The organism is Bacillus luti (assembly GCF_001884105.1).
GTDB classification, from domain to species: Bacteria; Bacillota; Bacilli; order Bacillales; family Bacillaceae_G; genus Bacillus_A; species Bacillus_A luti.
Window position 1 is genome coordinate 1 of record NZ_MACI01000022.1, and the last position, 57,671, is coordinate 57,671.

The 57,671-nt window shown below is 36.2% G+C and carries 57 protein-coding genes and 5 other annotated features (1 of these 62 running past the window's edge); of the genes, 46 read left to right on the forward strand and 11 right to left on the reverse strand.

Going from position 1 to position 57,671, the window contains the following annotated elements; genetic code table 11:
* From BAQ48_RS06025 to BAQ48_RS06115, 19 genes are all read left to right on the forward strand, one after another.
* Positions 1-229: hypothetical protein (locus BAQ48_RS06025; RefSeq protein WP_071710391.1), on the forward strand; the 229-nt coding region annotated here is incomplete at its 5' end.
* 162 nt (positions 230-391) lie between these two features.
* The gene (gene phoP / locus BAQ48_RS06030) at positions 392-1,111 is read left to right on the forward strand and encodes a two-component system response regulator PhoP (protein WP_071710392.1); all 720 of its coding nucleotides are present in this window, start codon (positions 392-394) and stop codon (positions 1,109-1,111) included.
* Positions 1,104-2,867: a sensory box histidine kinase PhoR gene (phoR, locus tag BAQ48_RS06035; RefSeq protein WP_071710393.1), complete on the forward strand. Its 1,764-nt coding sequence runs from the start codon at positions 1,104-1,106 to the stop codon at positions 2,865-2,867. The genes phoP and phoR overlap by 8 nt, the downstream gene beginning before the upstream one ends.
* A gap of 283 nt (positions 2,868-3,150) precedes the next feature.
* Positions 3,151-5,784, forward strand: coding sequence for a DNA polymerase I (polA, locus tag BAQ48_RS06040; RefSeq protein ID WP_071710394.1), 2,634 nt, complete (start codon positions 3,151-3,153; stop codon positions 5,782-5,784).
* A gap of 12 nt (positions 5,785-5,796) precedes the next feature.
* Positions 5,797-6,627 carry a DNA-formamidopyrimidine glycosylase gene (gene mutM / locus BAQ48_RS06045; protein ID WP_071710395.1) on the forward strand — a complete coding sequence of 277 codons (831 nt, stop codon included), beginning with the start codon at positions 5,797-5,799 and terminating at the stop codon, positions 6,625-6,627.
* A gap of 72 nt (positions 6,628-6,699) precedes the next feature.
* Positions 6,700-7,332, forward strand: a complete 633-nt coding sequence (ytaF, locus tag BAQ48_RS06050; RefSeq protein WP_071710396.1) for a sporulation membrane protein YtaF — start codon at positions 6,700-6,702, stop codon at positions 7,330-7,332.
* 51 nt (positions 7,333-7,383) lie between these two features.
* Positions 7,384-7,986, forward strand: coding sequence for a dephospho-CoA kinase (gene coaE / locus BAQ48_RS06055; RefSeq protein ID WP_071710397.1), 603 nt, complete (start codon positions 7,384-7,386; stop codon positions 7,984-7,986).
* 109 nt (positions 7,987-8,095) lie between these two features.
* Entirely contained in the window at positions 8,096-9,124 is a 1,029-nt protein-coding gene (locus BAQ48_RS06060) for a glyceraldehyde-3-phosphate dehydrogenase (RefSeq protein ID WP_000198976.1), read from the forward strand.
* Positions 9,125-9,511: 387 nt separating this feature from the next.
* Positions 9,512-9,895: an adenosylmethionine decarboxylase gene (gene speD / locus BAQ48_RS06065; RefSeq protein ID WP_002003660.1), complete on the forward strand. Its 384-nt coding sequence runs from the start codon at positions 9,512-9,514 to the stop codon at positions 9,893-9,895.
* 287 nt (positions 9,896-10,182) lie between these two features.
* On the forward strand, positions 10,183-10,644 hold the full coding sequence (gene nrdR, locus BAQ48_RS06070) for a transcriptional regulator NrdR (protein WP_001203687.1): 462 nt from the start codon (positions 10,183-10,185) through the stop codon (positions 10,642-10,644).
* 148 nt (positions 10,645-10,792) lie between these two features.
* Positions 10,793-12,199: a replication initiation and membrane attachment family protein gene (locus BAQ48_RS06075; RefSeq protein ID WP_071710398.1), complete on the forward strand. Its 1,407-nt coding sequence runs from the start codon at positions 10,793-10,795 to the stop codon at positions 12,197-12,199.
* A gap of 33 nt (positions 12,200-12,232) precedes the next feature.
* On the forward strand, positions 12,233-13,171 hold the full coding sequence (gene dnaI, locus BAQ48_RS06080; protein WP_000400113.1) for a primosomal protein DnaI: 939 nt from the start codon (positions 12,233-12,235) through the stop codon (positions 13,169-13,171).
* A gap of 277 nt (positions 13,172-13,448) precedes the next feature.
* Entirely contained in the window at positions 13,449-14,330 is an 882-nt protein-coding gene (gene ytxC, locus BAQ48_RS06085; RefSeq protein ID WP_071710399.1) for a putative sporulation protein YtxC, read from the forward strand.
* Between the two features lie 31 nt (positions 14,331-14,361).
* Positions 14,362-14,590, forward strand: a binding site (T-box leader).
* A gap of 47 nt (positions 14,591-14,637) precedes the next feature.
* A complete protein-coding gene (gene thrS, locus BAQ48_RS06090; protein WP_071710400.1) occupies positions 14,638-16,575 on the forward strand; it encodes a threonine--tRNA ligase in 1,938 nt (645 codons plus the stop codon).
* A gap of 210 nt (positions 16,576-16,785) precedes the next feature.
* Positions 16,786-16,906: a sequence feature (ribosomal protein L20 leader region), on the forward strand.
* A 62-nt stretch (positions 16,907-16,968) separates the two neighbouring features.
* Entirely contained in the window at positions 16,969-17,472 is a 504-nt protein-coding gene (gene infC, locus BAQ48_RS06095; protein WP_000973214.1) for a translation initiation factor IF-3, read from the forward strand.
* 21 nt (positions 17,473-17,493) lie between these two features.
* A complete protein-coding gene (gene rpmI / locus BAQ48_RS06100) occupies positions 17,494-17,694 on the forward strand; it encodes a 50S ribosomal protein L35 (protein ID WP_001125945.1) in 201 nt (66 codons plus the stop codon).
* A gap of 37 nt (positions 17,695-17,731) precedes the next feature.
* Positions 17,732-18,088, forward strand: coding sequence for a 50S ribosomal protein L20 (rplT, locus tag BAQ48_RS06105; RefSeq protein WP_001138362.1), 357 nt, complete (start codon positions 17,732-17,734; stop codon positions 18,086-18,088).
* Between the two features lie 469 nt (positions 18,089-18,557).
* Positions 18,558-19,049: a dUTP diphosphatase gene (locus BAQ48_RS06110; RefSeq protein ID WP_000365050.1), complete on the forward strand. Its 492-nt coding sequence runs from the start codon at positions 18,558-18,560 to the stop codon at positions 19,047-19,049.
* 70 nt (positions 19,050-19,119) lie between these two features.
* Positions 19,120-20,205, forward strand: a complete 1,086-nt coding sequence (locus tag BAQ48_RS06115; protein WP_000163584.1) for a M42 family metallopeptidase — start codon at positions 19,120-19,122, stop codon at positions 20,203-20,205.
* 42 nt (positions 20,206-20,247) lie between these two features.
* On the opposite strand, the gene BAQ48_RS06120 is transcribed toward BAQ48_RS06115, so the two are convergent.
* The gene (locus BAQ48_RS06120; protein ID WP_000023674.1) at positions 20,248-20,865 is read right to left on the reverse strand and encodes a TetR/AcrR family transcriptional regulator; all 618 of its coding nucleotides are present in this window, start codon (positions 20,863-20,865) and stop codon (positions 20,248-20,250) included.
* Between the two features lie 297 nt (positions 20,866-21,162).
* Here BAQ48_RS06120 and BAQ48_RS06125 point away from each other — a divergent pair, with 297 nt between their 5' ends.
* Together BAQ48_RS06125 and BAQ48_RS06130 are read left to right on the forward strand one after the other, a co-directional pair.
* Complete coding sequence (locus tag BAQ48_RS06125; RefSeq protein WP_071710402.1) at positions 21,163-21,816, forward strand: HlyD family secretion protein; 654 nt, start codon at positions 21,163-21,165, stop codon at positions 21,814-21,816.
* Between the two features lie 12 nt (positions 21,817-21,828).
* The gene (locus tag BAQ48_RS06130; RefSeq protein WP_071710403.1) at positions 21,829-23,628 is read left to right on the forward strand and encodes a DHA2 family efflux MFS transporter permease subunit; all 1,800 of its coding nucleotides are present in this window, start codon (positions 21,829-21,831) and stop codon (positions 23,626-23,628) included.
* 37 nt (positions 23,629-23,665) lie between these two features.
* On the opposite strand, the gene BAQ48_RS06135 is transcribed toward BAQ48_RS06130, so the two are convergent.
* The 4 genes from BAQ48_RS06135 to sspI form a co-directional block, all read right to left on the reverse strand.
* Positions 23,666-24,043: an ammonia permease gene (locus BAQ48_RS06135; protein ID WP_071710404.1), complete on the reverse strand. Its 378-nt coding sequence runs from the start codon at positions 24,041-24,043 to the stop codon at positions 23,666-23,668.
* A 184-nt stretch (positions 24,044-24,227) separates the two neighbouring features.
* Positions 24,228-24,941, reverse strand: a complete 714-nt coding sequence (locus BAQ48_RS06140) for a CPBP family intramembrane glutamic endopeptidase (RefSeq protein ID WP_071710405.1) — start codon at positions 24,939-24,941, stop codon at positions 24,228-24,230.
* A 161-nt stretch (positions 24,942-25,102) separates the two neighbouring features.
* The gene (locus BAQ48_RS06145; protein WP_071710406.1) at positions 25,103-25,660 is read right to left on the reverse strand and encodes an HD domain-containing protein; all 558 of its coding nucleotides are present in this window, start codon (positions 25,658-25,660) and stop codon (positions 25,103-25,105) included.
* A 329-nt stretch (positions 25,661-25,989) separates the two neighbouring features.
* The gene (gene sspI / locus BAQ48_RS06150) at positions 25,990-26,199 is read right to left on the reverse strand and encodes a small acid-soluble spore protein SspI (RefSeq protein ID WP_000009509.1); all 210 of its coding nucleotides are present in this window, start codon (positions 26,197-26,199) and stop codon (positions 25,990-25,992) included.
* An 82-nt stretch (positions 26,200-26,281) separates the two neighbouring features.
* Here sspI and BAQ48_RS06155 point away from each other — a divergent pair, with 82 nt between their 5' ends.
* The 6 genes from BAQ48_RS06155 to BAQ48_RS06180 all read left to right on the forward strand — a co-directional run bounded on the left by BAQ48_RS06155 (position 26,282) and on the right by BAQ48_RS06180 (position 34,007).
* Positions 26,282-27,079, forward strand: coding sequence for a TrmH family RNA methyltransferase (locus BAQ48_RS06155; RefSeq protein WP_071710407.1), 798 nt, complete (start codon positions 26,282-26,284; stop codon positions 27,077-27,079).
* A 48-nt stretch (positions 27,080-27,127) separates the two neighbouring features.
* Positions 27,128-27,356: a binding site (T-box leader), on the forward strand.
* A 43-nt stretch (positions 27,357-27,399) separates the two neighbouring features.
* Entirely contained in the window at positions 27,400-28,434 is a 1,035-nt protein-coding gene (gene pheS / locus BAQ48_RS06160; RefSeq protein ID WP_000388217.1) for a phenylalanine--tRNA ligase subunit alpha, read from the forward strand.
* Between the two features lie 18 nt (positions 28,435-28,452).
* Positions 28,453-30,873 carry a phenylalanine--tRNA ligase subunit beta gene (gene pheT / locus BAQ48_RS06165; protein ID WP_071710408.1) on the forward strand — a complete coding sequence of 807 codons (2,421 nt, stop codon included), beginning with the start codon at positions 28,453-28,455 and terminating at the stop codon, positions 30,871-30,873.
* Between the two features lie 143 nt (positions 30,874-31,016).
* Positions 31,017-31,268: a binding site (T-box leader), on the forward strand.
* A gap of 52 nt (positions 31,269-31,320) precedes the next feature.
* A complete protein-coding gene (gene asnS / locus BAQ48_RS06170) occupies positions 31,321-32,712 on the forward strand; it encodes an asparagine--tRNA ligase (RefSeq protein WP_071710409.1) in 1,392 nt (463 codons plus the stop codon).
* Positions 32,713-32,887: 175 nt separating this feature from the next.
* Positions 32,888-33,790, forward strand: coding sequence for an SDR family oxidoreductase (locus BAQ48_RS06175; RefSeq protein WP_071710410.1), 903 nt, complete (start codon positions 32,888-32,890; stop codon positions 33,788-33,790).
* 82 nt (positions 33,791-33,872) lie between these two features.
* Positions 33,873-34,007 (forward strand): YuzL family protein, encoded by a 135-nt coding sequence (locus BAQ48_RS06180; RefSeq protein WP_061677066.1) that lies wholly within the window; start codon positions 33,873-33,875, stop codon positions 34,005-34,007.
* Positions 34,008-34,048: 41 nt separating this feature from the next.
* On the opposite strand, the gene BAQ48_RS06185 is transcribed toward BAQ48_RS06180, so the two are convergent.
* From BAQ48_RS06185 to rnhC, 3 genes are all read right to left on the reverse strand, one after another.
* Positions 34,049-34,300: a hypothetical protein gene (locus BAQ48_RS06185; RefSeq protein WP_071710411.1), complete on the reverse strand. Its 252-nt coding sequence runs from the start codon at positions 34,298-34,300 to the stop codon at positions 34,049-34,051.
* A 13-nt stretch (positions 34,301-34,313) separates the two neighbouring features.
* On the reverse strand, positions 34,314-34,583 hold the full coding sequence (locus tag BAQ48_RS06190) for a hypothetical protein (protein WP_071710412.1): 270 nt from the start codon (positions 34,581-34,583) through the stop codon (positions 34,314-34,316).
* A 115-nt stretch (positions 34,584-34,698) separates the two neighbouring features.
* On the reverse strand, positions 34,699-35,634 hold the full coding sequence (gene rnhC / locus BAQ48_RS06195; RefSeq protein WP_071710413.1) for a ribonuclease HIII: 936 nt from the start codon (positions 35,632-35,634) through the stop codon (positions 34,699-34,701).
* Positions 35,635-35,758: 124 nt separating this feature from the next.
* On the opposite strand from rnhC, the gene zapA reads away from it, so the two are divergent.
* The 12 genes from zapA to srtB all read left to right on the forward strand — a co-directional run bounded on the left by zapA (position 35,759) and on the right by srtB (position 51,307).
* The gene (gene zapA, locus BAQ48_RS06200; RefSeq protein ID WP_000082703.1) at positions 35,759-36,028 is read left to right on the forward strand and encodes a cell division protein ZapA; all 270 of its coding nucleotides are present in this window, start codon (positions 35,759-35,761) and stop codon (positions 36,026-36,028) included.
* 1 nt (position 36,029) lies between these two features.
* Positions 36,030-36,569: a CvpA family protein gene (locus BAQ48_RS06205; protein WP_000565406.1), complete on the forward strand. Its 540-nt coding sequence runs from the start codon at positions 36,030-36,032 to the stop codon at positions 36,567-36,569.
* A gap of 55 nt (positions 36,570-36,624) precedes the next feature.
* Positions 36,625-38,343, forward strand: coding sequence for a DNA polymerase/3'-5' exonuclease PolX (polX, locus tag BAQ48_RS06210; RefSeq protein ID WP_071710414.1), 1,719 nt, complete (start codon positions 36,625-36,627; stop codon positions 38,341-38,343).
* Positions 38,344-38,362: 19 nt separating this feature from the next.
* A complete protein-coding gene (locus BAQ48_RS06215) occupies positions 38,363-40,723 on the forward strand; it encodes an endonuclease MutS2 (protein WP_000893727.1) in 2,361 nt (786 codons plus the stop codon).
* Between the two features lie 195 nt (positions 40,724-40,918).
* The gene (locus tag BAQ48_RS06220; RefSeq protein WP_071710415.1) at positions 40,919-41,608 is read left to right on the forward strand and encodes a 23S rRNA pseudouridine(2604) synthase RluF; all 690 of its coding nucleotides are present in this window, start codon (positions 40,919-40,921) and stop codon (positions 41,606-41,608) included.
* A 108-nt stretch (positions 41,609-41,716) separates the two neighbouring features.
* Positions 41,717-41,967, forward strand: a binding site (T-box leader).
* Between the two features lie 117 nt (positions 41,968-42,084).
* Entirely contained in the window at positions 42,085-43,410 is a 1,326-nt protein-coding gene (gene brnQ6 / locus BAQ48_RS06225) for a branched-chain amino acid transport system II carrier protein BrnQ6 (RefSeq protein WP_071710416.1), read from the forward strand.
* Between the two features lie 501 nt (positions 43,411-43,911).
* Positions 43,912-44,607, forward strand: a complete 696-nt coding sequence (gene isdC / locus BAQ48_RS06230; protein WP_071710417.1) for a heme uptake protein IsdC — start codon at positions 43,912-43,914, stop codon at positions 44,605-44,607.
* A 19-nt stretch (positions 44,608-44,626) separates the two neighbouring features.
* Positions 44,627-47,788 carry an NEAT domain-containing protein gene (locus tag BAQ48_RS06235; RefSeq protein ID WP_071710418.1) on the forward strand — a complete coding sequence of 1,054 codons (3,162 nt, stop codon included), beginning with the start codon at positions 44,627-44,629 and terminating at the stop codon, positions 47,786-47,788.
* A 69-nt stretch (positions 47,789-47,857) separates the two neighbouring features.
* A complete protein-coding gene (isdE, locus tag BAQ48_RS06240; RefSeq protein ID WP_071710419.1) occupies positions 47,858-48,739 on the forward strand; it encodes a heme ABC transporter substrate-binding protein IsdE in 882 nt (293 codons plus the stop codon).
* A 27-nt stretch (positions 48,740-48,766) separates the two neighbouring features.
* Entirely contained in the window at positions 48,767-49,750 is a 984-nt protein-coding gene (locus tag BAQ48_RS06245; protein ID WP_071710420.1) for a FecCD family ABC transporter permease, read from the forward strand.
* Complete coding sequence (locus BAQ48_RS06250) at positions 49,740-50,510, forward strand: ABC transporter ATP-binding protein (RefSeq protein ID WP_071710421.1); 771 nt, start codon at positions 49,740-49,742, stop codon at positions 50,508-50,510. The genes BAQ48_RS06245 and BAQ48_RS06250 overlap by 11 nt, the downstream gene beginning before the upstream one ends.
* A 32-nt stretch (positions 50,511-50,542) precedes the next feature.
* Positions 50,543-51,307 (forward strand): class B sortase, encoded by a 765-nt coding sequence (gene srtB, locus BAQ48_RS06255; RefSeq protein ID WP_071710422.1) that lies wholly within the window; start codon positions 50,543-50,545, stop codon positions 51,305-51,307.
* A 68-nt stretch (positions 51,308-51,375) separates the two neighbouring features.
* Here srtB and isdG read toward each other — a convergent pair whose 3' ends face one another.
* Positions 51,376-51,699 (reverse strand): heme oxygenase, encoded by a 324-nt coding sequence (gene isdG / locus BAQ48_RS06260; protein ID WP_071710423.1) that lies wholly within the window; start codon positions 51,697-51,699, stop codon positions 51,376-51,378.
* 299 nt (positions 51,700-51,998) lie between these two features.
* Here isdG and BAQ48_RS06265 point away from each other — a divergent pair, with 299 nt between their 5' ends.
* Complete coding sequence (locus BAQ48_RS06265) at positions 51,999-53,198, forward strand: class I SAM-dependent rRNA methyltransferase (RefSeq protein WP_071710424.1); 1,200 nt, start codon at positions 51,999-52,001, stop codon at positions 53,196-53,198.
* A gap of 39 nt (positions 53,199-53,237) precedes the next feature.
* On the opposite strand, the gene BAQ48_RS06270 is transcribed toward BAQ48_RS06265, so the two are convergent.
* Together BAQ48_RS06270 and BAQ48_RS27860 are read right to left on the reverse strand one after the other, a co-directional pair.
* A complete protein-coding gene (locus BAQ48_RS06270; RefSeq protein WP_001014310.1) occupies positions 53,238-53,432 on the reverse strand; it encodes a YwbE family protein in 195 nt (64 codons plus the stop codon).
* On the reverse strand, positions 53,433-53,606 hold the full coding sequence (locus BAQ48_RS27860; RefSeq protein WP_001293578.1) for a hypothetical protein: 174 nt from the start codon (positions 53,604-53,606) through the stop codon (positions 53,433-53,435). It lies immediately after the preceding gene.
* A gap of 169 nt (positions 53,607-53,775) precedes the next feature.
* Between BAQ48_RS27860 and BAQ48_RS06280 the strand changes: the two genes are divergently transcribed.
* From BAQ48_RS06280 to BAQ48_RS06300, 6 genes are all read left to right on the forward strand, one after another.
* Complete coding sequence (locus BAQ48_RS06280) at positions 53,776-54,468, forward strand: response regulator transcription factor (RefSeq protein ID WP_071710425.1); 693 nt, start codon at positions 53,776-53,778, stop codon at positions 54,466-54,468.
* Between the two features lies 1 nt (position 54,469).
* Positions 54,470-55,405 (forward strand): HAMP domain-containing histidine kinase, encoded by a 936-nt coding sequence (locus tag BAQ48_RS06285; RefSeq protein WP_071710426.1) that lies wholly within the window; start codon positions 54,470-54,472, stop codon positions 55,403-55,405.
* Positions 55,406-55,530: 125 nt separating this feature from the next.
* Positions 55,531-56,454 (forward strand): ABC transporter ATP-binding protein, encoded by a 924-nt coding sequence (locus tag BAQ48_RS06290; RefSeq protein WP_071710427.1) that lies wholly within the window; start codon positions 55,531-55,533, stop codon positions 56,452-56,454.
* On the forward strand, positions 56,447-56,608 hold the full coding sequence (locus BAQ48_RS27865; RefSeq protein WP_165613783.1) for a hypothetical protein: 162 nt from the start codon (positions 56,447-56,449) through the stop codon (positions 56,606-56,608). The genes BAQ48_RS06290 and BAQ48_RS27865 overlap by 8 nt, the downstream gene beginning before the upstream one ends.
* Positions 56,609-56,642: 34 nt before the next feature.
* Complete coding sequence (locus BAQ48_RS06295; protein WP_071710428.1) at positions 56,643-57,341, forward strand: ABC transporter permease; 699 nt, start codon at positions 56,643-56,645, stop codon at positions 57,339-57,341.
* Between the two features lie 34 nt (positions 57,342-57,375).
* Positions 57,376-57,671 carry the 5' end (the start) of a DUF4097 family beta strand repeat-containing protein gene (locus BAQ48_RS06300; protein ID WP_165613784.1) on the forward strand. The gene runs 574 nt beyond the window's last position, so the window shows 296 of its 870 coding nt (coding positions 1-296); its start codon is at positions 57,376-57,378; its stop codon lies beyond the right edge, outside the window.

A 57,671-nucleotide genomic window follows, 5' to 3' on the forward strand; every position in this document is an offset into this window, starting at 1 on the left:
GAAAAGGGAAGACAGAATCTTTGAAACGATAAGAGAAGCTGAAGTGTGGGCCGATTCGATCGCGAATGAAATGTATGGGAGAGTATTTGATGGATATGAAACATCAGATTATAAAATAGCGTATGCTCTTTCGTTTTTCCTAGCGCAAAATCAAGATTTTACAGTTCATACGGAAGTGAGCTTTAAAGAAGAGAGAGAAATCTATAAAGTTTGGCAAAATCTTGTGTAGTTGCAGGCGAGGTGTAATTACGTCTATTTTCTCAATTCTGCACAAACAAACTCCATGAATAGACAATTATATTGAGGGGGAACCTGTTTTCTAGTATGATGAGAATAACGGGGAAAATACTAGGATGAAGAAGGTTTCAAGTCTATAACTTGGAGGAAAAGAATGAACAATCGTATTTTAGTAGTTGATGATGAGGAGTTTATCTTAACTTTAATTGAATTTAATTTACAACAAGCTGGTTTTGAAGTTATAACAGCGATGGATGGAGAAATGGCGCTTCAAAAGGCGACAACAGAACGTCCGGATTTAATTATATTAGATTTAATGCTTCCGAAAATGGATGGTATGGAAGTTTGTAAAGAATTACGATTGCAGCGTATCATGACGCCGATTTTAATGTTAACAGCAAAAGATGATGAGTTTGATAAGGTGCTAGGTCTTGAACTTGGGGCAGATGATTATATGACGAAGCCATTTAGTCCGAGGGAAGTAGTTGCTCGTGTGAAGGCGATTTTGCGTCGTACGAAATTGCAACAAGAAGAACAAGTTGCAGAAGCGCCAGATGAAGATAGCATCATAATTGCAGAACTTAAAATTTTACCAGAGTTTTATGAGGCTTATTTCCAAGGAAGAAAGCTTGAATTAACACCAAAAGAATTTGAACTACTTGTTTATCTTGCGAAAAATAAGAGTCGCGTATTGACGCGTGATCAATTATTAAGTGCTGTATGGAATTATGATTTTGCTGGTGATACACGAATTGTTGACGTTCATATTAGTCATTTGCGCGATAAAATTGAACAAAATACGAAAAAACCGACGTACATTAAAACGATACGTGGTTTAGGATATAAATTAGAGGAGCCAAAAGGGGATGAATAAATTTCGTTCCAGGCTTCTTTTTACATTTGTTTCTCTCATTGTGTTTATTTTAGTTGGACTAGGTTTATTGCTAGAAACTGTTTTTGAAAACTACTATATAAATCATGCTAAAGAGAGAATGGTAAAAGAGACAGAGTATGTTGCCGTATTAGCAGAAGAACAAGGTTTCGATGATGTTTTAAAAAATCCGTATGTATTTGAAAAGTTGGAAGAGAAAATACCAGCTTCTATTCTATTTGTGGATGAAAAAAATAAAGTTCAATATAGCAAAGGGCAACAATCTACTTTTAGCCAAGAGATGGTCAAAGAACTTTCCTCTGAAACAGCGAAGCAAAAAAATAAAGTGATTACGAAAGAAACGGATCAAAAGAATGAGTTTTATCATGTTGTATTCGTTCAGGATGTAGAAGGAAAACAAGGATATATTTTGGTGAAAAGTACAATTGATACTTTGAGGGATGTTCACCAGAAAACGTGGGGATTATTAATCATTGGATTTGTCATCGCTTGTCTCGTAGTTGTATTCTTGGGTATGAAAATTACAGGGCAATATATTAGACCAATTGAATCCGTTACGAAAGTTGCAATTGAATTAGCGAAGGGGAATTATAAAGCGCGTGCATACGAAAGTCATTCGGATGAAACAGGAATGCTGAGTAAAGCAATTAATATTTTAGCGCGTAATTTACAAGAGATGACGCTTGAGCAAGAAATGCAACAAGACCGCCTGCATACATTAATTGAAAATATGGGAAGTGGAATGATTCTAATCGATAGCCGCGGTTATATAAACCTTGTAAACCGTTCGTATAAGGAGACTTTCCACGTAACAGACGAAGAATATTTAGATCGTTTATACTACGAGTCGTTTCATCATACAGAAATTATAGAGCTAGTGGAAGAAATCTTTATGACAGAAGTGAAAGTGCGTAAACAAATGTTGTTACCACTTGGAATTGAGCGAAAGCATTTTGAAGTATATGGAGCGCCAATTATTGGGACGAACCATGAATGGAAAGGAATTGTTCTCGTATTCCATGACATTACTGAGTTGAAGAAATTAGAACAAATGAGAAAAGACTTCTTAGCGAATGTTTCTCATGAACTAAAAACACCGATTACTTCTATTAAAGGTTTTTCAGAAACACTCTTGGACGGAGCGATGGATAATAAAAAGTTCTGCGAACATTTCTTGCATATTATTTTAAAAGAAAGTGAGCGTATGCAAGGTTTAATTGAAGATTTATTAGATTTGTCAAAAATCGAGCAACAAGGGTTTAAATTAAATATGGGAACCGTTGATATGAAGGGGCTTCTTGAAGATATTCATATGGTGCTTAATAATAAGGCGGGCGAAAAAGAAATCTCTTTACAAGTGGATGTATTAAAACGTGTTTCTGTCATTGGAGATCCGAGTCGATTGAAACAAATCTTTATTAATTTAATTAATAATGCAATCGTATATACACCTGCTGGAGGCGTTGTTTCTGTAGAGTTAGCAGAAGATAAATATAATGCTTACATAAAAGTATCGGATACTGGAATTGGTATTAGTAAAGATGAAATTCCGCGTATTTTTGAACGCTTTTACCGAGTGGATAAAGCGAGAAGTAGAAATACTGGTGGTACAGGCCTTGGATTATCGATTGTAAAACATTTAGTTGAGGCGCATCACGGTACAATTACAGTGGATAGCGAAGTTGGAGAAGGGACAACATTTACGGTTGTTTTACCAAAATCAGCAACTGATAAATAGGATGATGGATGTTTACAATATATTAACAATGGCTTAATTAAATATTAATAAAGCTCTGTTAATATAATAGATGAAAACCCCTTCATCCAAGGAGTAATTTTGGACGAGAGTAGTTGTGCTATTCTCGTCACTTCCCTTTATGCCAATATAAGCCGATTTTATATATAGGAAAATAACCGTTATTTTTCTTCTCTCTATTAGTCATGTTAATATAGAGAGAGGAAAGGAACGGTTTTTTTCTGTGAAAAAAATCATTTCAAATTTGTATGGGGAGGTTTCTGATTTGGAAAAAAAGGTCGTACTAGTAGATGGTAATAATATCGCGTATCGTGCTTTCTTTGCACTACCGCTTTTAAATAACGACAAAGGTATACATACGAACGCAATTTACGGTTTTACAATGATGTTAATGAGAATATTAGAGGAAGAAAAGCCGACGCATATGTTAGTAGCATTTGATGCAGGCAAAACAACGTTCCGTCATAAAACGTATAGTGAGTATAAGGGCGGACGTCAAAAGACTCCACCTGAGTTATCAGAGCAGTTCCCGTTTATTCGTGAAATGCTTGATGCGTTCAATGTGCCACGTTATGAGCTGGCAAATTATGAAGCAGATGACATTATGGGAACGTTAGCGAAAGAAGCGAGTGAGCAAGGGGCAAGTGTAAAAGTTATTTCAGGAGATAAAGATTTACTTCAACTTGTTTCTGATAACACGCTTGTATGTATTCCTAGAAAAGGGATTACAGAAGTAGATGAATATACGACAGAAGCTTTATTTGAGAAATACAGCTTATCACCAAAGCAAATTATCGATATGAAAGGTTTAATGGGAGACCAATCAGATAATATCCCGGGTGTACCAGGAGTTGGTGAAAAAACTGCGATTAAATTGTTAACACAGTTTGGAACGGTTGAAGAGGTGTATGAAAATATAGATCAAGTAAGCGGGAAGAAATTAAAAGAAAAGCTGGAAGCAAATAAAGACCAAGCTCTTATGAGTAAAGATCTTGCAACTATTATTACAGATGCACCGATTACTGTGCATGTGGATGATATGGAGTATAAAGGCTATGAAGCAAGTGATGTCATTCCAATGTTCGAGAGTTTAGGATTTACATCTCTTTTAAATAAGTTAGGTGTTACGCCGGAGGAAACAGCTCCAGCTGAATTAGATGATATTACATTTGATATCGTGGAAGAAGTTACACAAGAAATGCTTCAGCAAGATAGTGCGCTTATTGTTGAAGTGCAAGAAGATAATTATCATAAAGCAGATATTCAAGGTTTTGGTATTCAAAATGAAAATGGTTGCTACTTTATTCAGACAGACATTGCCCTTAAGTCAGATGCTTTTAAAGAGTGGCTTGCAAATGGAGAAATGAGAAAGCATACATTTGATGCGAAGCGTGCGATCGTTGCGCTTAAATGGAATGGGATAGATATTCAAGGGATTGACTTTGATTTATTAATCGCTGCGTATTTACTTGATCCAGCTGATACGGACAAAGATTTCCGTACTGTAGCGAAAATGAAAGAAACGCATGCTGTGAAATCCGATGAAGAAGTTTACGGAAAAGGCGCGAAGCGTGCTGTTCCAGAGCTAGAAGTAGTAGCGGAGCATGTCGCTCGTAAAGTGCATGTATTATATGATGTAAAGCAAACATTCATTGAAGAGTTAGAAAAAAATGAGCAATATGAACTATTTACAGAGTTAGAATTGCCACTTGCACGTGTATTAGCTGATATGGAAGTAAAAGGTGTAAAAGTTGATACGGATCGTCTTCGTAATATGGGAGAAGAGCTTGCAGGTAGATTAAAGGAAATGGAACAGGAAATTTATAAGCTTGCGGGAACAGAATTTAATATTAATTCACCGAAGCAGCTTGGTGTTATTCTGTTTGAAAACTTAAACTTACCAGTTATTAAAAAGACGAAAACAGGCTATTCTACATCAGCTGATGTACTAGACAAGCTTATGGATCACCATGAAATCATTCCAAATATTTTACATTATCGTCAATTAGGAAAACTAAACTCAACTTATATTGAAGGTTTATTGAAAGTTGTACATGAAGATTCATGTAAAATCCATACTCGTTTCAATCAAGTATTAACGCAAACAGGCCGATTAAGCTCAACGGATCCGAACTTGCAAAATATCCCGATTCGATTAGAAGAAGGAAGAAAGATTCGTCAGGCATTCGTTCCATCAGAAGAAGGATGGATTATGTACGCAGCAGATTATTCGCAAATTGAACTTCGTGTATTAGCTCATATTGCAAATGATAAAGGGCTAGTTGAAGCGTTCCAACATGACATGGATATTCATACGAAAACAGCTATGGATGTATTTGGCGTTGAAAAAGATGAAGTAACTTCAAATATGAGACGACAAGCGAAAGCTGTTAACTTCGGAATTGTATATGGTATTAGTGATTATGGTCTTTCGCAAAACTTAGGAATTACAAGAAAAGCAGCAGCAGAATTTATTGAAAAGTATTTAGAAAGTTTCCCTGGTGTACAAGAATACATGGAGGACATCGTAAAAGATGCGAAACAAAAAGGATATGTGGCTACATTATTAAATCGTCGCCGTTACATTCCAGAAATTACGAGTCGTAATTTCAATCTACGTAGCTTTGCTGAACGTACAGCTATGAATACACCAATTCAAGGTACTGCAGCAGATATTATTAAAAAAGCGATGATTATTATGGCGGATCGTTTAGAAGAAGAAGGATTACAAGCGCGTCTTCTTCTGCAAGTACACGATGAATTAATATTTGAAGCACCAAAAGAAGAAATTGAAAAATTAGAGAAGCTTGTACCAGAAGTAATGGAACATGCAATTGAACTGGCAGTTCCGCTGAAAGTTGATTATTCTTACGGTCCAACTTGGTACGACGCAAAATAAGGAAGTGATGAAATGCCTGAATTACCAGAGGTTGAAAACGTCAGACGGACACTTGAAAATCTTGTAACAGGAAAAACAATTGCAGATGTCATTGTTACTTATCCCAAAATAGTAAAACGTCCGGATGATGCAGAAATCTTTAAAGAAATGCTAAAAGGCGAGACGATTGAAAATGTAAAGCGAAGAGGAAAGTTTTTGCTTTTATATGTAACGAATTATGTCATTGTTTCCCATTTGCGTATGGAAGGTAAGTTTTTACTACATCAAGAGGATGAGCCGATTGATAAACATACGCATGTCCGTTTCTTATTTACAGATGGAACTGAATTGCATTATAAAGATGTGAGAAAGTTTGGTACGATGCATCTCTTTAAGAAAGGTGAAGAATTGAATCAAATGCCTCTTGCTGATTTAGGACCAGAGCCATTTGATGCTGAATTGACACCGAAGTATTTACAAGAGAGATTGCAAAAGACAAATCGCAAAATAAAAGTCGTATTATTAGACCAACGCCTTTTAGTAGGGCTTGGAAATATATATGTAGATGAAGTTTTATTCCGTTCTCAAATTCATCCAGAACGAGAAGCGTCGTCTTTAACAGAAGAAGAAATCGAGAGAGTGTACGAAGCAATTGTTACAACGCTAGGCGAAGCAGTGAAGCGAGGCGGAAGTACAATTAGAACGTATATCAATTCGCAAGGACAAATTGGTTCATTCCAAGAACTTCTAAATGTATATGGGAAAAAGGGAGAACCATGTGTGACTTGCGGTACGATTTTAGAAAAAACAGTTGTTGGCGGGAGAGGAACGCATTACTGCCCAATTTGTCAGCCTAGAATATAGAAAAGAGATAACATCGGATAGGCATTTGTCATATACATACAGCAGAGCTATGTATAAGGGAGGAGCTTACCGATGTACCTTTATTTATCTCTTATTTTATTAGCTTTTACATTAAGCTTAGATAGCTGTAGTGTAGGGCTAACATATGGTTTAAGAAGCGTAAGAATTCCACTAAGATCAATTATAATTATCGGAATTTGTTCAGCGGCTGTTATGCTTGTTTCAATGGGAATTGGACATATGATCGCGAAAGTTTTTTCACCTGTTATCGCAACGCGTATCGGTGGGCTTGTTCTTATTGGAATAGGGATTTGGGTATTATACCAATTTTTTCGGAGTGATAAAAAAGAAGAACCGAAGCAAGAGGAGAAGGTCTGGAAATTAGAGATTGCTTCACTAGGACTAGTGATTCAAATTTTACGGAAACCGACTGTTGCAGATTTTGATAAATCGGGTACTATTTCTGCAGGAGAAGCATTACTTCTCGGTATAGCTCTTTCTGTAGATTCGTTTGGTGCTGGAATTGGTGCATCTTTATTAGGTTATGCACCTGCTATGATGGCGATATTAGTCGCAGTAATGAGTTCTTTATTTTTATTTATTGGAATGAAGCTTGGTACGGTTTTATCGAATATGAAATGGTTGCAAAAATTTACATTCCTGCCTGGGGTATTACTCATCATTATTGGAATTTGGAAAATGTAAGTATGGGCGTGGAACATTAGTTTCGCGCCTTTTATTATGAGGAGGATTATTATGACAGTAGTAATTGGATTAACGGGAGGCATTGCAAGCGGAAAAAGTACGGTATCAGAAATGTTTCGTGAGCTAAGTATACCAGTTATTGATGCAGATGTTATTGCAAGAGAAGTTGTAGAACAAGGAAAACCAGCATATAACAAAATTGTAGAGGCATTTGGAACGGAAGTGTTACAACAAGATGGGGAACTGGATCGTCCAAAATTGGGAAGCATCGTTTTCTATAATGAAGAAAAACGATTGCAGTTAAATAAAATTGTGCATCCTGCAGTACGTGAAGAAATGAATACACAAAAAGAAATGTACATAAAAAAAGGTGTGCAAGCGGTTGTGTTAGATATCCCGCTATTGTTTGAAAGTAAATTAACAAGTCTTGTGGATCGTGTTTTAGTTGTAGCAGTTACGCCGAATACACAATTAAATCGCTTAATGAAACGAAATAACTTTTCAGAGAAAGAAGCAACGGCTCGTATTCGATCTCAGATGCCATTAGAAGAAAAAGTGAAAAATGCAGATGAAGTGATAAATAATGATGGCACAATTATGGGAACGAAAACACAATTACAGGTAATTTTAAAGAAATGGAACATTATTGACTAAAAAATTGTGAAATTAGTGAAAATGCTTAGTGACATATCTCCTTTTTGTGTTATACTATTATTGGGATTGGAGATAAATAGTATAACGCATTCAAGGGGGATAACATATTATGACTCGTGTGGCAATTAATGGATTTGGACGTATTGGGAGAATGGTATTTCGTCAGGCAATAAAAGAAAGCGCATTCGAAATTGTAGCAATCAATGCAAGCTATCCATCTGAAACGTTAGCACATTTAATTAAATATGATACAGTTCACGGCAAGTTTGACGGAACAGTAGAAGCATTTGAAGATCACTTATTAGTTGATGGGAAAATGATTCGCCTTTTAAACAACCGCGATCCAAAGGAATTGCCTTGGACAGATCTAGGTGTTGAAGTCGTAATTGAAGCAACTGGTAAATTTAATTCAAAAGAAAAAGCAATTCTTCACGTTGAAGCTGGAGCGAAAAAAGTTATTTTAACAGCGCCTGGTAAAAATGAAGATGTAACAATTGTAGTTGGTGTGAACGAAGACCAATTAGATATTACAAAACATACTGTTATTTCAAATGCATCTTGTACAACAAACTGTTTAGCACCTGTTGTGAAGGTGTTAGATGAGCAGTTCGGAATTGAAAACGGTTTAATGACAACTGTTCACGCTTATACAAATGACCAAAAAAATATTGATAACCCACATAAAGATTTAAGAAGAGCACGTGCTTGCGGACAATCAATTATTCCGACAACTACAGGTGCTGCGAAAGCGCTAGCAAAAGTTCTTCCGCATTTAAACGGAAAACTTCACGGTATGGCACTTCGTGTACCGACGCCAAACGTGTCTCTTGTTGACTTAGTAGTAGATGTAAAACGTGATGTGACAGTTGAAGCTATTAATGATGCATTCAAAACTGTTGCCAACGGTGCGTTAAAAGGCATCGTAGAGTTCAGTGAAGAGCCATTAGTATCTATCGACTTTAATACAAATACACACTCAGCTATTATCGATGGTTTATCTACAATGGTAATGGGTGAGCGTAAAGTGAAAGTACTTGCTTGGTATGATAACGAGTGGGGCTACTCTCGTCGTGTTGTAGACCTTGTAACGTTAGTTGTTGACGAATTAGCGAAACAAAAAAACGTGCAACATATTTAAGTGAATAAGGGAGAGGGCAGGTGAATATTTGCCCTCTTTTTTTAATTTTTTCTGAAAAGGAAAAAAATTATACGAGTATATTTTAAAAAGTGGACATACCACAAAGCGTTGGGATTACTGCATTCGTGAATCATTTCTTTTTTTTAGGGAAAAGTAAAGAGGAAAATATGACAGAAAATCGAAAAAACTGTTGTTGCAAAATGAAAATAAACAAAGTATACTAACACTCGTAAACTTAAGAGCTGAGGTACGTAGTCACTACTTAAAGGGTTAGGACCTCTCTGGACTAACTTTCCCCCGTGGTAGTGGAGCAAGCCAAATTGCAAATTAGTTTTCAATTCGAACAGTTAGAATAAATTTACAAGGGGGAACTGTAGAATGGATACTATGGATACGATGGGTCGTCACGTGATCGCTGAACTTTGGGATTGCGATTTCGACAAGCTTAATGACATGCCGTATATTGAACAATTATTTGTGGATGCAGCACTAAGAGCTGGTGCTGAAGTACGTGAGGTTGCTTTTCATAAATTTGCACCACAAGGTGTAAGTGGAGTAGTAATTATCTCGGAATCACATTTAACAATTCATAGCTTTCCGGAGCACGGTTACGCAAGTATTGATGTTTATACTTGTGGGGATCGTATTGATCCAAATGTTGCTGCAGAATATATTGCAGAAGGTTTAAACGCGAAAACGCGTGAGAGCATCGAGCTTCCTCGAGGCACTGGTAGCTTCGAAATTAAGCAGAGAGAAACAAAAGCTCTTTAAAAAAGAACATAATTGATTTAAAATGTAAAGAGGTGTATAATGCACCTCTTTTTTAGTTTATAAAAAAGGAAAACATAACGTACTTGTTAGTTGGATAAATTGAACTTTTACAAATAAGTTAGTGTCGCATCTACCATCTCATTTTGTTGAAAAACTTGATGATGAAATAATGCGTTGAAACTTAAAGTGGTAAGAGCGTTAGAATGAGTTATATAATATTGTATATATATTTTTAGGTGAAGTGAGTAGAGAGAAAATAAAGATTATAGTGTAAAGGAGTGAATATATTGCGTTGTCCATCCTGTTCTCATAATGGCACAAGAGTGTTAGATTCGCGTCCGGTAGACGAGGGGCGCTCTATTCGAAGAAGGAGAGAGTGTGAAAGTTGTTTAAGTCGCTTTACGACATTTGAAAGAGTAGAAGAGTCGCCTCTTATCGTTGTTAAAAAAGAAGGTACACGGGAAGAATTTAATAAAGAAAAGATTTTACGTGGTTTAATTAAAGCGTGTGAAAAAAGACCGGTATCTTTAAGACAATTAGAGGAAGTAACACAAAGTGTGGAGCGTGAACTTCGTAATTTAGGTATTTCAGAAGTGAAAAGTGATATGATTGGTGAAATAGTTATGGAAGAGCTTCGTGATATCGATGATGTTGCTTACGTGCGTTTTGCTTCTGTATATCGTCAATTTAAAGATTTAAATGTATTTATTGAAGAATTAAAAGATATACTGCAAAAAGAAAGAGAATAGAAGCCCAATTCCGTTCTCTTTACATACTGTAAGTAATGAGATAAGAGAGCTAGAAGCGTAAGCTAATAGCTCTTTTTCGCTAATAAAATATATAATGAAGATAGAATGAATTTAAGGATAGATTGAATGAGAGAAAGGAAAAGCAAGAATGGAAAAACAGTCATGGATGGAGCTATTGCCGATTGATCGTTACAAAGTAAGTGCGAAAGGGCTACTACATAATTACGACCGAAAAGTGTTAACAATGTTGTATCAGCCGTTAATAGGTAGTAGAGCTTTTAGTTTATACATGACGCTATGGGGAGAGTTAGAGCAGGATCGTGTATTTGGAAAAGAGAATACACATCATTCCCTTATGGTGACTATGCAAATGCAACTTCCTGAAATATATGAGGAGCGAGTGAAGTTAGAGGCGATTGGGCTTTTAAAGGTATATATTAAGAAAGAAAAAGATATTCGAATGTTTATATACGAGTTGCAACCGCCTTTATCTCCGAAGCAGTTTTTTGATGATATTGTTTTAAGTATCTTTTTATACAATCGATTGAGTCGGACAAAATATAATCAAGTAAAGCAATATTTCTTAGAAGAAGAATTTGATTTTGCTTCTTATGAAAATGTTACGCGCTCTTTCAATGATGTGTTTGGATCGTTTAATCCAGGGCAGCTTGAGCATGCGCAAGAAGACCTTCGTATTCCAAAAACGACAACTATGCCAAGTAATGAGAAGGGAGACGCTCCAGAAGTTTGGAATGATTTCTTTGATTTCTCCTTATTTGTAGACGGCTTGTCTGCTCTTGTTCCTAAAAAGGCGATTACAGATCAAGTGCGAGAATGTGTCATTACACTTGCTTACGTGTATGGTGTAGATGTGTTATCGATGCAAAATATCGTTCTTGGTGCGGTGACAGAGATGCAGACCATTGATATTGAAAGGCTTAGAAAAGGAGCGCGTGATTGGTATCAGTTCGAAAACGGTCAAGCGTTACCTGTATTAAGTGAAAGAGTACAGCCTCACGCTGCACGTATGATGAAAGAGAAAGAGCCTTCTACACAAGAAGAGATGTTAATCAAACAGTTAGAGGAAATCTCACCAAAACAACTATTGAAAGAAATCTCTGGTGGTGCAGAGGCCACGAAGGCTGACTTGCAAATCGTTGAAGATGTAATGATGAACCAAAAGTTAACGCCAGGTGTTGTGAATGTACTTATTTATTACGTTATGCTACGCTCAGATATGAAGCTTGCGAAAACGTATGTGGAGAAGATTGCTGGTCATTGGGCGCGTAAAAAGGTTGGCACAGTAGCTGAAGCGATGGCACTGGCGAAAGAGGAAAACCGTCAATATCAAGAGTGGGCTGAGACGAAGAAAAAAGGCCGTACGTCGAAGAAAACGGTACGAAAAGAAATGGTACCAGATTGGCTGAAAGAAGAGCCGAAAGAACAAGAGAAAGAAACTGTGAAAAAAGATGTAAGTGTTGAAAAAGGTGCAAGTACGTTAGAAGATGAACGAAAACGACTAGAAGAAGTGTTGAAAAAATATAAGCGTGATTAATAGAAGAGAATGAACGCTCTTTGAGGTGAGAAAATGGAGCATATTCAAAATTCATTTGCAAAGTTAATGGAAAATAAAAATTTTAAAAATAGATATGAAGTATTAAAGGCGGAAGTAATGGCACATCCGCGTGTGAAAGCATTTATAGATGAACATCAAGGTGAAGTAACAACTTCTATGATTGAGCGTAGTCTTGTGAAATTATACGAATATATTGGACAAAGTGTAGGTTGCGCGGATTGTCCGGATTTAGGTTCGTGTAAAAACATGCTGCAAGGATATGAGCCAAAGCTTGTTATTCAAGGTAAGATGATTGATATTCAATATGATCGCTGCATTAGAAAAGTAGCGTATGACGAGAGGAAAAAATACGAAAAACTCGTTCAAAGTGTATATATGCCAAATGATATTTTACAGGCAACGATGGAGAATTTAGATCCTTCTGATTTAGATGCACGTATCCATGCAATCGGAGCGGCGAATGAATTTTTAAGTACATATGAACCAGGTAAAAAAGTACAAGGTTTATATTTGTACGGTAAATTTGGTGTAGGAAAAACGTATTTATTAGGAGCAATCGCGAATGAACTTGCTCGAAAGAAAATAAGCTCGATGCTTGTATACTTCCCAGAATTTTTACGTGAAATTAAAAGTTCGATTCAAGATAATTCGATTGGGGAAAAAATTGATGCCGTTAAACGTGTACAAGTGCTAATGTTAGATGATATTGGAGCGGAAGCGATGTCAAGCTTTGTACGTGACGACGTGCTCGGCGCAATCTTACAATTCCGTATGCTAGAAAACTTGCCAACGTTCTTTACGTCTAACTTTGATTTCAAGGAGCTGGAACATCATTTAACGTATACACAACGTGGTGAAGCGGAAGAAATGAAAGCAGCTCGTATTATGGAACGGATTAAATATTTAGCGAAACCAATTTCAATTGGCGGGAAAAACCGTCGTCATAAGTAAAGAGTAAGCTGAAAAGCTTGCTCTTTTTTCGTTTTGAACGCGTTTTACACTAGCTGAATTGTAAAATGAAAAGTTCTTATAGAAAATTCATTGTAGCTTGTATCATTTTTTTCTCCCTCCCTTAATATATATAAAATTAGCAGGCCATATCGAGTGGATCTTCTAACGATAGGAAATGAAATTCTACTAAGAGTGAACTTCACGCGGAACGGACTCTTATAGGATTTGTAACGTATAGATACAATCCTTTAGAGCGGGGATAAAAGGGGGGACAAAAGTGATTGAAATTTGCTTCGAAGAAAAAAATGATGCTATGCACGTATATAAACAACTACTGAAAAGAGCGGAAATGTTATATAAGGAAACGAGTGTGTACTTGCAGGAACAGAAAGTTGTGATTCACATACCAGTGCGTGAATCGAATTATATTGAAAAGATTTTATTACCAGTAATGGTGTATTTCATTGTGAATGTGAAACAAAATGAGTGGATAGATACAATCTTAAAAGAAAAGTTTTTTTATGAAGAACAAGAAGAGTGTCATCAAATATTGCATATGGCACAGGAGATTTTAAAGGGAAGAAGAAAAGGTGTAGCGCAGGATTTAACACGCAATGCATTTGAATCATACATTAAGTCTTCTTTAAATAATTGGATTTGTGATCCGCTCTCATTCTCGTTTACATCATATGTTCGTTTTCGTCTTCGTACATATAGGGAAATGGTAGCTAAGCTTGCGGAAGTGGCGATTGATGAGTATAAGATGGAACAAGAGTATCAAATGTTCATTGAGACGCTTCGGCAACAAGTGAGTAGTCGGAAATCACGTTTGTCCTGTGTGCACCTTATTTTTGATGAAAGCTTTATTTTTTATGATGATAAAGGTAGACGTTTAAAACAGGAGAGATTGGTCCAATATATAGATGAAGAATTATTAAAGCAAAAGGATGTATATATTGATACGAAAATAATTGCACCACTTCTTTCTATTTCGCCGAAAAAAATTTATTTATATACGAAAGAACAAGATCACAATATGATTATTACGTTGCGAAACGTATTTCAAGAACGAGTACAATTACATGGATTACATGAGTTTGAGCGCAATGTGAAAAATTTAAAAAATAAAGGTAACGCCCTTGATTTTCTAAGTTTTTGAGCATATAATTACCTACATAAATGAAATATATCGAAATGTCATGATGAGGACATGAGTAGTTTTCTACGATTTTCAGAGAGGGAAGCCTTAGGGTGTGAGCTTCCTAGTACGGGATTATTACTTACCACCTCTAAACTTTAGCAGTGAACGATTTTTCTAGTAATTGCTAACGGACAACACCGTTATGTTGAACTTGAGCAATTAACAATTATGTTAATTGGAACAAGGGTGGAACCACGAATTCAACACTCGTCCCTTTTTACGGGATGAGTGTTTTTTATTTTGAAAAAAAGAGGAGTGACCAGTGATGGCAGATGTAGTTAAAATTACTTTCCCTGATGGAGCTGTGAAGGAGTTTCCTAAAGGCGTAACAACTGAAGAAATCGCAGCTTCTATTAGCCCAGGCTTAAAGAAAAAAGCTGTGGCTGGAAAATTAAATGATGAGATGATCGATCTTGTTACACCAATCGAAGAAGATGGTGCAGTTTCTATCATTACATTAGATTCTGAAGATGGCTTATATATTTTACGCCACTCAACAGCTCACCTTTTAGCACAAGCGTTAAAACGTTTATATAAAGATGTTAAGGTTGAGCTTGGTATTGGTCCAGTAATTGAAAATGGCTTCTACTACGATATTGATATGGAAGAAGCAATTACAGTTGAAGACTTCAAGAAAATCGAAAAAGAAATGCAAAAAATCGTGAACGAGAACTTAGAAATCGTTCGTCATGAAGTACCACGTGCAGAAGCAATTCGTCGTTTTGAAGAAATCGGCGATGAGTTAAAATTAGATTTAATTAACGATCTTCCAGAAGATGCAGTTATTTCAATCTATGAGCAAGGCGAATTCTTCGACCTTTGTCGTGGTGTTCACCTTCCATCTACAGGGAAAATTAAAGTGTTTAAATTATTAAGCGTAGCGGGTGCTTACTGGCGCGGCGATAGCAATAATAAAATGTTACAACGTATTTACGGTACTGCATTCGTTAAGAAAGCAGAATTAGATGAGCACTTACGTATGCTTGAAGAAGCAAAAGAGCGCGACCATCGTAAATTAGGTAAAGAACTAAAATTGTTTACTAATAGCCAAAAAGTAGGACAAGGTTTACCACTTTGGTTACCAAAAGGTGCAACAATCCGCCGTATTATCGAGCGTTACATCGTTGATAAAGAAGCGAGCTTAGGCTATGATCACGTATACACTCCAGTACTAGGAAGCAGAGAGCTTTATGAAACTTCTGGTCACTGGAACCACTACCGTGATGGTATGTTCCCATCAATGGAAATGGATAATGAAGAGTTAGTTCTTCGTCCAATGAACTGCCCTCACCACATGATGGTTTATAAAAACGATATTCACAGTTACCGTGAACTACCAATCCGTATTGCGGAACTTGGAACAATGCACCGTTATGAAATGTCAGGTGCGTTATCTGGATTACAACGTGTACGCGGGATGACTTTAAACGACGCGCACATTTTCGTTCGTCCAGATCAAATTAAAGAAGAATTGAAACGCGTTGTAAACTTAACTCTAGAAGTGTACAAAGATTTCGGTTTAGAGAACTATTCATTCCGTCTATCTTATCGCGACCCAGCAGATACTAAAAAGTACTATGCTGATGATGAGATGTGGGAAAAAGCACAAGGTATGTTAAAAGAAGCTATGGATGAAATGGGTCTTGATTACTACGAAGCAGAAGGTGAAGCTGCATTCTACGGTCCAAAACTTGACGTTCAAGTTCGTACTGCTCTTGGAAAAGACGAAACACTTTCAACTGTACAATTAGACTTCTTACTTCCAGAACGCTTTGAATTAGCTTACGTTGGTGAAGACGGTAAACAACATCGTCCAGTTGTAATTCACCGCGGTGTTGTATCAACTATGGAACGCTTCGTAGCCTTCTTAATTGAAGAATACAAAGGTGCATTCCCAACTTGGTTAGCTCCAGTTCAAGCACAAGTAATTCCAGTTTCTCCGCAAGTACATTTAGACTATGCGAAGAAAGTACAAGACGAATTACGCCGTGCTGGTATCCGTGTTGAATTAGATACTCGTGAAGAGAAAATTGGTTACAAAATCCGTGAAGCACAAATGCAAAAAATTCCGTACATGCTTGTAGTAGGTGACAATGAAGTAACTGAAAATGGCGTAAACGTACGTAAATATGGTGAACAAAAATCAGAAACAATCGCATTAGAGGCTTTTGTTGACATGATTAAAGTAGAAGGCAAACGATAAGAAAGAGCCGCGGTATACCGCGGCTTTTCTATGTAATATAAGTGAGAGAAATTAGAAAAAATAACCATATGATACTTATCATAAAAAAGTATTGCAAGTATGGTAGTTGTTTGTTACAATATTTCTTGTTGTTAGTAAAACACATCGCGTCTTCTTGACAGACGTCATGTCCTATGATAAACTCATCAAGGATAATAGAATATTGTTTTGTGGAACAAGTAGAAGCACCCGCTTCTCACCTGATGGACGCATTAGCAGTTTACAGGTAAATGTATTTCTTACTTAAGATTTTACAAGTGTGGGTGTCGTATGCCCGCACTTTTTTTGTCGGGTTCTATGACTACAAAATATGTTCTGAGAAAACCTTGGAGGTGGCTTACTATTAGCAAGGATATGATGATTAACGAGCAAATTCGTGCACGTGAAGTACGTTTAGTTGGCGCAAATGGCGATCAACTTGGAATCAAGTCTCGTAATGACGCTTTAGACTTAGCTGCAAATCTTAATCTTGATTTAGTATTAGTTGCTCCAAATGCGAAACCGCCAGTATGCCGCATTATGGACTACGGTAAATTCCGCTTTGAGCAACAGAAGAAAGAAAAAGAACAGCGCAAAAATCAAAAAGTAATTAGCATGAAAGAAGTTCGTTTAAGTCCAACAATTGATGAACATGACTTTAACACAAAACTTCGTAATGCTATCAAGTTTTTAGAGAAAGGCGACAAGGTTAAAGCGTCAATTCGCTTTAAAGGACGTGCCATTACTCATAAAGAAATCGGTCAACGTGTTTTAGATCGCTTCTCAGAAGCTTGTGCTGAAGTTAGTACAATCGAATCTAAGCCTAAAATGGAAGGACGCAGTATGTTCTTAGTTTTAGCACCGAAAAACGATAAGTAATAGATAGAGGAGGAAATACCTATGCCTAAACAAAAAACTCATCGCGGCGCTGCAAAGCGTTTCAAAAAGACTGGATCAGGTAAACTGAAACGTTCTCACGCTTACACAAGCCATTTATTCGCTAACAAATCTACAAAAGCTAAACGTAAACTACGTAAAGCTGGTGTAGTAAGCGCTGGTGACTTCAAACGCATTCGTCAAATGCTTGACAACTTAAAATAAGTTCGGCTGATATATAGAACAATTAGGAGGTAATATTATGCCAAGAGTAAAAGGTGGTACAGTTACTCGTCAACGTCGTAAAAAAGTAATTAAATTAGCAAAAGGTTACTACGGTTCAAAAAATACATTATTCAAGGTTGCTAACCAACAGGTTATGAAATCTCTAATGTATGCATTCCGTGACCGCCGTCAAAAGAAACGTGACTTCCGTAAATTATGGATTACACGTATCAACGCAGCAGCTCGTATGAATGGTCTTTCTTACAGCCGCTTAATGCACGGTCTTAAAAATGCTGGCATCGAAGTTAACCGTAAGATGCTTGCTGACTTAGCTGTTCATGACGAAAAAGCTTTCGCTGAATTAGCAACAGTTGCAAAAAACAACATTAACTAATTAATTAGTTGAAACCTTAGAAGATTTTTCTTCTAAGGTTTTTTGTTTGTATTCAAAGTGAAGTATGTCGTTATCGATATGACAAAATCAATATAAAAGCTATAGCAATATAGAAGAATATACATATAAAGCCAGGAGAATCCTCCTGGCTTTTTTCAATTATACTCCTTTGGAAAGAAGAGTATCTTTCCTACCTGAAACGACACTGCTATAATGGAAAGATGATATGGAACTTTCATCAGATAAAATAATATTTTTATTAGTGGGCAATCCCTGGATAAGTATTAACTATCACCAATCGGAGTGAATAATCTAATAGTGATGATTGAAACGTATTTGTAAATTAAGGACAAGCTATTTTGTAAAGAGATAAATGGCTGACTTATTAATAAAAAATGAAAAATAATAATGAACTTTGAGATGAAACAACATTGTTGCGTAAAATGCGATGTTGGAGGAGGACAATAGAATGGACTTACTACAACTATTTAAATTACAAAAAGAACTAGATGACCGTATTGCGAAAGAACATGACTTACAACCGAAAAAGTTGTTAAAAGAAAAAATGTTAGCTCTTCTTGTAGAAATTGGAGAACTTGCAAATGAAACACGTTGTTTTAAATATTGGAGCAATAAACCGGCTTCAGAACGTGAAGTAATATTAGAAGAGTACGTAGATGGTTTGCATTTTATTTTATCAATCGGAATTGATTTAGGTATTGATAAAAACTTCCTATTCTATAAGTGTGCACAAACGAATAAAACACAAGTAGAAATTTTCTTAGACACATATGCGAAAGTGATTCGTTTTACAGATCAACCATCTATTACGAACTATATTGAATTATTTACAAGCTATCTTCGACTTGGACAAGCGCTTGAGTTCGAACAAGAAGAGATTGAAAAAGCGTATTTAGACAAAAATGAAGTAAATCATCAGCGTCAAACACAAGGATACTAATTTAATTTTTGAATATTTCAATTTAATTATTGTATAATGAAGTGACTGAAGAAAAAGGAGGGTGTTGGCAATGACAAAATTAGACTCGACATTGACAATGCTAAAAGAATTAACAGATGCACGTGGTATTGCGGGTAACGAGCGTGAACCACGTGAAGTAATGAAGAAATATATCGAGCCGTTTGCGGACGAACTTTCTACTGATAATTTAGGAAGTTTAGTTGCGAAAAAAGTAGGGGAAGAAAACGGCCCGAAAATTATGGTTGCAGGTCATTTAGATGAAGTTGGCTTTATGATTACGCAAATTGATGACAAAGGTTTCCTTCGTTTTCAAACGGTTGGTGGCTGGTGGTCACAAGTTATGCTTGCACAGCGCGTAACAATTGTAACGCGTAAAGGAGACGTAACAGGTGTAATTGGTTCAAAACCACCGCACATTTTACCTCCAGAAGCACGTAAAAAGCCAGTTGACATTAAAGACATGTTCATCGATATTGGTGCTTCTAGCCAAGAAGAAGCGATGGAGTGGGGCGTACGACCTGGAGATCAAGTTGTACCTTACTTTGAATTCCAAGTGATGAAGAATGAAAAAATGTTGCTTGCAAAAGCATGGGATAACCGAATTGGTTGTGCAATTGCAATTGACGTATTAAAGCAATTAAAAGATGAAAAGCATCCGAACGTTGTATATGGCGTAGGGACTGTACAAGAAGAAGTCGGTCTTCGTGGTGCGAAAACATCTGCAAACTATATTAAACCAGATATCGCATTCGCAGTAGATGTTGGTATCGCTGGGGATACACCTGGTGTAACGGCAAAAGAAGCGCAAAGTAAAATGGGCGATGGACCACAGATTATTTTATATGACGCTTCTGTTATTGGACATACAGGTTTACGTGACTTTGTAGTGGATGTTGCTGATGAATTACAAATTCCGTACCAATATGATTCAGTAGCGGGCGGGGGAACAGATGCTGGTGCAATTCATATTGCTGTAAATGGTATTCCTTCTATGGCAATTACGATTGCAACGCGATACATTCATTCTCATGCGGCAATGTTACACCGTGATGACTATGAAAATGCAGTGAAGTTAATTGTGGAAGTTATTAAACGTCTTGATAAAGAGGCTGTACATAACATTACATTTAATTAATAGAAAAAAGCGAAGGAACCTCTCCTTCGCTTTTTTATGTTTTTAAAAAGGTCTTTCTAATCCAGCTGCAGTATGAGCTCCTAAAATGATTAAACGAGTTAATTGCATGGCCATGAAATGCGGAGTATATATCATGCCCCTTTTTAACCAAGACATAATCATTCCAATATGAGCACCTGTCACATAGCTAATAAGAATGTCACGGGGAACCATAAGTTCTGTATCATTCGGCTGTGAAATAGACAAGCTCAATGTTAAATGTGTTTGGATTGTTTTCATCATTTTATAAGAGAAGTTTCCAGCTGCCTTATCACCAAGCATAACGTTATAGAAGTTCACATTTTCTGCAATATGTTCGAATAAAGCTAAAAAGGTTGGATTTGGTGAATCAAATGTAAGTTGAAATTCTTCTTTATTTTTATTTTTCGGTTTAATTACTTCCGTTAATTTCTCTAACATTTCTTCAATACTTTTTTCTAATAGGTCATATTTATCGTGGTAATGGCTATAAAACGTGGCGCGATTTACAGGAGCACGTTCTGCAATATGTTGGACCGTTACATTTTCAAATCCTTTTTCGCCTACTAAAGCGACAAAAGCATCCTGTATGAGTTGTCTCGTCCGCTTTACACGTGGATCATTTGTATTTTTAATAGACATTGTTACTTCTCCTCGTTTATTTTTTTACACTTAAACAACATAATGGTATTATATTGTTGTTTAAGCGACATTTCATACTGAAATTGTCGGTTGTAGATTCAAAATAATTATTTATAATTATAAACGATAGTCCTTCAGAAATCAGCACCGCTCACAGGTAGACATATTTTAGTTTACGCTGTAAATGGTGTGATTTTTTTGTTTAAAAGTTAATATAATTAACAATTAAACAGTCTAAACAATAAGGACGTAAATAGTTTAGAAAAAAATTATATGCGATATAAGGAGAGGAATGCAATGAATCAGTTTCGAAGAATGGTGATTATCAACATTATCACATTAATTGTACTAGTTGGCGGCGGCATTGGCGGTTATTACTATTACAATCAAGCGGAAAATTACTTGAAAACAGAAAATGCAAAAATTGATGGAAAGGTAATTCCGATTGCATCACCAGTAGCAGGTAAACTAACTGACTGGAAAGCTGAAGTAGGAAAGAACTACAATGAGAATGATAAATTAGGTGCTGTCACTGTAGCAGCGGCTAATGGAGAACAAACAGTAGATGTAACAATTCCGCAAAATGCAACAGTTGTACAATCAAACGCGACGACAAATGCTTTCGTTGGAGCGGGTAGCCCAATTGCTTATGCATTTGATATGAATAACCTATGGGTAACAGCAAACATTGAAGAAACAGATGTTGACGATGTACAAAAAGGGCAAGATGTAGATGTGTATGTAGATGCATATCCAGATACAACATTATCAGGAAAAGTAGAGCAAGTTGGATTAACAACAGCGAATACATTCTCTATGCTACCATCAAGCAACGCAACAGCGAACTATACGAAAGTAACACAAGTAGTACCAGTTAAAATTTCTTTAGATCATAGCAAATCAGTAAATATTGTTCCTGGCATGAATGTGACAGTTCGTATTCATAAGTAAGGGGGAGATGAGATGTCCTCAATCGTAATTGCAGGATATGCACTATTTTGTATAATCGTCTTCTTCCTTGTAAATCGTCTTTTACGAAAGAAAAAAACGAACGCGGGAGAAGAACAAGTCCCAGCCGTAAGTAAAATAGAAGTAAGTAAGGTAGAAACAGAAGAGAAAGAATTTGAAAACAAGCAAGAACCGGAAATTTCTAATGTAGTTGAGTTAGAAACAGGAAAGCAAGAAGAAGTGCAGCAAGAAAAAGAAGTGCCGAAAAAACAAATGTCTATGCCTGTGGAAAATGTAAATGTAAAAGCAGTTGTAGCTGTATTAATTCTCGGTATGTTCGTTTCCATTTTAAACCAAACAATCATTAACGTTGCATTGCCTCCGTTAATGAATGAATTTAACGTATCAACTTCAACAGCACAATGGTTAATTACAGGCTTTATGCTTGTAAACGGAATTTTAGTGCCGATTAGCGCCTTTTTAGTTTCACGATTTACGTATCGTAAATTATTCGTAGCGGCAATGTTATTCTTCACGGTAGGATCTATCATTTGTGCTATATCAGGTAACTTTACAATGATGATGACGGGCCGCGTTATTCAAGCGGTTGGTGCAGGTATTTTAATGCCAGTTGGTATGAATATCTTCATGACATTATTCCCTCCTCATAAGCGCGGAGCAGCTATGGGATTACTAGGGGTAGCAATGATTTTAGCGCCAGCTATCGGACCAACTGTAACAGGTTGGGTGATTGAAAACTATAGCTGGAACTTGATGTTCTACGGGATGTTTGTAATTGGTTTAATTATTACGTTTCTAGCTTTAAAATTCTTTACACTAGCTCAGCCAGTATCTAAAACGAAATTAGATGTATTTGGTGTTGTTAGTTCAAGTATTGGACTAGGAAGCTTATTGTACGGATTTAGTGAAGCAGGAAATAATAGTTGGACTAGTGCAGAAGTCATTATTTCACTTGTTATTGGGGTAATTGGTTTAGCGTTATTTATTTGGAGAGAGCTAACAACGGACAATAAAATGCTTGATTTACAAGTGTTTAAATATCCAGTATTTACGTTTACTTTAGTAATTAATGCAATTGTAACGATGGCATTATTCGGGGGTATGTTATTGCTTCCGGTATATCTGCAAAACATTCGCGGTTTCACACCGATAGAATCAGGTTTATTATTACTTCCAGGATCATTAATTATGGGGATCATGGGGCCTATTGCAGGTAAACTATTTGATAAGTATGGTATTCGTCCGTTAGCAATTGTCGGATTAGCCATTACGACGTTTGCGACATATGAATTTACAACGTTATCGATGGATACACCGTATAGCGTTATTATGACGGATTATATTATACGCTCAATTGGTATGTCATTCATTATGATGCCAATTATGACAGCTGGTATGAACGCATTGCCGATGAAATTAATTTCTCACGGTACAGCAACGCAAAATACGTCAAGACAAGTAGCTGGTTCAATTGGAACAGCGATATTAATCACGCTTATGACGCAACAAACGACTGCTCACGTAGCAGATTACGGCAATATGTTAACAACGTCCAACCCAATATTAGTTGATAAAGTACACGGTATGGGCCAAAGTTTAGCGGCCTTAGCTGGATCAGCTCAAGCAGGAGATGCGATGAGCACGCAACTATTATATGGACAAATTTCAAAGCTATCTGCAATTAACGGTATTAACGATGCCTTCTTAATTGCAACGATACTCGCAGGTATTGCTTGGGTGTTATCGTTCTTCTTACCATCAGGCAATAAACCAAATAGAAAAGCAGGGAATTAATTCCCTGCTTTTTTGTCTTTTTATAAAAGGAATTCAACTAAATATAGAATGAATCTCCTGCAGACATGAGTCCCCAAAAAATAACCCCTAATATTCCTGCAATAAAAATAATGAATCCCATATTACGTATACTTTTAATTTTTGCTTTTAACCCAATGAATCCCGCTAATAATCCAGTCAAAGAAAATAGGATCCAGTATAGAGAAGTTGGAATAGGAAGGATTGTATCACCATTAATCCCCATGCCCCAAAAAACATAAGGTAGCACGACGAAGGATAGACTGAGTAACCCCATTAAACTAACAAGTAATTTGCGATGTTTAATTCCTGCAATAATTAAAAAAATCCCGCCAAAAAGTCCACATAAAGTAAGGAGTGGTACATAGAAAATCCAAAGTAAGCTCAAAACGTGCATATATAATCTCCCTCTAGTTAATGAGTTATATTTTACTACGAGAGGATTATTTTGGATATCATTAATAAATATATATAATTTGATAAAAATGAGTAGTGACGATACGAACTATCGAAAAGTGTTAACAGAAGAATTTGAAGTTGTTATAAAAGAGTGAAAGAGGTATCGTGATGATACCTCTTTTTTACGTTGAAAAGGCGATTATATTAGTCAAAATATGTAATAGTATAGCTGGAATAATAGATTTAGTTTGTTTGTACAATAAACAAGCAAATATTCCCGTCATAAATGCGCTAACCATAATTCCCACAGAATACGTATGAGCAATACCGAAAATTAAACTTGAGAGAATTACAGCTGACCAAAAGGTAAACTTCTCTTCGAAAAAACGAAGAAGAATACCTCTGCATACAAGCTCTTCAAAAATAGGTGCAAAAATCCCACCAGCTAGAAGTAAGAGAAGTGGATAGTGCTCTAGTGTTGAAAGTTGCAATGCATCAGATTGTTCTTGTACGGATGAAGGAAATAATTTATCTAATACAAACATATCTACAAACAGGGTGAGTACATAATAAATGAGAACATAGATGTACATTTGAAAAGATTTTAAAACTCGAAAATCAAATATGGGTAATACTAGTTCTTTCAGTGGTTTATATTTCATTATAAATACGATTAGTAAAAGTAGGGCAACTAATTCATAACTTACATTTTCTATAGATTCAAGTAAAGGTTTATTTGTATCTGGGTTAATGTATCCATATAACTCAATAGGTAAAAATGTAAAGAGTATATTTATTAATGAGAGACATGGAAAGATAATGAATAAAACTCCAAGAAATTGTAACCATGACATAGAGTTTTTCTGTTCGTGTGGAATTGGTGCAGCGGGTTGCATATGTTCAAATCACCTCTTTATATTTATATATAAAATTATAGTTGATTTGAATTTGGAATGTTACGTTTAAATATTACATACAAGATTCGAATTTGAAATATTCCGTGTCTTTTTAGGGGAAAATAATAAAAGAGGTATCACCCTATAGTGATGCCTCTTTCTCATTGATAACTATGTTCTGCCTTGTTATTCGATTTCGATTGCTCTATTTGTAATTCACGCTCTACTAATCGATCTAACTGTTGGATTGCCTTTAGCGCTTTTTCATAAGAAATCGTTCGGTAATGGTGCGCTCCGCCTGGTTCTTCATCTGCTTCATCCGCCCATTTAATAATGTTTTGAAGAGATGTTCTTTCAATTTCTTGTTCTACTAAGAAAGAATCTGTATGAAGGAGAATTGCGATAGAAATTTCTTTTGCTAGTTTCGGATGTTCTCCTAATCTAATAAGCAATTTATGAGCTCTTTCTGCGCCTTTAATTGCGTGTATATCATTCTTTTTGTATAAGTCATAGTCCCATTCGCCGCCTGTGTACCATGTATGGTGTCCGATATCATGAAGGAAACCGGCTTTTGTCGCAGCATCGACTGAGGCGTGATGCTTTTTAGCTAAGTGAAACGCATGGTAAGCGACAGCAATCGCGTGGACCATTCCAGAACGATTTACATATTTTTGTGTAATGTGGTGTTTAAAAACTTGTTCAAGCGTAATACGGTGCATAAAACATTCACTCCTTTTATCCCGCTTTAACGGGCAGTAAGATTCCTACTTCAAAATTCGGCGAATACGAGGAAGTTAGGTGGGGAATCAACTGCCCGTAAAAGCCCGATTGGTTCAACTAATAATTAGTGGAGATGAACACCCCTCCCCACTAATTAAAGTTTCACTTTATCTAATGGTGTATATGAAGAAAAACGATCGGTTTAAATGTATTTTGAACATTGTACTCCATCAATCGGCGTTAGTAAAGTAGAAATGTTTAGGAAAAGAAAAATTTTATAGGCATAAAAAAATCACCTTAGCTTATGCAAAGGTGATTTTCAAATTGCTTATTTTTTTAATCCTTGCTCTAGTGTTTCTAACATTTCATGCTTTTCATTTTCATCAGCATTTTTCCAAATGACTTCGAATAAAACACCAAGACCTGGAAGCATTTTTTCTTCACCGCTTTGAATTGCATCGACAATTGTTTCTTGTAATTGGTCTTGTGAATTTCCAGATACATTCGCTAATACAGCGCCGCGTAAATTAAAACTCATTATTTTCACCTCTTCTTCAGAATTGAAACTGACGTTAGTTTTTGTTCTTTTTTATGTAAATATGTATGAAAAATAGGCTATAATGATAAGACAAGAAGAGAGGGAAATACATATTATGAAAAACATTGATTCAGTACAAAATCCGCGTGTGAAGCAGTGGAAAAAGCTGCAAACGAAAAAGGAACGCGATAAAAAAGGTTTATTTTTTGTAGAAGGATTCCATTTAGTAGAGGAAGCTTTAAAGGCAGGCGTTGTAACAGAACTTATCGTTTCAGATCAAACAGACCTTCCGAAAGATTGGACAGTTAATGATGTGGAAATGTATATCGTGCCGGAAGCAATTGTAAAAGTACTTCGTGAAACAGAAACGACGCAAGGTGTATTTGCTGTTTGTGAAAAGCATGAGAAAGAAGTAGCTCTTACTGACGGGAAATTCCTTTTATTAGATGGCCTTCAAGACCCAGGTAATTTAGGAACGATTATTCGTACAGCTGATGCAGCTGGTATTCATGCCGTTGTGCTTGGAGAAGGTTGTGTTGATGTTTACAATAGTAAAGTACTCCGCTCTACACAAGGTTCTATTTTCCACTTACCCATTGTAAAAGGAAACTTAGAAGAATGGGTAGACAAGTTAAAGGAAAATAATGTTCCTGTATATGGAACAGCTCTTGAAAATGGCGTTCCTTACGGCGAGGTAACACCAGCCGGAAGTTTTGCATTAATTGTAGGGAATGAAGGAAACGGCGTACGCCAAGAAATTCTTGCAAAAACGGATCAAAACTTGTATATTCCGATTTACGGCGGGGCAGAATCATTAAATGTTGCAGTTGCAGCAGGGATTTTAACGTATTATTTACAAAGCCCAGTTGCGAACAAATAAAAAACTTCTTATAATAAGTTGAAGTACATTATATTAAAAGTTAAATAACGAAAAACGTTGATAGAGAAGAGTAGCTTACAAAATCGCCATATAGGGAGAGAATGCCATAGACTGAAAGCATTCTTATGGTAGACGGAAGTGAATTCACCTCTGGAGTTGACGCCAGGACCATATATATGTAAAGGCGTTCCGGTCAGAATTGATCGTTATAACTAATGAGTGGGCAGACTTGTTCTGTCAATTTAGGGTGGTACCGCGAATTTACCTCGTCCCTTTTTGGGAGCGAGGTTTTTTTATTTTTAAAATTAGGAGGGTTCCAAATGGAAGCACGTTTAAAAGAGCTAAAGCAAAAAGCGTTAGAGCTTATTGAAGAAGCGAAAGAGCTAAAAGGCTTAAACGATGTACGCGTAGCGTATTTAGGTAAAAAAGGTCCGATTACAGAAGTATTACGCGGCATGGGAAAATTATCAGCAGAAGAGCGTCCACGTATGGGAGCATTAGTAAATGAAGTACGTGAAGCGATTCAAACGCGTCTAGACGACAAAATTGGTAACTTAGAAAAAGCAGTAATTGAAGCGAAGTTAGCAACTGAAACAATTGATGTTACACTGCCGGGTCGTCCTGTTGAAACAGGTTGTCACCATCCGTTAACAGCTGTTGTGGAACAAATTGAAGATGTATTCATCGGTATGGGTTATGAAGTAGCTGAAGGAACAGAAGTAGAAAAAGACTACTACAACTTCGAAGCATTAAACTTACCGAAAGATCACCCAGCGCGTGATATGCAAGATACATTCTACATTACAGAAGAAACGTTACTACGTACACATACATCTTCTGTACAAGCGCGTACGATGGAAAATAATAAAGAAAAAGGCCCAATTAAAATTATTTGTCCTGGTAAAGTGTATCGCCGTGATGACGATGATGCGACGCATTCACACCAATTCATGCAAATTGAAGGTCTTGTAATTGACAAAAACATTCGCATGAGTGATTTAAAAGGTACACTGCAAGTATTCGTGAAAAAGATGTTCGGTGAAGATCGTGAAATCCGTCTTCGTCCAAGTTTCTTCCCATTCACAGAGCCATCTGTAGAGATGGATATTTCTTGTATGATGTGTCATGGCAAAGGTTGCGGCACTTGTAAAGGAACTGGCTGGATTGAAATTTTAGGCGCAGGTATGGTTCACCCGAACGTACTTGAAATGGCTGGTTATGATTCAAAAGAATATCAAGGTTTCGCATTCGGTATGGGCGCAGAGCGTATCGCAATGTTGAAATACGGCGTAGATGACATTCGTCATTTCTATACAAATGATGTACGTTTCTTACAACAATTCAAACGAGCGTAAGGGAAGGAGAGGATAAGTATGTTCGTATCATATCGTTGGTTACAAGAGTATGTAGATATTAAAGATGTAACAGCACAAGAACTAGCAGACAAAATCACGAAAAGTGGTATTGAAGTAGAAGGTGTTGAAGTATTAAATAAAGGTGTAAAAGGTGTTGTAGTTGGTCACGTATTAGAATGTGAAAAACACCCAGAAGCTGACAAATTAAGCAAATGCTTAATCGATATCGGTGAAGAAGAACCAGTTCAAATTATTTGTGGAGCTGCTAATATTGCAAAAGGTTTAAAAGTACCAGTTGCAAAAGTTGGCGCTGTACTTCCTGGTAACTTCAAAATTAAAAAAGCAAAACTACGTGGTGAAGCATCTCACGGTATGGTTTGTGCTCTTCAAGAGCTTGGTATTGATGGGAAATTAGTTTCGAAAGACTACGCAGATGGTATCTTCATCTTCCCAAGTGACGCTGAAGTTGGTGCAGATGCACTTGAAATTTTAAACTTACATGATGAGGTACTTGAGCTTGGTTTAACACCAAACCGTGCAGATTGTTTAAACATGTTAGGTGTTGCGTATGAAGTAGCTGCTATTTACGGCCGCGAAGTAAAACTTCCAGCTATCGACTTACAAGAAACAGCAGAAAAAACTTCTGATTACATTTCTATAAGTGTAGAAGCGAAAGAAGAAAATCCATTATATATTGCAAAAATGGTTAAAAACGTAAAAATTGGTCCATCACCAATGTGGATGCAAACGCGCCTTATGGCAGCTGGCATTCGTCCAATTAGCAATGTAGTTGATATTACAAACTACATTTTAATGGAATACGGTCAACCGTTACACGCATTCGATTACGATAAATTAGGTTCAAAAGAAATCGTTGTTCGTCTTGCAAAAGAAGGCGAAAAAATTGAAACGTTAGATGATCAAGAGCGTACGTTACAAGATCACCATCTTGTAATTACAAACGGAACAAAAGCTTTAGCTGTTGCTGGTGTAATGGGCGGAGCGGATTCTGAAGTTACAAATGAGACAGTAAATGTTTTAATTGAGTCTGCATACTTTGCAGGTCAAACAGTGCGTCGTACATCAAAAGACTTAGGTCTTCGTAGTGAATCAAGCGCACGCTTCGAAAAAGGAATCGACCCAACACGTACATTTGAAGCAATTCAACACGCAGCTGCTTTAATGGCGAAATACGCTGGTGGTGAAGCACTTGAAGGTGTAGTAGAAGCTGACAACTTACAAGTACAAGAGCGTACAGTATCTGTTACTGCTGAAAAAGTAAACCGTGTATTAGGTACAACTATTTCTGCAAGTGAGATGGGTACAATGTTCACAAACTTAAAATTCCCATTCACAGAAGTAGAAGGAACATTCCACGTGAATGTACCAGCACGTCGTCCTGATATTACAATTTCAGAAGACTTAGTAGAAGAAGTGGGCCGTCTATACGGTTATGACCACATTCCAGTTACATTACCTTCTGGAACGATGACTCGTGGTAAATTAACATCAGCACAAACGAAACGTCGTAAAGTACGTCGCTTCCTAGAAGGTGCTGGTTTATATGAAGCAATCACGTATTCATTAACAAGCGCTGACAAAGCGAAACAATATATGGTTGAGCCGAACGAAAAGGCGCCTGTAAACCTTGCACTTCCAATGAGTGAAGAGCGCAGCCAACTTCGTTTAAGCTTAGTGCCACAATTGCTAGAAGCAGTTTCATACAACGTTGCACGTAAAAACGACAGCGTTGCTTTATACGAAGTAGGTTCTATCTTCTTACCAACAGAAGCAGGAGAACTTCCGAAAGAAGAACAACATCTTGCAGGTGTTATGACAGGTCTTGCTCTTCACCATGCATGGCAAGGTGAGAAGAAAGTAGTAGACTTCTTCGTTGTGAAAGGTGTACTAGAAGGACTATTCGACGTACTTGGCGTTTCAAACCAAATCACATATGTACCAGCAAAACGTGAAGGTATGCACCCAGGTCGTACAGCTGACATCGTATTAGATGGTGACGTAATTGGTTTCATCGGTCAATTGCACCCAGAAGCAGAAAAACAATTAGATGTGAAAAATACATTCGTATTCGAACTATCTCTTGTAAAAGTATTCGGTGCAGACGCAGAAGAAACTTACTACTCAGCGATTCCACGTTTCCCATCTATGACACGTGATATGGCTGTTGTTGTAACGAAAGAAATAAAAGCTGGCGAAATGAAGCAAGTCATTGCTGAAGCTGGCGGAGAACTTCTGAAAGACGTAACACTATTCGACTTATACGAAGGCGAAAAAATGGAGGAAGGCAAGAAATCACTTGCATTCTCTATGACTTACTTCGATGCAGAACGTACGTTAACAGACGAAGAAGTAACAGAAGCACATAACCGTGTATTAACAACGGTAGAAGAGAAATTTGGTGCGGAGTTACGTAAATAATAAAAAATTGCCGGATTCATTCCGGCAATTTTTTTTATGGAACGATTGTCGAACCGCCGATATATTGTAAAAATCGCCGATATATTTTCTGGCGTCTTGCATCTTTCTCTCGAATGTAGTACATTAATTTTAGTTTAACAAAATGAAAGACGATGATAAGGAAAAGTAGTATATACTATAATCCAAAGCGAGTCAGGGACGGTGAGAGCCTGATGAGGCGGTATATGTGAAGAACACCTTGGAGTTGCTAACCGAAATTGAATCTTGTATTCAAGAGTAGACTTAGACGGGAATCCGGCCTGTTACAAACCGGGAAGTATGTATTACATACGAGTTAAAGTTGGTCTTTATGACAAATTGGGTGGTACCGCGAAGTTTAACCTTTCGTCCCTTTATGGATGAAAGGTTTTTTTGTATTTAAATATATCAGCAAAGGAGAATTTCACTATGGAAAACACATTAGTAAAAAGTCTGTATAGAGATACAGATAAATACGCAGGTCAAACAGTACAAGTATCAGGGTGGATTCGTAACTTACGTGATTCAAAAGCATTTGGTTTCATCGAATTAAACGACGGTAGCTTCTTCAAAAGCGTTCAAATCGTTTTCGATACAGAGTTAGAAAACTTCAAAGAAATTGCAAAACTTCCACTTAGCTCTTCAGTTAAAGTAGAAGGTAAAGTAATTGCAACGCCTGGAGCGAAGCAACCATTTGAAATTAAAGCAGAAAAAATTGATATCGAGGGATTATCAGATTCTGATTACCCACTTCAAAAGAAACGTCACACGTTTGAATACTTACGTACAATCGCTCACTTACGTCCAAGAACAAATGCATTCTCTGCAACGTTCCGTGTACGTTCTGTCGCAGCATTTGCGATTCACCAGTTCTTCCAAGAGCGTGGATTCGTACATGTTCACACACCAATCATCACTGGTAGTGATACAGAAGGTGCAGGCGAAATGTTCCGCGTAACAACGCAAGATTTAAACAACGTATCAAAAGGCGAAGACGGACAAGTTGATGAATCAAAAGACTTCTTCGGCAAAGAAACAAACTTAACAGTAAGTGGACAGCTGAACGCTGAAGCTTATGCATTAGCATTCCGTGACGTATACACATTCGGACCTACATTCCGTGCGGAAAACTCAAACACAACTCGCCACGCTGCTGAGTTCTGGATGGTTGAGCCTGAGATTGCATTCGCTGAATTAGGTGACGTAATGAACCTTACAGAAGATATGCTGAAATATGCAATGAAATACGTACTAGAGCATGCACCAGAAGAAATGGAATTCTTCAACAGCTTCGTTGATAAAACAGTTCTAGAGCGCATGAACAACGTAATCAACTCTGACTTCGGTCGTATCACATATACAGAAGCAATTAAAGTACTTCAAGAGTCAGGTGCTGACTTCAAATACCCAGTAGAATGGGGTATTGACTTACAAACAGAGCACGAAAGATACTTATCAGAAGAAATCTTCAAACGCCCTGTATTCGTAACTGACTATCCAAAAGACATTAAAGCGTTCTACATGCGTATGAATGAAGATGGAAAAACAGTAGCTGCTACTGACCTTCTAGTTCCTGGTATCGGCGAATTAATCGGCGGAAGTCAACGTGAAGAAAGAATGGACGTTTTAGTAGACAGAATTAAAGAATTAGGTATGAACGAAGAGGACTACTGGTGGTACTTAGAACTTAGAAAATACGGCGGTACAAAACACGCTGGATTCGGTCTAGGTTTCGAGCGCTTCCTAATGTACATCACTGGTATGGCTAACATCCGTGACGTAATTCCATTCCCAAGAACTCCAGGTTCTTCTGAGTTTTAAGATATGAAAAAAGCGAGAGCAACTGCTCTCGCTTTTTTTATTGGGAAAGGGTGTAACTACAACCCAAATTTTATTAAGTATTTCACAATTGGAAAAGATGTTGTTCATAGTTTTCTTCCCACTTCATATATAAGTAAAGCGAATGCGACATTTATAGGGAAGGGGTTTTGATGCAATGGGAGAAATTTTAAATCATACAAAGTGGTCATTGCGTGACAAGTATATAGTAATCACTGGTGCAACAAGTGGTATTGGATTAGCGGCAGCTAAGGTATTTGCAGAACGCGGTGCTAAGCTAGGAATCATTGCACGCAATGAAGCAAAAGCGAATGATGTTATGACTCAACTTGAACATCTAACGAATGGGAATACAGTGGTAGATATATTTTTCGCTGATATGGCTTCCCAACAATCTATACGCCGGGTAGCCACTGACATTTTAGAAAGGTGTCCGAGAATTGATATATTAGTGAATAATGCTGGAGCTTTATTTCAAACAAGGCAAATTACGGAGGACGGTTTGGAGATGACCTGGGCGGTAAACCATTTAGGCCCATTTTTGCTCACAGATTTGTTGTTGGAGCGTTTAAAAGAAAGTGCTCCTGCTCGTGTCATTACCACTGCATCTCACGGTCACAAAATGGCTAAAAAGGGAATTGATTTCGGTGACCTAGATGCAGAACAACTGTATCGCGGTGTTAAGAAGTTCATGGGCGGTCCTACAATGCGTTATGCGCAGACAAAACTAGCTAACATTTTATTCACCTCTGAATTGGCACAGCGATTGGAGGGAACGGGTGTTAGTGCTTATAGCTTTGATCCGGGGCTAGTGAATACGAATTTTAACCAGGACAATGGTCTGGTTGCTCGTTTAACTATGGCGGCAATGAAACCTTTCTCTCGTACGCCCGAGGAAGGTGCTGAAACTTTGATATGGCTAGCAGAATCAAATGGAATTATTGACCATAGTGGCTGTTACTATGCTGATAAGCAAATAGGAAAAACGTCTGAAGCCGCCTTGGATAAGGGTGTTGCAAAACGTCTATGGGACATTAGTGAAAAACAGACACGAGAGTAACAGAGTAGTGAGCGTCTGTTCAGACTAATATGTTGAATAGTTTTTTACCCTTAAGTAAAAAGTAATCTTGGGGGTGAGTGCAATGAGTAAAAAAGTGAAAACAGACCATTCTAGATCAAGCCTTGGTTCTCCAGAAGTAGAAGGACAAGGAACGACGGCACATGAAACAGGTTCTCATAAAGTATCTTCATCAAATAAGAAGCAGAAACGAAGCTAACATAAAAAAGGAGAGTCTTGGCGACTCTCCTTTTTTATGTACTACATCTTCTTATCGTTAATTTCTTTCGTAATTTTATCTACATCTTTGTCTAATCGATCTAAATAGAAAAACCACAGTAAACTCATGAACACGTAATAGATGGCCATAACGCCAAGATTATCAGATATATTTTCGAATGTGGATTTAGTAGTGAAAAAAGCTCCCCAAATGGTAGAAATAGTGAGGTAAGAAAGTGGACCTACGAGATGTACGAAAGCATATAATACCTTTTTAATTTTTACAGCGCTCATATGAATTCCCTCCTTATGCAAACACTCCCTTTCTTCTGATCATAAATTCAAGTTCCTCGCAGAAGTGTCGTAGTTTTGCTGGATTGTGTATTAACAAACGAGCATCGTGTTTCCCGATAAATCTTCGGATCCGAAAGTTTAATAGGAATGATCTACCATATTTTTCGATCAAATTTTGGAACTCCTTTTGCTCACTTAATAATTGAATATTTTCCCTAATTTCGAATTGTCTTTCATGTGGATCACCTAGTAAAATATTTAGAATCATTTGTAGAAGTAGCAATGGGAATCCCCTCCTTTGTTAGAATAATCTGTATATTGTGATTGTAACAAAATTACAAGGACAATAGTAGGGGGAAACAAAAACAGGAGTTTGTAGGCTCCTGTTTTTGTCGATACTATTTTAATAAGCGAAACGCTTTCTCTGTATTAGCAAAATGCAGTTTCACAAACTCAGGTAATCTTTCTTTACCAAGCCTTTGGATTAATTTAGCGGCTGCAATATCAACTTGTTTACCAGCACCTTTTGGAAGCGGCATACCAGCTTTTTTACTGAGTTCGTCAAATTGTTTTACAAATGAGTAACGAGCTAAAATGGAAGCGGCGGCGACTGCTAAATGGACGCTTTCGCCTTTCGTCGCGAAGTAAACATTTTCACGCTGTACTTCTTTTTGTTTTGCTAAATATTTGTAGTATGTATCAGGTTGCGTGAATTGATCGATTAAGACGCCTTCAGGTTTTGTAGGTGCCATTTTTGCTAATAAATTTGTAATAGCTTTATTGTGTAGTAAAGCTTTTAGCTTACCTTGGTTGTTCCCTTTATCAAATAGCTCGTTATATTTTTCATTATGAAGGACAAGAGAGCTGTAAGGAACAACGTGTAGAAGTTGTTTCGCAATGGCAGAAATTTGATCGTCATTTAAGTTTTTAGAGTCTTTTACACCAAGTTCTTTTAACAGTGGAATTTGCTTAGCGTCCACATATACAGCAACTACTGTCATCGGTCCGAAGAAATCACCAGTACCAACTTCATCTGACCCTACGATAGACATTGTACCGATGGAAGCAGGCGGTGCATAACGGTGTGAATCGACAGATTTTTTTACAGCTGTTTTTGGTGTTTGAGAGACACTTTGCCAACGAGAAGCTTCTGCTTCAGCACGGCCTCCTTGGAACATTACTTTTCCAGATTTATACGCTGTAATTGTGCAAGATGGCACCTTTGCCATAAAGATACCGCCTTGCGGAATTTTCGGGCTTAGCGCTTGTTTATATTGTTTTTTCATGTCTTCAATTACTGTAGAACTTGTTTGTATTACGATAGAATTTGACAATATGGTCGCTCCTTTTTTTATATTGTTATTTTTATCATATCGGATTGTTCTTTCTGTTTCCATATTATGATGGTTCATGGTATTATAAACTTTAGGATTCTGTACGTGATTGGAGGCCGGTGAGTTGTCACAACAAAAGGGAAATAAAAGTCGAATTAATGTAGAAATATATGGCCAACAGTATTCAGTTGTTGGCGATGAAAGTACAAGTCATATCCGCATGGTAGCAGCGATTGTGGATGATAAAATGCGCGAACTCAATGCCAAGAATCCTTCGCTTGATACGAGTAGACTAGCGGTATTGACGGCGGTAAACGTCATACACGATTACATAAAATTAAAAGAAGAACATGAAAAATTGAAAGAAAGTATGACAAAAAAAGGAATGGAATAACATGATTGATATTATTATCATTTTACTGCTTGTTATGGGATTTTTCCTTGGCTTACGCAGAGGGTTTATTCTGCAGCTTGTAAAGTTAACAAGCTTTATTATCGCATACCTTGTTGCATACTGGTACTGTAAAGATTTAGCGCCAGCACTTGCGAAATTTATTCCGTATCCATTTGATAAAAATGTATCTGTTCCAGAATGGATTGATGCAAATAATATTGAAACTGTATTTTACCAAGCGATTGCGTTTATCGTATTATTTATTATTACAAAAATCGCACTTTCATTGCTCGGTAATTTGTTAAATATGTTTGCAGAAATACCGGTTTTAAAGCAAGTAAATGCGTTTGCGGGGGCGATCCTCGGATTTTTAGAAGTATACATTATTTTGTTTGTATTAATTATCGTTGGAAATATTCTTCCGATTGAACAAGTACAAACACCATTACAAAAATCATCAATTAGCAACATAATTGTAGACGATACACCGATTCTTTCTGAAAAGGTGAAGGAGCTATGGCAGACAGGTAGCAAAGTATAACTTCTCTTTTTTCGGAAAGGGAAGTTTTTTTCTATGAAAGAAAGGCGGGGCAATGATGAAAGTAAATAAAAAACAAGTTATCAAATTACTAGAAACAATTGGTCTTTTTATGGAATTGAAGGGTGCGAATCCATTTAAAATATCTGCATTTCGTAAAGCAGCAGCAGCGTTAGAAAGTGATGATCGTAGTCTTTCTGAAATTGAAGATTTTACAAAGATTCCAGGCATCGGAAAAGGAACGGCAGCAGTTATTCAAGAATATATAGAATCGGGAACATCTGAAGTATTACAAGAGCTTGAAACAGAAGTACCGAGTAGTTTATTACCGCTATTAAAACTACCAGGCCTTGGTGGTAAAAAGGTAGCAAAGTTATATAAAGAACTTGGTGTTGTTGATATGGAATCGCTAAAAGCTGTTTGTGAGGAAAATAAAGTACAGGCTTTAGCAGGTTTCGGTAAGAAGACAGAGGAGAAAATATTAGAAGCAATCGATCAAGTAGGGTCTCGTCCAGAGCGTTTACCAATCGCGATGGTATTGCCTATTGCCGGGGAAATAGAGGAGAAATTGTCGAATATTGCTGAAGTAATTCGTTTCTCTCGCGCTGGTAGCTTGCGCCGAGTTCGTGAGACAGTGAAGGATTTAGACTTCATTATTGCAACGACAGAGCCAGCAGCGGTACGTGAGCATTTATTACAGTTCGATAATATGATTGAAGTAATCGCGAGCGGTGATACGAAAGTTTCTGTTCGTCTTCAATATGAATATGATATTTCAATTGATTTCCGCTTAGTAAAACCAGAAGAGTTTATTACAACTCTTCACCATTTCACAGGATCAAAAGACCATAACGTAAAAATGCGTCAAATCGCAAAAGATAAAGGCGAGAAAATTAGTGAGTACGGTGTAGAGAACTTGGAAACAGGTGAAGTGAAGACATTTGCAACAGAAGAGGAGTTCTTTGCTCATTTCGGTCTTCCATTTATCCCGCCAGAAGTGCGTGAAGATGGAAAGGAAATTGAATTAATTAAAGAGTATCCAAACTTAATTCAGTTCTCTGATATACAAGGTGATTTACATATGCATACAACATGGAGTGACGGTGCCTTTTCCATTGAAGAAATGGTACAAGCATGTCGTGCTCGTGGGTATAAGTTTATGGCGATTACGGACCATTCACAATACTTAAAAGTAGCGAACGGTTTAACGAAAGAGCGTCTTCGTGAACAAGCAAAAGAAATTGAACGTATGAATGAGAAGTACCCAGACATTACAATTTTACGCGGAATTGAAATGGACATTTTACCGGATGCCTCGCTTGATTTTGATGACGAAGTATTGGCAGAACTAGATTATGTCATTGGAGCGATTCACTCTAGCTTCTCACAAGACCGTGAAACGATTATGAAACGTCTTCGCGCTGCGCTAGAGAATAAACATGTCACAATGATTGCCCATCCGACAGGACGTCTTCTTGGACGCCGTGAGGGCTATGATGTAGATACAGATTTATTAATTGAGCTCGCAAAAGAAACAAATACAGTTTTAGAATTAAATGCGAATCCGAACCGTCTAGATTTAAGCGCGAAATTATTAAAACAAGCACAAGATGCCGGTGTAAAAGTAGCGATTAATACGGATGCTCATACGCTTGAAATGTTAGAAGATATGGAAACAGGTGTAGCGGCAGCACGTAAAGGTTGGATTCAAAAAGATAACGTGATTAACACATGGGATATTGAACGTTTATTAGACTATATTAAACGTAATAAGTAACACAAGGGGGACCTGCAACATGTTAGAAAGAACGTTGCGTGTATTAGAATACAATAAAGTAAAAGAACAATTACTTGAACATACAGCCTCTTCACTTGGTCGTGATAAAGTGAAGCATTTAGTGCCGAGCACTGATTTTGAAGAAATTGTAGAGATGCAAGATACAACGGATGAAGCAGCGAAAGTCATTCGTTTAAAAGGTAGTGCACCATTAGGTGGTATTACGGATATTCGCTCAAATGTGAAGCGTGCAAAGATCGGAAGTATGTTAAGCCCAAATGAGCTACTGGATATTGCGAATACGATGTACGGTAGTCGTAATATGAAACGTTTCATTGAAGATATGGTTGATAATGGTGTCGAGCTTCCAATTTTAGAAACTCATGTCGCTCAAATTGTATCTTTATATGACTTAGAAAAGAAAATTACAAATTGTATCGGTGATGGCGGTGAAGTAGTCGATAGCGCAAGTGATAAACTGCGTGGTATTCGTACTCAAATTCGTACTGCGGAAAGCCGTATTCGTGAAAAGTTAGAAAACATGACGCGTTCTTCAAACGCGCAAAAGATGCTGTCTGACTCGATTGTAACGATTCGTAACGAACGCTACGTAATCCCGGTAAAACAAGAATACCGCGGTGTATATGGCGGTATTGTTCACGATCAATCGGCTTCTGGACAAACGTTATTTATTGAACCACAAGTCATTGTCGAATTAAATAACGCGCTTCAAGAAGCACGTGTGAAAGAAAAACAAGAAATTGAACGCATCTTATTGATGTTAACAGAAGAAGTGGCAGTAGAAGCCGATATCGTTTTATCAAACGTAGAAGTAGTTGCAAATCTTGATTTCATCTTTGCGAAAGCTTTTTATGCGAAACGAATTAAAGCAACGAAACCAATCGTAAATAACGAGCGCTATATGGATTTAAGACAAGCACGTCATCCGCTTATTGATCCAGAAATTATTGTGCCAAATAACATTATGTTAGGTAAAGATTTCACGACAATTGTTATTACAGGACCGAATACAGGTGGTAAAACAGTTACGCTGAAAACAGTTGGTATTTGTGTATTAATGGCGCAATCCGGTCTTCACATTCCAGTAATGGATGAGTCAGAGATTTGTGTATTCAAAAATATCTTTGCTGATATCGGTGATGAGCAATCGATTGAACAAAGTTTAAGTACGTTCTCCTCACATATGGTGAACATTGTTGATATTTTAGAAAAAGCTGATTTTGAAAGCTTAGTTTTATTCGATGAATTAGGTGCTGGAACAGACCCGCAAGAAGGGGCTGCACTTGCAATTTCAATTTTAGATGAAGTATGTAATCGTGGTGCTCGCGTTGTTGCAACGACGCATTATCCAGAATTAAAAGCATACGGATATAACCGTGAGCAAGTTATTAATGCGAGCGTTGAGTTCGACGTGAACACATTAAGTCCAACGTATAAATTATTAATCGGCGTACCAGGGCGCAGTAACGCCTTTGAAATTTCGAAGCGTCTTGGATTATCTGATCGCGTGATTGATCAAGCACGTAACCATATTAGTACAGATACAAATAAAATTGAAAATATGATTGCGAAGTTAGAAGAAAGTCAAAAGAACGCAGAGCGTGACTGGAACGAAGCAGAAGCACTTCGCAAGCAATCTGAAAAACTTCATCGTGAATTACAACGTCAAATTGTTGAATTTAACGAAGATCGCGATGAACGATTACTAAAAGTGCAAAAAGAAGGCGAAGAAAAGGTCGAAGCTGCGAAGAAAGAAGCAGAAGGTATTATTCAAGAACTTCGTCAATTGCGTAAAGCACAGCTTGCAAACGTGAAAGATCACGAACTTATTGAAGCGAAGAGCCGTCTAGAAGGCGCAGCACCAGAGCTCGTGAAGAAACAAAAAGTAAACGTGAAAAACACTGCGCCGAAACAACAATTACGCGCAGGTGATGAAGTAAAAGTATTAACGTTCGGTCAAAAAGGTCAATTACTTGAAAAAGTAAGCGATACAGAGTGGAGCGTACAAATCGGTATTCTGAAGATGAAAGTGAAAGAATCCAATATGGAATACATTAATACACCGAAGCAAACTGAGAAAAAAGCAGTCGCAAGTGTGAAGGGGAGAGATTATCACGTTTCATTAGAACTTGACCTTCGTGGTGAACGATTTGAAAATGCAATGGTGCGCGTTGAGAAATATTTAGACGATGCACAGCTTGCAAGCTATCCTCGCGTATCAATTATTCACGGTAAAGGAACAGGAGCGCTTCGCCAAGGTGTACAAGATTACTTGAAGAAGCACCGCGGTGTGAAAACATTCCGTTACGGTGACATGGGCGAGGGAGGCCTAGGTGTAACAGTTGTCGAATTAAAATAGAAAACAACGAAACAAAGGGGAAACCATTATATGTTTATGGACAAACTTGCAAAAGTATTGTTAGCTTGTTGTGGAATATTTTTGGTGATTGGGGTTATTTATTTAGTTGTTTTTGCGAAGTAAACGAGCGTCAATCGTGGCAGAATGATATTGCCATAGATTGACGCTTTTAATCTATATGAAAAGGAATAAGAGATGAAAATCAACCAATACATAAGCGAAGCAAAATCCTGCTCCAGACGTGAAACAGACCGCCTTATTAAAGCTGGACGCGTGGCTATTAACGGCGAAATATGTACGCACGGTGCACTCGTGAGCAATGGTGATGTTGTAACGATTGATGGACAGATTATTGCAAAAGAAGAGAGAGAAAAGGTGTATATCGCCTTTCATAAACCAGTCGGAATTACTTGTACAGCAGCCGAGCATATTGAAGATAACATTATTGAGTATATTAATTATCCAGAGCGTATCTTTCCTGTTGGACGATTAGATAAAGCGTCGGAAGGACTTATTTTATTAACGAATGATGGCGGGATTGCGAATCAAATTTTACACGGTGATCATGAGCACGAGAAAGAATATGTTGTCACAGTTGATAAGCCATTTACAGATTGGTTTATTAATGAGATGTCCAGCGGCGTAAAGATTAAAGATGGAATGACGAAGCCATGTAAAGTGACGAGAATTGATCAATCTACATTTCGCATCGTTTTAACGCAAGGAATGAACAGACAAATTCGTAGAATGAGCCGTGCTTTCGGGTTTACTGTAACAAAGTTAAAGCGAGTTCGTATTATGAATATAGAGCTAAATGGACTGGAATCTGGAAAGTGGCGGGATATTACAGCGGAAGAATTGGAAATATTAATAGGACAGTTATAGGGAGGAAATATTTTCTCCCTATATTTTTTTGTCAGAAAAAATAAAACTATTGATTTTTTAAAAAATAGCCCATATAATAAAAAACAACAAGTTTCGACAAGATATTTTATAAAAGTAATGATGAGGACATGAGTTGTTTTTGACGATTCTCAGAGAGGGAAGCCTAGGCTGTGAGCTTCCTAATACGGAAAGACAAACTTACCACCTCTAAACTTCAAGAGTGAACTGCATGATGCATTGTAATTCTTGGCGGATAAAACCGTTATCAATTTACACGAGCTATAAAATGAGCTTATTTTGTTATAAATTCATTTTATTAGAATAAGGGTGGAACCACGATTTCAACACTCGTCCCTTTGTTAGGGACGGGTGTTTTTTGCGTTCTTTTACGGGGAAGTATGCTTGAAAGAGGATATGTGACGGATTTTAATTCTGAATATTTTGTTAATATAAAAATATGTAGGAGGTTAGTAGAAATGAAATCATCTTTAAAGTTTTCTGAGATGTTTGCAATAAGTTTAATGTTATTTGCACTATTTTTCGGTGCAGGTAATATGATTTTCCCGCCGGCTTTAGGACAAGGTGCTGGAACAGATGTATGGATCGCGTTGTTTGGTTTTATCGTAACAGGCGTTGGATTACCTTTATTAGGAGTTATCGTTATAGCCTTAAAGGGAGATATTAACGAGCTAGCGGGACGTGTGCATCCTATATTCGCACTAGTTTTTATCACTGCAATTTATTTATGTTTAGGCGTATTCGTAAGTGTTCCACGTACAGGAACTGTTGCTTATGAAATGAGTGTTGCACCATTTTTACCAAGTGAGATAGCTAGTCAATCGTATCCACTTGTTATCTTTACATTCATTTTCTTTGCTGTAACTTTCTATTTAGCTTTAAACCCATCGAAATTAGTGGGCCGCATCGGTAAAGTGTTAACTCCAATTTTGTTAGCTGTTATTGCAATTATTGTAGTGAAAGCACTTATTACACCAATCGGAGAATTTGGTGCACCGACAGAAGTATATAGTGCTCCTCTTTTTAAAGGTTTTATTGACGGATATTTAACTTTAGATGGACTTGCAGCACTTGTTTTCGGAAATGTTGTTATTAATGCTTTAAAAGCAAAGGGTGTTACAAATAAAAATAGCATTGCGAAAGTAACAATCTTTGCAGGGTTTATTGCGGCACTCGGTTTATTACTTGTGTATTTAGCGCTTGCTTACCTTGGAGCTTCTAGTGTATCTCTTGGAATGGGAGCAAACGGAGGAATTATTTTAACAAATGTTGTGAATCATTTATTTGGAAGTTACGGAACTTTATTACTAGGTATCGCAATTACAGCAGCATGTTTAACAACTTCTGTAGGCATTGTTGCCGCTTGTGGAGAATATTTTTCTTCCTTATTACCGAAGCTTTCATATCAAAAAGTTGTTTTCATTTTCTGTGTATTAGCATTTATGGTAGCGAATCTTGGATTAACTCAGTTAAATGCATTAGCATTACCAATTTTAATCGCAATTTATCCAATTGGAATCGTTCTTATCGTATTATCACTCGTTGAAAACTACGTTCGTCTTCCATTAGCGATGTACGTGGGTGGTATTGTAGGAGCATTTGCAATAAGTTTCTTTGATGGATTACACAATGCGAATCTTCAAATTGCAGCATTAGCACCTATTTTAGATAAGATCCCATTATATAGTGTAGGGATTGGGTGGTTAGTTCCAGGTATGATCGGTATAGGATTTGGTTATATAATTTCTAAGTTTCAAAAGCATGAAATTGCTGTAGAAAAATAGAGAAAAGAGGCTTCCTATGAAAGGAAGCCTTTTTTTTTTGTAGAAAAAGCTGCATATAGGGAAATTTAGATATTAAAAATTTTATACGTAATATAGTTGACAAAAAAATTATGAGTAGGCTAAGATTGACTTAGTTGTGGAAATATTGGAAGGGAAGTGAGGGGAAGGAGAGACGGACTTGTCTGTGACTATATTATTTTGCTAGAAGAGGTGATAAATAGTAGGATAGAGGAAGTTTTATTTTTTTGAACCCCATTGAGAATGATAATCAATATATTTAAAATGTACTTTGATTCAATAAATACTTCTTTGTATAAGGAGTTATGAGGATAGATTATTTTTTTGGACTATAGTGAGAATGATAATCACTAAATCTCAAGTTACATATTGTTATTCGTCATGAAATAGAGATTAAATGATTATTTTTTTTCTTATATATTGAGAATAATTATCATTTTCAAAAATATAAAATAAAAGGGAAATAAGGAGGTAGTAAGGGAAATGAGAAAGTTTTCTGTATTACCCGCTTTTATTATGACATTTGTATGTATGCTAGCTTTTCTTGTAGTGCCATTCGGACAAGCTTCAGCAAAATTAGCTGACGGTACTTACGATATTAACTATGTGATACAAAAAGCGGAAAACAATTCAGCTTCAATGGCCAATGATTATTTTGAAAAGCCAGCAAAATTAGTAGTAAAAAACGGTGAGATGAGAGTACAAATTCCGATGAATCATAGTGCTTGGATTACAGAATTTAAAGCACCAGAGAACGGGAATTTTGTTGATGCAAAAGTTGTTAGTAAAGATGAATCGGCGGATAAAAGAACAGTAGAGTTTAAAGTGGACGATTTATCTAAGCCAGCAGCTGCAAAAATTCATGTTGTTGTACCAAATGTAAATTATGATCATAATTACACAATTCGCTTTGCGTTTGATGCAAACGTAAAAGCGGTAGGTGGAGAAAATACAGCAACTACTGTAACAAAGAATAATGATCAAACAAAAACAGATACAAAAGTAAAAGAAGAAGTGAAGAAAGAAGAGAGTAAAGAGGCAAACAAAGGAAAGAATGAGAGTGGTAAAACTGAAAAAACAGATAATCCAAAAACTGGTGATGAAGCACGCATCGGATTATTTGCAGCGTTACTCCTTATTTCGGGTGTTTTCTTAATTCGTAAAGTACGTCAAAACTAAATAAAGGAGCGGTATTCCATTGAATAGATATCTTAAAATTGTTGTTGCGATGTTTTTCATGATATTTACATTCGTATCAACATTACAACCTCTTGCAGTTCAAGCAGCTACTAAACTAGCCGATGGTGAATATACAATTGGTTTCCAAGTGATTAAAGACACGTCAGATGAAATATCTAAAATGAATGACTATGTTATAAGTCCAGCTACTTTAAAAGTAAAAGATGGTAAACAAAAAGTTTCTTTCACTTTAAAGAACAGTGAATGGATTACGAAGTTTACAACAGAAAAAAATGGTCAGTTTGTTGATGTGAATGTGATTGATGAGAATAAAGAGAAGAATACTAGAGTAGTAGAATTCGATGTAGCAGATGTATCAAACCTTTTAAATGGAAAAGTAAAAGTAGATATCGATGCGATGAATTATCATCATATTTTTGATGTTCGCATTAAATTTGATGTAAGTAGTATTACACCAGTTCATGTAGAAAAGCCAAATGAAAAAGAGGATCCAGCGAATAAGCCAGATCCAAATGAAAAACCGGATCCAAGTCAGAAGCCCGACCAAAAGCCTGACTCAGATCAACAACCAAATTCTAACACAATTAAAGATGGAGAGTACAGCATTCCATTTAAAGTATTAAAAGATAAGACAGATGAAGAATCTAGAATGAATACTTACATGGTAAATCCAGGAGTATTAAAAGTAGAAAACGGTAAGAAAAAGGCGGTTGTAACGTTAACAGATAACGCATCAATTAAAAATTTCCAAACGGAAAAAGATGGTTCATTTGTTGATGCAAAAGTAGTAAGTGAAGATAAAGAGAAAAATACAAGAGTAGTAGAATTCGAAGTAGACAATTTATCTAAAAAGTTAAATGCAAAAATATTTATCGAAGTGGCATCAAAAAATTATAAACAAACGCATGAGTTACAACTTCAATTTAATCAAGAAAAACTTGAGCCAATCAAGAATGAAGAAAAGCAACCAGACGGTGATAAAAAGCCAGAGGTAGAAACAATTAAAGATGGAGAGTACAGTATTCCATTTAAAGTGTTGAAAGATAAGACAAATGAAGAATCTAGAATGAAAGATAGTGTGGTAAGTCCAGCGGTATTAAAAGTAGAAAATGGTAAGAAAAAAGCACTTGTAACATTAAAAGATATCTCATCAATTAAAAATTTCCAAACAGAAAAAAACGGTGCATTTGTTGATGCAAAAGTAGTGAGTGAAGATGCAGAAAAAAATACAAGAATTGTAGAATTCGAAGTAGATGATTTATCTAAAAAAATAAATACAAAAGTATTTATTGAAGTGGCATCAAGAAATTATAAACAAACGCATGAGTTACAACTTCAATTTGATCAAGAAAAACTTGAGCCAATTAAAAATGAAGAAAAGCAACCAGACGGCGATAAGAAACCAGAAGTAGAGAAGCCGAATGTTGAAACAATTAAAGACGGCGAATACAGTATCAATTTCAAGGCTTTAAAAGATCAAACCGATGAACTTTCAATGATGAACACATATACGAAAAGTCCAGGTGTGTTAAAAGTACAAAATGGTAAGAAGTATGTGTCATTTACGTTAACGAATAGTGCTTGGATTACAAAGTTTGAATTCGAGAAAAATGGTTCGTTTATTGATGCAAGTGTATTAAGTGAAGATAAGAAAGCTGATACACGCGTAGTGGAAGTGGAAGTTGGAGATTTATCAAAAAAATTAAATGCAAAAGTGAAAGTAGATATCGATTCAATGAACTACCATCATTTCTACGATATTCAATTTGCATTTGATAAAGATAGCATTCAGCCAGTAGACAACGAAGGTGGAAACAATAACGAAGGCGGAAGCGAAAACCAAGGCGGAAACAACAACGAAGGCGGAAGTGAAAACCAAGGCGGAAACAACAACGAAGGTGGAAACAACAACCAGGGCGGAAACAACAACGAAGGTGGAAACAACAACCAGGGCGATAACACAACCATTGATCCAAAAGCTCTTAAAGATGGTGAATATAGTATTGGTTTTAAAGTTTTAAAAGATAAAACCGATGAAATTTCAATCATGAACACATATACAAAGAATCCAGGTGTATTAAAAGTAAAAGATGGTAAGAAGTATGTATCGTTTACATTAACGAATAGTGCGTGGATTACGAAGTTTGAGTATGAAAAAAATGGTTCTTTCGTTGACGCGAAAGCGTTAAGCGAAAACAAAGAGAAAAACACAAAGGTAGTAGAACTAGAAGTAGATGATTTATCAAAAAAATTAAATGCAAAAGTAAAAGTAGATATTGATGCGATGAATTACCACCATTTCTACGATGTTCAATTTGTATTTGATCAAAATAGTATCAAAGTTTTAGGTAACCAAGGCGGAAACAATAACGAAGGTGAAAATGACAACCGAGGCGGAAACAATAACCAAGGTGGAAATGACAACCAGGGCGGAAACAATAACCAAGGTGGCAACGACAACCAAGGTGGAAACAATAACCAAGGCGGAGATAATAAGCCGAAAGTAATCGTTGATCCGAAAAATTTAGTAGATGGTCAATACGATATTCCATTTAAAGTGTTAAAAGACAAAACAAATGAACTTTCAAAGATGCATGACTATACTGTACATCCAGCAAAATTAATCGTTAAAGATGGTAAAAAGTACATTGAGATGACGCTGAAAAATAGTGCGTGGATTACGAAATTCCAAACAGAAAACAATGGTCTATTTGCTGATGCGAAAATAGTGAGCGAAGATAAAAATGCAAATACGAGAGTAGTACAATTTGAAGTAAGTGATTTATTTGCAAAATTAAATGCAAAAGTAAAAGTAGATATTAACGAAATGAACTACCATCATTTCTACGATGTACAAATCCAATTTGATACAAATAATATTGGTGCGCTAGGAACGATTAAAGAGGATCCAAAAAAAGATCCAAAGAATGATCCGAAAAATCCAGTAACTACACCGAAAGTAGATAATGTAAAAACAGTAGGAACTCCTGATTTTAACCGAAATGCAGATGGTAAAAAGAAAAACGAAGCTATAAATAATGATGCGAAAAAAGAGAAAAACTCAAAAACTGCAGATACAGCACAGCTTGGTTTATACATGGTGCTACTGCTAGTTTCACTTGCTTTACTAGTTCGTAAATATAGAGCTGGTAGATTGTAATTTTTGGAGTCTTGATGCGTTTTCGGGCGCATCAAGACTTGTTTCATATTGTTTGGAAAGGAGTGGTGATTGAGAGTGAAGAAAATTGCAAGTGTACTAATGGCTATCATTTTATTAGTGAGTATAGCTGGGTGCTCGTCACCTAAAAAAGAAACAGCGAAGCAGGTAAAGAGTGAAGGTAAAGAGAGGATTGTTGCAACGACAGTCGCTGTTACTGAAATTATGGATGCGTTAGAAGTAGATTTAGTTGGTGTACCAACAAGTACGAAAGATTTACCAAAGAGATATAAAGGCTTACCGGAAGTTGGAAACCCAATGAGTCCAGATATGGAAAAAGCAAAATCATTAAAGCCATCAGAAGTGTTATCTGTGACAACACTTGAATATGAATTAAAGCCAGTTTTTGATGGTGTAGGTATGAAAGCAAACTTTTTAGATTTAACGAGTTTGAAAAATATGCAAAATTCAATTAGCGATTTAGGTAAGAAATATGGACGTGAGAAGCAAGCGGAAGCAGTTGTAACTAAGTTAGATAACAAGGTTGCAGAGATTCAAAAAGCAGTAAAGGGTAAGAAAGAACCGACAGTACTTATTTTATTAGGTGTACCGGGAAGTTACTTAGTAGCGACAGAACATTCCTATATTGGAGATTTAGTAAAACAACTAGGTGGTAAAAATATTGTACAAGGTGAACAAGTAGAGTATTTAGCCTCTAATACAGAGTATTTAAAGAAAGCTGATCCAGACATTATTTTAAGAGCGGCACATGGTATGCCTGATGAAGTCGTAAAAATGTTCGATAAAGAATTTAAAACAAATGACATTTGGAAACACTTCGCTGCAGTTAAAAATAACCGTGTTTACGATTTAGAAGAGCGTTTATTTGGAACGACAGGTAATTTAGCGGCTATTGAAGCATTAGATGAATTGAAAAAAATGATGTATCCGTGATGCATTTTTATATAAAGGAAGAGTGGAATGAATAAAAAAACTTGGAGTTTCTTCATTGTTACTGTATTGCTTATTGTTATGACATCATTGTCAGCAATGAAAGGAAGTTTAGAAATAGGGATTGTTGAGCTTGTGCAAGGAATATTTACAGGGGCCAATGAAGATGTTGAAGTAATTAAAGATTTACGTTTCCCGCGTATTATTATTGCGCTGTTCACTGGGGCGGCTCTTGCTGTTTCAGGTGTGCTTTTTCAAGCTGTTATGAAAAATCCACTTGCTGATGCTGGAGTGATTGGTATATCTTCAGGAGCAAGTTTTATGACACTTGTTATTATTACGTTATTTCCGCAATTCTTTTTCTGGACACCAGTATTCGCCTTTTTAGGTGGGGCGTTTGCATGTTATCTCGTTTATGCTTTTTCATGGAAGTCAGGGCTAAGTCCACTTCGCATTATTTTAGTTGGTATAGCTATTAATGCAATGTTCACTGGATTAAATGAATCGTTCATTACGATTTGCGGATATTTCATTAAGAGTATTAAGCAAACGACGACTTCCAACATAACGATGAAGACGTGGGGCGATGTAGAAATAATGGTTACGTATGGAACAATTGGTCTTGTTCTTGCACTGTTTGTAGGAGCTTGGTGTAACTTATTATCACTACAAGATAAGACTGCGAAAAACTTAGGTTTGCACGTGACGAGAGTTCGTCTTATTATTTCTGCCATTGCAGTACTTTTAGCGGCAGTATCAACAGCGATTGCAGGAGTCATTGCTTTCGTTGGATTACTTGTTCCGCACATTTCAAGACAACTAGTTGGTTCAGACCATAAAGTGTTGATTCCATTTTCTGCACTTGCAGGAGCGTTATTAATTTTGACGGCGGATACGATTGGAAGGTTAATTGTGCCACCTAATGAAATTCCAGCAGCAACAATTATGGCGGTCATTGGTGGGCCATTCTTAATATTCTTGCTTAGAAAGAGTGATAAAGTTCATGGAAATTAAAAATGTAACCTTTTCATACGATAATGTAACAAATCGTTTAAAGTCTGTTAGTAGTGAAATAGAAATTAGAAAAATTACAACAATCATTGGTCCAAATGGTTGCGGGAAATCAACATTACTTGGTGTTATGTCTAGAAATCATGCTCCTAATAGTGGAGAAGTAATACTTGATGGGAAAGCGATTAGTGAGTATAAACCGAAAGAGTTTGCTAGAAAGTTAGCTGTTGTCCATCAGCAAAATGAGGCACCAGCAGATATTACAGTGGAAAAACTAATAAGCTTTGGACGTATGCCATATAAAAATGTTTTTTCTTCGCAAACTGATGAAGATAGAGAAGCAATTGAGCGTGCATTAACATGTACGAATTTGCAAAGTAAACGTGAAAAGCCAATTCATGCTTTATCGGGCGGAGAGAGACAGCGAGTTTGGATTGCGATGACATTAGCTCAAAGTACACCAATGCTTTTCTTAGATGAACCGACAACATATTTAGATATTTATTATCAGCTAGAAATATTAGAGTTAGTGAAAGAGTTAAATGAAGTGTATGGATTAACGATTGTAATGGTACTACATGATATTAATCAAGCTATTCGTTACAGTGATCATATTATCGTGATGAAAGATGGGGAGATTGTTACGAAAGGCAATCCTAATGATGTAATAACAGAAGAAATGGTTAAAGCAATATATGGTGTAGATGTCGTTGTAAAACAAGATGAAGATACAGGGTTATACATGGTACCAATGGGAATTTAAAGGCTGAGCATAATCCGTTTTGAGGTGATAATTTGAATAGTAAGAAAGAACGGAAAAAGAATTCTTTTTTTCAACGAATACTTACAATTGTATTTTTAGGAATCTTTTTCTATTCAATGTATGAATTGGGTGGGATTTTCATGGATTATTATGAAAATCGTAAAGTAATGGCTGAAGCGCAACATATTTATAAGAGAAGTCCAATGGAAGAAAAATCAGAAGATGGGGAAGTACGTAAACAGTTTCAAGCTCTCCAAAAAATGAATCCAGAAATAGTTGGATGGATTACGATGGATGATACACAAATCAATTATCCAATCGTTCAAGCGAAGGATAATGATTACTATTTATTTCGTAATTACAAAGGCGAGGATATGAGAGCGGGAAGTATTTTTATGGATTATCGTAATGATGTGAAATCTCAAAACCGAAATACAATTTTATATGGTCATCGTATGAAGGACGGTTCTATGTTTGGAAGCTTAAAAAAGATGTTGGATGAAGATTTCTTCATGTCCCATCGTAAATTGTATTATGATACATTATTTGAAGGATACGACGTTGAAGTGTTTTCAGTATATACGACAACGACGGATTTTTATTACATTGAAACGGATTTTGAAAGCGATGCAGCGTATACAGCGTTCTTAAAGCAAATTCAAGATAAATCACTTTACAAAACGGATACGGAATTGACGGCTAACGATGAAATTATAACACTTTCGACATGTGACTATGCACTTGATCCAGAAGCAGGGAGATTAGTAGTGCATGCGAAACTAGTAAAAAGACAGTAAAGAAAAAAGTATAGAATATGAGGGGCGGTAACGCTTCTCATATTCTATACTTTAAAAAAGAAATATGTTTACTGTGCTGCAGCCATTGGCATACGTACAACTTCAACATTGTAGTAAGTGATTTTATTGTCAAGAATATAATCTGGCATCCCGCCTTGATGTGAGTGAGCAGCTTTAAATGCTGGGCTCTTCGTCCAACCGTGGAAATCTTCTTTTGCATTCCAGCGTGTGCTAATTGTTACTTCATCATAATCAACTGTATTTTGCGTTAGAAGAACTTCTAATCCTAAAAAGCCTGGCATCGTTTCGACTTGACCTACTTTATTAAAACGATCAATTAATTTATGTCCATTTCCCTTTGTAATTTTAGCTGTATTTGTAACAATAATCATGTTTTATTCCTCCTATAAGTGTAACCTTTATTTTCGAGAACTCATATACATTAAATGATAATGAAAATCATTATCAATGTCAATGGTAAATGTGAAATAAATAAGTATTTTTTCTATTATGTTAGACAGTAAGATTTCCATTTCAAAGTGTAGTAAATATGTGGGGTTAAGCGAGAGAATGAGTGAGTTGTACTAGCAAAGCAATAATATGGTATAGTGAAACGAGGCTGTTTTTCAGTCTCGTTTTTTACATGCTTCCTACAAATTAGAAAGCATTCAAATGGAAAGGAAGACATTACATGCGATCAGAAGTAACGATAAAAATAAAACCGAAATTTATAAAAGAAATTAAAAGTGGATATCCGCTTATTTTAAAAGATGCAATTCAAAACTTAAATGATGTCCGTGAAGAAGGGACAATTATTAAAGTAGTAGATGAGAAGAACCAATTCATCGGAAAAGGCTATTATGGAAAACAAAATAAAGGGTACGGCTGGATTTTAACGAGAAAAGAGAGTGAACAAATTAATCAATCTTTCTTTGAAAGTAAAATAAAATCTGCCTTACATAAACGAAAGCAATTTTACAAATCAAGTGATACGACAGCATTCCGTGTTGTGAACGGTGAAGGTGATGGGCTTGGGGGCTTAATCATCGATTATTATGACGGCTATTATGTAGTAAGTTGGTATAGTGAAGGGATTTATACTTTCAGAGATGAGATTATAGCAGCTCTTCAAAAAGTAGCAAACTTTAAAGGTATTTATGAGAAAAAGCGTTTTGATACGAAAGGGAAATACATTGAAGGTGATGATTTCGTAGCAGGAGAGCGCGGTGAATTCCCGCTTATTGTAAAAGAGAATGGTGTGAACTTTGCGGTTTATTTAAATGACGGAGCAATGGTTGGTGTATTTTTAGATCAACGAAACGTTCGAAAACAAATTCGTGATAAATATGCAAAGGGAAGAACCGTGTTAAATATGTTCTCTTATACAGGTGCTTTCTCTGTATTTGCGGCGCTTGGTGGAGCGAGCAAAACGACGAGTGTCGACCTTGCAAATCGTAGTTTAAGTAAAACGATTGAGCAGTTTAGTGTAAATGAAATTGATTATGAAGCACAAGATATTATTGTAGAAGATGTATTTCTATATTTCAAATATGCAGCTAAGAAAAAGATGAAATTTGATATGGTCGTACTAGACCCTCCAAGCTTTGCCCGCTCAAAAAAATATACATTTAGTGCAGCGAAAGATTATAAAAACTTATTAAAAGAAACAATTGCCATTACAGAAAATAACGGGATTATCGTTGCTTCTACAAATTGTAGTGCGTTCGATATGAAAAAGTTTAAAGGCTTTATCGATACAGCATTTAAAGAAATGAATGGCAAATATAAAATATTAGAAGAACATTCTTTACCAGAAGATTTTCGTACAATTGATCAATTTAAAGAAGGAGACTATTTAAAAGTAGTTTTCATTGAGAAAATTAAAGGTTAATAAACAAAAAGGAGCTCGAGTTTACTTGAGCTCCTTTTCTTATTGGACGATATTTTGTACTCTACCGACTTGCCCGTCTTGTAATCGCACTTTAATGCCATGCGGATGAGAAGGGGAGTTTGTCAAAATATCTTTTACAATTCCACGTGTTAGTTTGCCCGTTCGCTGATCTTGTTTTAATACAATATCAACTTCAAGACCTGGTGCGATATTAGAACGTTTTTGTCCGTTCATTTATACACCTGTACGTCTACGTTGGTTGTTTGTTTTCTTCGTTTGTTGGTTTTGTAATTTTTTCGTTTCTTGGCTTTGGTTTTTGGCATTTTGACCATTACCGTTACCTTGCTTTTTCTTTGCAAGTTGTTCACGCATTAAATCAGCTAAGCTTACTTTTTTGTTTTCTGACATGATAAGTCTCCTTTATATAAAGTTAATTATGAACTATCGTAGTAAATTTCATCATATCATTGTTACGGAAGGAAGGGAAGTTGGTTTGAAAATTCATATAATTCTTCACAGTGTTCATTCGTTACGATACAATTAAAATGTTAATGTTTGTAAAAAAGGGGATAGACATATGTCACATTATATTTTATTAGTTGAAGATGATATCTCAATTCAAGAGATGGTGGGAAAATATTTAATGAAAGAAGGCTTTCAAGTTACAATTGCGTCTGATGGAGAAGAAGGGGTGCAAGCCTTTTTTAAATCACCTTTTGATTTAGTTATCCTCGATATCATGATGCCGAAGTTAGATGGATTAGAGGTTGTACGTATTATTCGTGAGAAGAGTGCAGTTCCGGTTTTAATGATGTCAGCAAAAGATACAGATGTTGATAAAGCTGTTGGATTAGGACTTGGAGCAGATGATTACATCTGTAAGCCATTTTCGATGATTGAATTGGCTGCACGTGTAAAAGCAGGTATTCGAAGATCTACGAAATATTCAGCGACAGAAACAACCGAAAAAATGATTCGGATTGGTGATTTAACCATAGATTCAATCAACTTTACTGTGGAGAAAAATGGGAAGCCTCTCAAACTTACTTTAAAAGAATTTGAGATTTTAAAACTGTTCGTAAAGAATCAAAATCGTGTATTTACGAAAGCACAAATATATACGTTAGTTTGGAATGAAGAGTATTACGGTGATGATAATGTTATTAATGTTCATATGAGAAGATTGCGTGAGAAAATCGAAAATGATCCATCTAATCCAGAATATATTAAAACGTTATGGGGCATCGGCTATAAGCTGGAAGTGATGTAGTATGGTCAATTTGTTAATGGGCATTATTTTTATATTGATATGTATCATTTACATACAATATAAAATGAGAAAAACTAGTAGCAAAAATTTACGATACACATATGAAAAGTTGGAAAGTATTGTGAATGAAAAAACAGGTGAGAAGTTACTCGTTATGACGGATGATCAAGAATTACAAAAGTTATTAGTGGCAATCAATCATTTATTAGATGCAAAGCAGAAAACGAATGCAGATCACGCGAAAGTAGAAATTTCGATGAGAAAAATGCTTTCAAATATTTCACATGACTTAAAAACACCACTAACAGTTATTCTTGGATATACAGAAATGTTAAATAAGGATAAAACGATAAAAAAAGAAGAACAGCAAGTATTACTTGAAAAGGTGCATGTGAAAACATTAGAAGTCATGGAACTGATTCATAAGTTTTTTGATTTAGCAAAATTAGAATCAGGTGACAAAGCAATCGAGATAACAAAAGTCAATATGAATGAAGTTTGTCGTGAGAAAATTTTATCCTTTTATGATTTGGTGACAGCGAAAGGTTTTCAAGTTCATATTGATATACCGGAAAGAAATATATATGCACTTGGAAATGAAGAAGTATTAGGCAGGGTATTGAATAATTTAATATCAAATGCGATTACATATGGAGACGATGGAAAGATGCTCGGTATGACGTTAAGAGATGATGAAACGAGTGTGTATATAGACGTATGGGACACGGGAAAAGGAATTGATGAGACTCATATTGATAAAGTGTTTGAGCGTATGTACACACTTGAAGATTCCAGAAATAGATTGTACCAAGGTAGCGGTTTAGGGTTAACGATTACGAAAAGGCTTGTGGAGGCGATGGATGGAGAAATTCATCTTTCTAGTAAGCCGTATGAAAAAACGGCTTTTACAGTTGTATTAACAAAAATGCAGTTTTAGCTTGTAGAGCAGTAGATTCTACAAGCTTTTTTTCAGCGTAAGGAATTTGTAAGAAACGGGTAAGAAAAAAGAGATTTCCGTTGTCTATTATAGAAGTATAAAGTAGTGCGAAAGGAGAAAATGACATGACATATATATTAAAAACGAATCAGCTAACGAAAGTGTTTAAAGGGAAAGAAGTTATTTCTAGCGTTAACATGCATGTGAAAAAAGGAGAGATATACGGTTTCTTAGGACCGAATGGTGCAGGTAAAACAACGATTATGAAAATGATCACAAATTTAATAAAACCGACGAGTGGTGATATTGAAATTTTCGGTGAGAAGTTAACAGACACATCTTATGAAGTATTAAAAAGAATGGGGACAATTATTGAATATCCAGTTTTTTATGAGAAACTAACGGCGCAGGAAAACTTAGAATTACATTGTGAATATATGGGCTATTACGATAAGAACGCCATTGAGCATGCTTTAAATTTAGTAAAACTGCACGGTATAGATGAGAAAAAAGTAAAAGATTTTTCATTAGGGATGAAACAACGACTCGGTATTGCAAGGGCAATCATGACAAAACCAGAGCTACTTATTTTAGATGAACCGATTAACGGTTTAGATCCAATTGGTATTAAAGAATTGCGAGATTTATTTAAAATGCTCTGCAAAGAATATGGCATTACTTTATTAGTTTCTAGTCATATTTTAGGCGAGATGGAACAAATGGCAGATACAATTGGCGTTATTCAAAATGGGAAACTAATAAAAGAAGTTTCAATGAAGAGTATTAATGGAAAACAAACAGAGTACATTGAAATCACTGTTCCTGATGTGAAACGGGCGGCTTATGTTTTAGAAGATAAACTCGGTATAAAAAATTACAAAATAATGAGTGGAAACATGATTCGTGTGTATGATACGGCAGCGTCTCAGCAAGCTATTTCAAAAGCACTTATTATGAACGATGTAGAAATTGAAAGTATTAATAAGAAACATAGTTCCTTAGAGGAATATTTCTTAAATGTAATGGATGGAGAGGGCATTCATGCTTAATGGATTGTTAGTGAATCTAGTAAGCGGATTGATCGTAATGTTCATAAGTGGGATTTTATATTATAGAAAACCAGAGCGGAAATGGTTGTTAATTCTACTAGTGATAGGAATGTTAAGCTTCGTTACTGCTGGAATTAGAATGTTAGCAGAGTAGAGACAGTTATATAAAGAATGGAGGCGCGGTTTATATGTTTAAATTAATGAAGCTCGAATGGAAGAAACATCAACTATCTAGTTACTTTAAAGGGGTAGCGATTTGCATTATAGCCATTTTTGTTGCAGTAAACATTATGGGGTTGGGAGTGAAAAGTGAAGTAGACGCGGCGCTCACTGATTTCACAAAATATATGACCTTAGCAAACATCTTTATTAGGATGACATTTCTAATTTTTAGTTCGGTCATTTTATCACGGTTAGTAATTGATGAGTATAAGAACAAAACAATGCAACTATTGTTTATGTATCCATTGCAAAGAAAAATGTTAATGAGGGCGAAGTTAACAATTGTTTTTAGTTTTTGTTTTGTGAGCATGATTATTGCTACTTTCATTATTAGTTTGCTCATACTTTTTATGAATCCAATGATAGGAGTAATTGAAACGCCTGTTACGATGGGTGAAATAATAGCTACCGTTCCAGCTACTTTTATAAATGCATTTATGATATCTGGTATAAGTTTAATTCCTTTATTTTTTGGGATGAGAAAGAAATCGGCACCGACAACAATTACTTCTGCAGTAATAATCGGGATGATAATGAACAGTAACATTGGAAGCAATCAAGTAAGTTTTTATAGTTTTATAGCTATCCCAATTGTGCTCTGTTTATTAGGGATTTTTATTAGTTATCTTTCATATCGTAAAATCGACAAGGTCGATGTGGCGTAAAGTAAGTTTAAAACAACAACGAACTGGGGTATGAATGTTGAAAAAAATAATAGTAATTGCAATTTTATTTCTGACAATTGCTAGTGTAGTTTTTGGTTTTAAGACATTTCAGGGGAAAGATTTTAAGAAAGAAAAGTCTTTTGAGATAAATAATATAAAAGAAATCGAAGTGGATAATGAAAATTGGGATATTGAATTTAAAAGTACAGACGCTAATAAAATAGTAATTTCCGCTCAAGGTCAACAAGTGGATAAAATAGATTCTGTCAAAATAGAAAATAACGAAAATAAAATTATAGTTAAGCAAAAACAAAAGGCGACCAGATTTTT

Excerpts from the sequence above, each read along its gene's own strand:
- phoP (WP_071710392.1), top strand. The coding sequence starts at position 392 with ATGAACAATCGTATTTTAGTAGTTGATGATGAGGAGTTTATCTTAACT.
- phoR (WP_071710393.1), top strand. The coding sequence starts at position 1,104 with ATGAATAAATTTCGTTCCAGGCTTCTTTTTACATTTGTTTCTCTCATT.
- mutM (WP_071710395.1), top strand. The coding sequence starts at position 5,797 with ATGCCTGAATTACCAGAGGTTGAAAACGTCAGACGGACACTTGAAAAT.
- ytaF (WP_071710396.1), top strand. The coding sequence starts at position 6,700 with ATGTACCTTTATTTATCTCTTATTTTATTAGCTTTTACATTAAGCTTA.
- coaE (WP_071710397.1), top strand. The coding sequence starts at position 7,384 with ATGACAGTAGTAATTGGATTAACGGGAGGCATTGCAAGCGGAAAAAGT.
- BAQ48_RS06060 (WP_000198976.1), top strand. The coding sequence starts at position 8,096 with ATGACTCGTGTGGCAATTAATGGATTTGGACGTATTGGGAGAATGGTA.
- speD (WP_002003660.1), top strand. The coding sequence starts at position 9,512 with ATGGATACGATGGGTCGTCACGTGATCGCTGAACTTTGGGATTGCGAT.
- BAQ48_RS06075 (WP_071710398.1), top strand. The coding sequence starts at position 10,793 with ATGGAAAAACAGTCATGGATGGAGCTATTGCCGATTGATCGTTACAAA.
- dnaI (WP_000400113.1), top strand. The coding sequence starts at position 12,233 with ATGGAGCATATTCAAAATTCATTTGCAAAGTTAATGGAAAATAAAAAT.
- thrS (WP_071710400.1), top strand. The coding sequence starts at position 14,638 with ATGGCAGATGTAGTTAAAATTACTTTCCCTGATGGAGCTGTGAAGGAG.
- infC (WP_000973214.1), top strand. The coding sequence starts at position 16,969 with ATGATGATTAACGAGCAAATTCGTGCACGTGAAGTACGTTTAGTTGGC.
- rpmI (WP_001125945.1), top strand. The coding sequence starts at position 17,494 with ATGCCTAAACAAAAAACTCATCGCGGCGCTGCAAAGCGTTTCAAAAAG.
- rplT (WP_001138362.1), top strand. The coding sequence starts at position 17,732 with ATGCCAAGAGTAAAAGGTGGTACAGTTACTCGTCAACGTCGTAAAAAA.
- BAQ48_RS06110 (WP_000365050.1), top strand. The coding sequence starts at position 18,558 with ATGGACTTACTACAACTATTTAAATTACAAAAAGAACTAGATGACCGT.
- BAQ48_RS06115 (WP_000163584.1), top strand. The coding sequence starts at position 19,120 with ATGACAAAATTAGACTCGACATTGACAATGCTAAAAGAATTAACAGAT.
- BAQ48_RS06120 (WP_000023674.1), bottom strand. The coding sequence starts at position 20,865 with ATGTCTATTAAAAATACAAATGATCCACGTGTAAAGCGGACGAGACAA.
- BAQ48_RS06125 (WP_071710402.1), top strand. The coding sequence starts at position 21,163 with ATGAATCAGTTTCGAAGAATGGTGATTATCAACATTATCACATTAATT.
- BAQ48_RS06130 (WP_071710403.1), top strand. The coding sequence starts at position 21,829 with ATGTCCTCAATCGTAATTGCAGGATATGCACTATTTTGTATAATCGTC.
- BAQ48_RS06135 (WP_071710404.1), bottom strand. The coding sequence starts at position 24,043 with ATGCACGTTTTGAGCTTACTTTGGATTTTCTATGTACCACTCCTTACT.
- BAQ48_RS06140 (WP_071710405.1), bottom strand. The coding sequence starts at position 24,941 with ATGCAACCCGCTGCACCAATTCCACACGAACAGAAAAACTCTATGTCA.
- BAQ48_RS06145 (WP_071710406.1), bottom strand. The coding sequence starts at position 25,660 with ATGCACCGTATTACGCTTGAACAAGTTTTTAAACACCACATTACACAA.
- sspI (WP_000009509.1), bottom strand. The coding sequence starts at position 26,199 with ATGAGTTTTAATTTACGCGGCGCTGTATTAGCGAATGTATCTGGAAAT.
- BAQ48_RS06155 (WP_071710407.1), top strand. The coding sequence starts at position 26,282 with ATGATAAGACAAGAAGAGAGGGAAATACATATTATGAAAAACATTGAT.
- pheS (WP_000388217.1), top strand. The coding sequence starts at position 27,400 with ATGGAAGCACGTTTAAAAGAGCTAAAGCAAAAAGCGTTAGAGCTTATT.
- pheT (WP_071710408.1), top strand. The coding sequence starts at position 28,453 with ATGTTCGTATCATATCGTTGGTTACAAGAGTATGTAGATATTAAAGAT.
- asnS (WP_071710409.1), top strand. The coding sequence starts at position 31,321 with ATGGAAAACACATTAGTAAAAAGTCTGTATAGAGATACAGATAAATAC.
- BAQ48_RS06175 (WP_071710410.1), top strand. The coding sequence starts at position 32,888 with ATGGGAGAAATTTTAAATCATACAAAGTGGTCATTGCGTGACAAGTAT.
- BAQ48_RS06180 (WP_061677066.1), top strand. The coding sequence starts at position 33,873 with ATGAGTAAAAAAGTGAAAACAGACCATTCTAGATCAAGCCTTGGTTCT.
- BAQ48_RS06185 (WP_071710411.1), bottom strand. The coding sequence starts at position 34,300 with ATGAGCGCTGTAAAAATTAAAAAGGTATTATATGCTTTCGTACATCTC.
- BAQ48_RS06205 (WP_000565406.1), top strand. The coding sequence starts at position 36,030 with ATGATTGATATTATTATCATTTTACTGCTTGTTATGGGATTTTTCCTT.
- polX (WP_071710414.1), top strand. The coding sequence starts at position 36,625 with ATGAAAGTAAATAAAAAACAAGTTATCAAATTACTAGAAACAATTGGT.
- BAQ48_RS06215 (WP_000893727.1), top strand. The coding sequence starts at position 38,363 with ATGTTAGAAAGAACGTTGCGTGTATTAGAATACAATAAAGTAAAAGAA.
- BAQ48_RS06220 (WP_071710415.1), top strand. The coding sequence starts at position 40,919 with ATGAAAATCAACCAATACATAAGCGAAGCAAAATCCTGCTCCAGACGT.
- brnQ6 (WP_071710416.1), top strand. The coding sequence starts at position 42,085 with ATGAAATCATCTTTAAAGTTTTCTGAGATGTTTGCAATAAGTTTAATG.
- isdC (WP_071710417.1), top strand. The coding sequence starts at position 43,912 with ATGAGAAAGTTTTCTGTATTACCCGCTTTTATTATGACATTTGTATGT.
- BAQ48_RS06245 (WP_071710420.1), top strand. The coding sequence starts at position 48,767 with ATGAATAAAAAAACTTGGAGTTTCTTCATTGTTACTGTATTGCTTATT.
- BAQ48_RS06250 (WP_071710421.1), top strand. The coding sequence starts at position 49,740 with ATGGAAATTAAAAATGTAACCTTTTCATACGATAATGTAACAAATCGT.
- isdG (WP_071710423.1), bottom strand. The coding sequence starts at position 51,699 with ATGATTATTGTTACAAATACAGCTAAAATTACAAAGGGAAATGGACAT.
- BAQ48_RS06265 (WP_071710424.1), top strand. The coding sequence starts at position 51,999 with ATGCGATCAGAAGTAACGATAAAAATAAAACCGAAATTTATAAAAGAA.
- BAQ48_RS06270 (WP_001014310.1), bottom strand. The coding sequence starts at position 53,432 with ATGAACGGACAAAAACGTTCTAATATCGCACCAGGTCTTGAAGTTGAT.
- BAQ48_RS27860 (WP_001293578.1), bottom strand. The coding sequence starts at position 53,606 with ATGTCAGAAAACAAAAAAGTAAGCTTAGCTGATTTAATGCGTGAACAA.
- BAQ48_RS06280 (WP_071710425.1), top strand. The coding sequence starts at position 53,776 with ATGTCACATTATATTTTATTAGTTGAAGATGATATCTCAATTCAAGAG.
- BAQ48_RS06285 (WP_071710426.1), top strand. The coding sequence starts at position 54,470 with ATGGTCAATTTGTTAATGGGCATTATTTTTATATTGATATGTATCATT.
- BAQ48_RS06290 (WP_071710427.1), top strand. The coding sequence starts at position 55,531 with ATGACATATATATTAAAAACGAATCAGCTAACGAAAGTGTTTAAAGGG.
- BAQ48_RS27865 (WP_165613783.1), top strand. The coding sequence starts at position 56,447 with ATGCTTAATGGATTGTTAGTGAATCTAGTAAGCGGATTGATCGTAATG.
- BAQ48_RS06295 (WP_071710428.1), top strand. The coding sequence starts at position 56,643 with ATGTTTAAATTAATGAAGCTCGAATGGAAGAAACATCAACTATCTAGT.